Genomic DNA, 57,671 nt, shown 5'->3' with positions numbered 1-57,671 from the left:
ATGGTCATTTCACACACCATGCACAGGCGGTCGACATCCGGGTTTAGCGAGCACAGGCCATTGGACAGTGCCTCCGGCAGCATCGGCACCACTCGATCGGGAAAATACACTGAGGTCCCGCGGCGCTGGGCCTCTTCATCCAGCGCGGAGCCCAGCGTCACATAGTGCGAGACATCGGCAATGGCCACCCACAGCCGCCAACCACCGAAACGCTTTTTCTCACAGTAGACGGCATCGTCGAAATCCCGCGCGTCTTCGCCATCAATCGTCACTAGCGGCAGCTTGCGCAAGTCGACGCGGCGCGTCTTATCCACCTCCGCGGGCGCAGTACCAAACTGCCGAGCCTGCTCCTCTACCGCCTCGGGCCACTCGAAGGGGATTTCATGGCTGCGCAGTGCCAGCTCGGTGGCAACGCCCACTGTCGCTCGGTCACCCAGCACGTCTACTATTTTGCCCCGCGCCTGCTGGCGCAGCCCGGGCTGACGTGTGATCGACACCATCACAAAGTCATTTTCGCTGGCACCCGCCGTATCATCATCCTCAAGCGCGACCCAATTTTGGATTCGACTATTATCCGGCACCACAACCCAGCGGCCGCGGTGATCAACCAGCTTACCCACTAATTGCTGGGTATTGCGCTCAAGCACATCGACAATAATGCCTTCCCGCCGCCCACGGTGATCACTGCCCGTAACCTCTACTGCAACCGTGTCACCGTCAAAGACCTGCTGCATCTGCCGGCTGTGCAGGTATACATCCTCTTCATCGTCGACCAGTACAAAACCGTAGCCGTCGCGATGCCCCTGCACGCGCCCTTTAATCGCGTCACCCACAACAGGTGCCATCAGCTTACCGCGGCGGCCCTCAATCAACTGGCCGTCACGCAACATCGCCTTGATGCGGCGTCGCAAGCCCTCCTCCAGCTCCTCCCCGACAACATCAAGACGCTTGCGCAGCGCCGCTGCCGTCATACCCTGCTCTGAAGACCTCAACTGGTCGAGGATGTACTCGCGGCTAGGTACAGGATTTTCATAGCGCTCGGCTTCACGAGCGGCATGGGGGTCGTTATGTTGCTTGCGGCCTTTAGGCATGCAGTGGCAGTTCCTCTTGAATAGCTAGAAAATTTGCGCCTAGTGTAACGCAAAGCGTTGACAAAAAAGCGCGATATCAGTAAATTGCGCGCCTCGGCAGCAATTGCCTCGTTTTACCCCCTGCCCAGGTGGTGAAATTGGTAGACACGCTAGCTTCAGGTGCTAGTGGCCTCACGGCCGTGGAGGTTCAAGTCCTCTCCTGGGCACCATATTCTGAAAAGGCCCTAACTTTCAAAGAGTTAGGGCCTTTTTTATTTTCTGATGTATAGCACTGAATTGCATAAACTGTGTAGCAGTTTTCAAGTCTGAAAACTCACTAACCTTGGCACATCAAGCCCCTTAAATCCTACCCCCAGCACGCAGCGTAAGCGTCAGCCCAGGCAACCCAACACTCCTATAGTTAATGTAGGGCTAACATCCTGAATACTGGCCCCCTCAATGCCAGACACCCTTCCCACAGCCATCTATTGAGATGCTGCATCCCTAAGCACAAGAGCCTAGCAGCAGTATAGATACATAAAAACACACAAAATACAGAAAAAATATCTTATTAATCGTAAAAGCATATCTAAAAATATAAAAAATATGCTTTAATGAATAAATATTAGAAAAACCCCAAAAATGACACACAAAAATGAACTTATCAGAAAGCAAGACCGACATCGACGAACTGCTCAACACCTTGCACCAGCAGGTAACGGAGCTGCAGAGAACCGCATCTATAGCCAAACAAACTCAAAACCTTTCTCCTATAGAAAAAGCCGGTCAGCGCATTCGTGCTGAGCGAAAAAAGCAGGGGCTCACCCTGAATGAGCTTTGCGATTTGTCGAACATCGCCTATGTCACCCTAGTGAAAATTGAAAAGGGCACAGCCAATATTCGGCTGGAAAGCCTAATGAGCGTCGCCAATGCACTGGGCATGAAACTATGGATAGGCTAATCACATCAGGTGAACAATGATGAGCAAGCGCGTAGCGCAGGTTTTCTACAACGGGCGACTGGCGGGCACCCTGTCTGAGACCGAGCCGGGCTTTCGCTTCCAGTACGACCACAATTATCTGGCAGGCGGCACCCCCATCAGCTTTAACCTTCCGTTACAGGAGGACGCCTTTGACAGCTCTCAGCTACATGGTTTTTTTGAAAACCTGGTCTCTGAGGGCTGGCTGCGAAAGCTGCAGACACAGGAACAGAGAATTGATGAGTCCGACCGGTTTGGCTTGCTGCTGGCTAACGGGCGCGACTTAGTTGGTGCCGTTACAATACAGCCAGCTGCTCAGACACAAAGCAAAGCCAGAGAGTGAAGGAACAGCATGACCCAATATTGCAAAATCAGTTTGAAACCCTTGAGCGCGAGGGAGACTGAAGCAGGTTACAAGGCTGCTGCGCTGAGAAACCTCCTGGGCAGCACCAAGGTAAGCCCTCACTTACCATTTAGCCGAAGCGAGTTCTTCCAAAACAGCCGCCAACACAGCCGAGGCATCTCCATTTCTGGGGTACAGCAAAAGCTGTCCCTCAAGATCAATGAAGAACGGCAGCTGGCACCCACATCCGGGGGTGGCGAATACATCCTCAAACCCAGCCCGGAAACCTACCCCAACGCCGCCGAGAACGAACATGCGGCCATGCGCCTCAGTGAGCTACTGGGCATCGAAACTGCTCAGTGCGGATTGGTGGACTTTGCAGACGGCGAACTGGCCTACATTACCAAGCGTTTTGACCGCATTACCGAAAAAAAGGGCGGGGGTGGCAAAGTCCACCAGGAAGACCTGTTGCAGTGCTTCAATATGCCTAGCGAGGGCAAATACAGTAAAACCTACGAAGAAGCAGGCAAACTGATTCAGGAAGTCAGCGGGGGCAAGCAGGCTGTCGTATTGGATTTCGTGCGCCGGGTAATCTTTGCCTACTTGATAGGAAACGACGACCTGCACCTCAAAAACTTCAGTGTGCAGCGTCTGCCCGACAATACCGGGCTCTACTACAACAAACTCACCCCTAACTACGACTGCCTGTTTTGCGAAGCCTTCAATACTGACGGCAATGAGAGAGGACTGGGACAACTGGCACTGGGTTTACTGCTTGATCCAGAGGAAGGCGACGAGCAATTTTCAGATGCCCAGCAACACTACGGCTACTACACCGGCATTGATTTCATTGAATTGGCTGCCCGACTGGGAATCCCCGAAAAGCCTATACAGAAATTCATCGACCAACTGCATCGTAACCAAAGCAATATGCTGAACTTGATTCAACACAGCTTCATGCCCGAACAGATGAAAAAACGAGCATCAAAACTACTAGAGAGCCGACTTAGAGCGCTAAGCATCATTTCTTTCAAATAGCCTGAGCCACAAATGTGGACTACCCCGGGTTTTCATGGCACGCCTGACCCTCATTTTGAGACTGCTTCAAAGGCCTCGGGGCAGTCCACCCCACCATTTCACTTACGCCCTCCCCCCCAAACAGGCAAACAATAAGACGCGCTCCCGGTAATTATAGAAATATTGCCGATTTCCGCCGCTACCCAGTAACGCATACCCAATTTGGGAGATGAGCTGTACCTGGCTCTATGGTCCTCTAGCGACTTTAGACATTCGGTACAAAAATCGGAGATACCATGAAATCAGCTCATTGGGGGCCGCTCGCCCTAGCCTTTACACTCACCGCCTGTGGTGGCGGTGGCTCCTCGTCTGGCGGAAGCAATAGTTCCGAGCCGGAGGTCCAGCGAGGCATTTTTACCGACAGCGCCGTTGCCGGCATCCGCTACCAAAGCGCGCCCAGCGGCCAATCAGGCAGCACGACTGAGCTGGGTGAGTACGAATTTGTTGAGGGCGATAGCGTCACCTTCAGTATTGGTGGAATCACACTGCCAGAGGTTCCCGCCAGCGGCCGAGTCACCCCAGCCGACATGGACGGCGGCACGCCCAACCAGGTCACCAATATTCTGCGCTTACTGCAGTCACTGGACGATGACGGCAATCCTGACAATGGCATTACCATTGACGGCGAGATTCACGGCCTTCTTGCCGATGCACAGCTCAATCTCGGCTTGCCGCAACCAGAGTTTGAAACGCAATTCGATACCGAAATTGCGACCCCCACCGGCAAAAGCTTAGTCAGCGCGGACAAGGCCGAAGCCCATTTTGGCCGTTCACAACAGGCCGACCTGCGCGGCAGCTGGTTATTTGTCGAGCCGGCGGGCGAGAGCAGTAACGGTAAAGGGCCAAATGGCGAAGAAGTCAGCGTACTGACTTTCCTGAGCGGGAATCGCTACATTGTCAGCCACAAATACGGCAACGATGATCAGGGTACCGCCACCGCAGAATGGGGCTACTACGAGTGGAACCCTAGCGATGGCGTAATCACGTTCAGCGCCCAGGCTCAGTCCAACACCGATGGCGGTTTCTGTGAAACGCTGGGCGAAGGCTGCGGCCAGGAAACGGTTCGCTTAGTTAACGATGAGCTACATTTTGGTAGCGAGGCCGATGCCGCCGCAGCATTTAAAAGCGTCAAAAGCAGCAGCAATGCTTTTGTAGGTAGCTGGCTGATTGAAGATCAGGCTGACGAATTCCACGTTCTTACGGTACTTGAGGATGGCAGCTACAACGTAGCCCACAGCTATCGCGACGAGGGTGACGCCTCCCTCCCCGCTGACGCACCTACCTCAGAATGGGGAAATTACAGCATTGATGGCAAACAGTTCAGCGTGACTGACATCGTTTCAGAAACCGACGGAGACGGCGGCTTATCCGACGGTGACGATGTATGCACCACCACTAAATGGGGCGATTTCAACTGCGAAAGCGACGCCGAGGATGCATTCAGCTTCATGCGCGTGGGCCGCTTCACGGTAAAATTGCGGGTAGAAGATGACAACGGCAGCGCCATCTATAGAAAAACCGCTACCGTTGAACGCAGCGCAGAGCGCCTGTTTGTCGAGAACCAGAGCAAAGCCTTTACATACGCCTTCCCAGATGAGGCCGATAAAATTTCGGTCAGGCTCTACGAAAACGGCTCAGGCAGGGTGGATTTTGGCCCCGATGAGTCAAGCACGATCGAACACAGCTGGAAGGTCAATGCGGCGGGCAGCCTCGATTACTACGAAACCATGGACGACGACTCAACAGGCTATTGGCTCTTTGCGCCGATCAAAGACAGCCGCGGACGTGACATGGCGCTGATTAGCTTTTCGCATAAGGACGGCACCACCTCCCATGAAAGTGCCTTTTTTATCAGCGAGCTGGTCGGAGAGGTCGTTGCAAAATAAGCTCAATCTCCTGCGGGCATAAACTGCCCGCAGACACCCATTGCAACAGGCGCTATCGCAATAGCGCCGCCAAAATACTGCTCACCAACTCTCCCTGCCGGGTGCATGCCGTCTTCTGAAAAACCTGCTTTAACTGGTAACGCACAGTGCTTATCTTGCGCCCCAAGTGGTCGGCAATCGCCTGCAAATCCATGCCCGCTACCAAGTGCTCGCACACCTGTGACTCCGCCACCGTAAGTTCAAAATAGCCGGCAATTTGCTCGGCATTTGGCAACTGCCGGTGACCGGGCTCATAAATGGTAAGCAGCGCTCCGCCCGCCAATAACTCGCTGCTCTCTATCGGCCGCAATACAAATATCAGCGGCTGGCGACCGGCACGTTTTAAGAATAAGGTCTCGGTGTAATGCCCCTCGCGACCAATACTGGCGCGCACAACCTGTGTCGAGGCGAGAAAAAACGCGGACTGCAGCGCCGTCTCTGAAAAACTCAGGCGCTCATCGCGTATCGCCAGACTGCGCTCGCGATCAAGCAATGCTCGCGCGGCCTTATTGGAGTGCAACACCGTGGAATAGCTGTCCAGCACTAACGTCGCATCGGGCAATACATCGATAACCGCAGCCAGCGATGACGACGCGTCGCTACGCGATGCTAACTGCCGATTGAGGCCCACAGCCTGACGAATATAAGGAGCAAGTCGGTTCAGAGCGCCAATTTCATGCGGCTGAAATGCACCCTGTCCCACAGTTCTTTGAATTGTCAGCAGCACACATTCATCCGCCGAGCTTTCAACAACCAGCCAAGCGGCATCGAGCATGCCCTGCTCTTCTTCCCAGCGCACAGAGCCCTCATCGGGGTTGGTCTCTTCGACATAGGTAAGCGCGGTCTGAAAAGCGCCTGGCGCCTGACGAATTGCCGTATTGATGACGATATCCACGGCAATCATGTCGCTGCCTATGTACCACTGCAACAACTCCTCAGAAAGACCGTAGTACCAAACATTCTCCACCCGCAGAGGGGTGCGGCGGATCACCAAAAGCTCAGCGGCTTCACCACCAATAGACAGCGTCAACGTCTCGAGAAAGTGATGAAAACCCGCCGGATCAATCAGGGCACCGTAAAGGTGCTGAATCAACGCTGGCTCGTTGCTTAATGGTAGTGATTGCATCCCAAGTACTTACGTAATGCCTGCTATAGCGTCCCGTCATCAGACCTGCCAGCTCATCCATGACGCTTGGGTCGATACCATATTGAACAGTTGCTGCCCCCACTCATCCACCGTGGGCAACGGCAACATGCCGCCGGATTATAGGCATGTGCCACTATGCTTGTCGCTGGCTTAGCGAGCCAACCGTAGGAAAGTGGGATTTTTCACCGCGAAAAGCCCCACTTACCAGAGTGCTCGCCATTAAGCGGCAACTTGAGCTTTGCTTTAATACACCACCGCCGGATTGGGTTTCGGCGGCTCGCCTAAAGTCTCCCGGTAGGAGGGGCGGACGTTGCCCTCGTCGGTTACGCCAAGTTCCCGCGCCAACTCTGCTCCGATCACGGTATGGCCACTCAAGGCCTCTGCTTGGTTGCTGGTGGCCAAGGCATAGAGAATGTGACCGGTAAACTCCGGGCTCTCGGCAGTTTTGCTGAAGGCTTCGTATTGCGCTGGATTGACCTTGCTGGCAACAGCGGCGCGCTCAGTTTTGAGCGGCCCCATCCACACCGACAGGGTATTCACTCCCGAACCCCGCAAGTCTACGGCCATATCGTGGGCAAACTTATCCAGCCCGGCTTTCTGCGCGCCATAGGCGGGGCCGTGCATATAACAGGAGGCACCAAATGATGAGCCAAAAACGATAAGGCCTCGCCCCTGCTCCACCATCATCTGCGCTGCATGCCAGCTGGCGATATAGGCCGAGCGCAATCCTACGTTGAGTATCTCGCAGGCCGAGATGTCTTTTTGCCAAAAGGGTTTCTGCTCAATGAGCTGCGGGTGCATATAGGTCGCGTTATTGACCAGTAGGTCAAGCCGACCTTGCTCACGGCGAATTTGTTCAAACACCGCGGCCACGCGTTCGTCGTCACTGTGATCGCATAACACAGCAATACCTTTGCCACCCGCAGCCGTTACCGCAGCAGCAGTTTCCGCAACGGTGCCGGGCAATACCGAACCATCCCAGGCTTTCGCATCGCCGGGCTCAACGGTGCGACCGGTAACATAAACCGTCATACCGTGAGCACCCAGCGCACGAGCGATGCCCGCACCAGCACCGCGACTCGCCCCCGTGACCAGCGCTACTTTTATCTCACTCACCTCGGGCCTCCTCATACTCTGTTAGTCGTTTCGCCGAGAAAATTCGGTGCCTTACCCGCCAACCCTGTGCGGTTTTCACCAGCCAGTCATAATAAGAGCCGAAGTGCATACAGTAGCCATCGCGACTTTTATCCTCGCGCGGCACCGGCGCAATAATGCGAAAAAATAGCCGCGCGCCATCACCGTCTTCCCGTGCATGGATGTTACACATCAAGTGGGCGAGTGGGTGCTGCCCCTCCTCCGCCATATAACGCTTTATCTCTGCAACACCTCGCAACGTCACCAGGCCGCGCACTTCAAAAACCGCGTCTTCGGTGAAGATGGAATCCATTTGCGCCCAATCCCGATCGTCCACTGCGTCGCCGTACCGCCCTGGCAGTTCATGTAGCGCCAGTCGGTCAGCCAGGCTTAGCTCGTGTTTGTCTGTAGTCACCGTATTTCCCCACTCCCAGCTCATGCAACAGGCAATATAGCCATGCTGCAAGCGACACACATCGCCCAATAGCATCACAATTGACAACATTTCCATTCAAGACTGGCATCGCCCCTTCTAGAGGGTAAAATTGCGCCACCTGCACCCAGCAGCAGACGACACAAATAACCCACTGGAGCATTTTATGCCGCTAATCACTTTTATCTCTCACAACGGCGAGGCCCGCGAAGTCGAGGCCGAGAGCGGTCACAGCCTGATGCAAGCCGCACTCGACGGCGGTATCGATGACATTCTGGCCGAGTGCGGCGGCTCGTGCAGCTGCGCAACCTGCCACTGTTACATTGACGAACCCTGGCGCAGCAAACTGCCCGCAGCCGATGATATGGAACAAGGCATTCTCGACGGGGTACTCGAGCCCGAAGAGGGCAGCCGCTTAAGCTGCCAAATTGAGGTGCGCGACGACCTAGAAGGGATGGAAGTACGCCTGCCCGCCTCGCAATACTAAGCGCCTTGCTGACTGCCGCGATCGGCGTTACTGTGAAACGTAACAGCCGCCGACGCGGCCTTTAGTGGTATAGGCAAGCCCCTGGAATGAAGCACCCGGCAAAAACAATAATACTGAGCGCCACATTGCTCTTGAGCAGCGCCTGCAGCACACAGCCCACGCAACTCGAGCAATTTATCGCTGCCCCGGATAGCGATGCGGTTGCACAACTGCTGCACCAGGAGGCGCTGTTCAACCGGCAACCCGCGCCCCTCAACACCCCGGACCAACACATTCTCGCGGTGACCGCAGAGATGCGTTACTTCGTCAACGAGCATGTGCCGCCGGTACTCACCCCGCGCGCCAGACTCCGCTACTTAGTCGATGCCATGGTGCGGCCCCGGCAATTGGGCATTCGCTACCAACCGGGTATTACCCAAAGTGCCGCGGACACCTTTGAAGACCCACAAGGCGACTGCTTGTCGCTGAGTTTATTGTTTATAGCGCTGGCGCGAGAAGCAAAGCTGGATGTCTATTTTAATGAAGTCAGCGTGCCGCCTAGCTGGGAAATGCTGAGCAACAGCAGTTCAGCGATTTATAAACACATCAATGCCGTTGTCGACCTCGGCAATGGCCAACGCGAAGTTATCGACTTCAGCGTAGATATTTACGACTATCGCTATCCGCAAAAACGAGTCAGCGACGATATCGCCGCCGCGCAGTATTACAGCAACCTGGGCGTTGGCGCACTGAACAGCAAAAATTACGGCGATGCCTATCTCTACCTGCGCCGGGCGCTGTACCTCGGCCCTGACGAAGCCTATATTTGGGGTAACTTAGGCGTTCTGTTCCGCCGAGAAGGGCACAACGACGAAGCCGAGCTTGCCTTTCTAAAGGCGCTGAGTCTGGACCCGGAGGAGTCCGCATCACTCTCCAACTTGGCCCGGCTGTACCGCAGCAGTGGCCGCAAAGATCGCGCTAAGCAACTTGAGCAAGTCATTGAATCTCGACAGCGCGACAACCCTTTCTGGCACTACAGCCGCTCCCGCGCAGCCTTTGAAAGAGGCGACTATCCCCAAGCCTTGAATTCCATCAAACGCGCCATTCGACTGGACAAAAACGAGTATCGTTTTTATCAGTTTGCGGCCGTTATTTTTCGCAGCCAGGGCAATACCGACAAGTACCACGAATACGGCCTAAAGGCTGCTCACGCCAAACTCAAGCAGGGCAAATAGTCGGGCATCGGCGATGTCGCGTATTAATACCGTATAGCAATTCCGGGCATAAAAAAGGCGCCTCAGGGGCGCCTTAGTAAGGTTACTGACTTTATTTAGAATTCATATTCAATGCTAGCGCTAAAGGTCGTACCCACTTCCTCGCGGAACGTGGTCTTACCGTCGCGCTCGATTTCCAGCTCTTCATCCAGAATATTTTTCACCTTCACCTTCACAATAACGGACTGGTTCGGGTAGAAAGAATAGGTGGCATCCAATGAGTGGAAAGGCTGCTCAAAAGCGTCGGGCTCACCATTGCGGCCGGCAAAGTAAAGGCGCTCGCCGAACACATTGTAAGACAGTGTTGCCGCGTGCATTTCGTCTGCCGAGTCAAACCCGAGAATCAAGTTCGCCGCATAGTCTGAGGCACCAACCAGGTCGCGCTTAGCGTTGGTGGGCGCATCGGCATTGCTGCCAGCAACCAGCTCGGTATCCAGCAGAGTCAAGTTACCCTGAAGGAAGAAGGGGATAAGCGCATCGGAAAAGTCACCGAGGCTCTTCATAAACTCCACTTCTGCACCCATAATCGTCGCGCTTTCGGCATTGACGATTTCAACAGCGGTGTTGGTGTCACCCGCCGCAGCCTGGAACAGCTCAATCGGGTCACTAATGTCCTTGTAGAACAACGATGCGGTGAAGCTGTCGCTGTTGCTGAAGAACCACTCTGCACGCAGGTCGTAGTTTTTAAACTGCGCCGGGCGAACATCGGGGTTACCGAACACCAGCGCGCCAGTCACTGGGTCCACGTAGCTGGAGTCAGCAATCTCACGCAGGTCCGGGCGAACCGTCGTTTCACTGTAGCCAAAGCGCAGCTGAAAGTCCTCGGCCCAGAAGCCGGGCAGCATGTACGTTGCCGCGAGCGAAGCGAAGGTATCGTCGTCGGTGAAGACGGCATTTTCGAGCTCGTCGATGATCGCCTGCTGACCACCGGACTCATTGCTCACGACAGGAATACCATCAAAGTCGAGCGGATCCCAGGTCAAACCCACTTGCTGATAGTCTTCGTAGCGCAAACCAGCAACAACGCGCCAGGTATCCTGCCAGGTAACGTCGAGCTTACCGTAGTAGGCATCAACGCGGTTGGCGGCAATGTAACTTTCGGAGTTACTGCCAGCCACCTGGATTTGATAGCCATTGTTGGGGTCGAGAATATTAGCGTCACTGTAGACGCGATCCAGTGGGCCGCTGCGCACTGCATCCGATGCGTCCACTGAGCCCAGGCCGAACTGGGTCTGGCGATAGGTACGCGCCTTTTCCCAATACTCGTTACCACCGCTCAGCTCAACTTTCCAATCCATGCTGGAGAACGGCATTTTCACTTCCCAACCGTAGCTCTCAACTTCATCCTGGAGATCGGTAAAACGGTAGTCGGCAGCCGTCGCGTTTGCGGCAACAGTGGTGCTGCCATTCGGGCCCTCTACATGACGTGTCTGCACCGCAACTTCGTTGGGGATCTCAGTCGTCGATTCACTGTCGGAGTAGAACCAGTTAAAGCTCAAGCCTTCGGCAAAGGCCAACTGATCCCAGCCCAACTGCTCGCGGCTCAACTCACCGAAAGTATGTTCACCGCGAATTTGATTCACCACCAGCTCGCGCTGTTCAAAACGAATTCTGAACTGACGGTCCGAGATGTCCCCGCCCACAGGCTGATCGTTGTCATAACTATCGGTGACTGAAGTTTTGTCATCGGTGTTGCGAAGATAAAGGCTGGTTGTTTCCAGCGAGTGATCTTCGTTCAAGCGCAAACCAAAATTCAGGTTGGCAGCAATCGATGTGTTCTGCGTCGTCTCGTTTTTGAACTCGGCTTCGTCCTCGTCAGATACCGAACGCACTTCCGACGACTTATTGCGCCAGCTGCGGTCATAGGACAGCCCAGCCAACACGCCAAACTCAATCTCTTCAGCATCGCCAAGATAGAAACGGTTACCGGCGTTAACTTCAGCAGAGAAGTTATCGTCGTCATCAGTTTCGTAAATATCGATATTGCGATACAGGTTCAACGCCAACTCACGGTTGAGCTGTTCGGCATCGGCCAGTGTTGCATTGGGGTTTGACTGGCGCATATCGGCGAGAATATCGTTGCGATCAAGGCTACCGCCGTATTGACGCAGCGCTTGCTTGAGCTTGTAAGAAAGCGCTCGCGTGCCATCGTCGTTGCCATAAATATCGTCACTGCCGCCTTTGTAGGTCAGCAGCCGGCCGTCAGAGGCGCTATTGTAGTCCGTGCCAATCTCAAGGCTAAACACCAGATCACTGGGAATACCTTTGGTGCGGATATCCACATTACCACCACCAAAAGCAGCCGGCATATCAGAGGAATGCACCTTCTGAACCGCCAGGCTCTCAACGATGGACGTTGGGAAAATATCCAGCGGAATAACACTGCGCGTCAGGTCTGGAGAGGGAACCACTGCACCGTTTAACAAGGTGCTTGAGTAGCGCTCACCCAAACCGCGGACAAAAACAAACTTGTCATCAATTAGGGTAACACCGGGCACGCGGCGCAGCGCGGCAGCAACGGTTGAATCACCGATACGACCAATCGCCTCAGCCCCGAGAAAATCCACCGCGACTTCTTGTTCCAGCCGTTCAATCACCAGGTTTTCGGCGGTGCTCTTCAGGCGGCCAACAACAACCACTTCTTCCAGTGGCTTGTTAAAACTGAGGTCGCTGTCGGCCTCTTGCGCCACCGCCGAAACGGCGAGGCTAAGAGCGCTCAGGCTAAATGCCGGCAGCAACCCTTTTTTAATCATCTGCTTTTTCATCAGTAAAGACCTACTCGTATTTGACCTGTCTTCAACAGAAAGGGCGCCGTAAGGCGCCCTCTGTTTTACGGCTCTGGCGTTAGACTCTGCGTTCGCTTATTCGAACCACAGGCCTTGGCCGCGGTTAGCGGGCTCCAAGCCGTAGGCCCAACCCGCAGTCCAGTCATCGTCTTCGGTGACTGCGCCGATGAAGGCACGACCATCAGCGGGTGTTACTGTTGGGGCAGCACCATTCACTTTCATGTCGGCCAGTGGCAGCGAGTAGAAGCCTTTCAGGATTTCCAGATTGGCATTCGCATCGGCAGTGGGATCTTCACCCGCTTCCAGCGACTGGTAAGTGTCGTTGCTGGCCTGCAAGAACTGCAGCTGAGTGGTGCCGTTGGGCAGATCGTTGCCATCAGTCAGGTCCTGACAAGCAATGATGCTGCTCTCAATTTTCAGATCGCCATCCTGAGCCGCTTGCAGGCCCTCGTTATCGATGCGCACACAGTAGTTGTAGTCGTCATCGGCCAGTTTCACATCGCCTTTGTAAGCCGTGGTGATCAAGGCATTTTGGATGGTTGGGAAATGCGCTTCACGAATACGCATGCCCTGGCCGGGATCGTGGGTACCAGTACCGTTTGGCTGACCACTCACCTCTGTCGCTGACACAATACAAGTCAGGTTCTTGATGGTCGCTTGCGAGTTCAAGCCGCGAGCGATGAAGTCATCAATGGTCGCTTGGTCTTTGCTCGAGTAGCTGCCGATACCGTCAGACTCTACACAGCGGTTGCCGTCGTTCTCAGACTGGATAACCAGTGCGTAGTCGATCGTGCCGCGGTAGCCTTCATCGATATCGATAGAGTCGTCACGCACGTACATGCCGATGTAGTGCCCCACGTTTACCGCACCACCGAAGAACTCGATGCCGTCGTCGTAAGTTGAGTAGGCTTGCAGGTAATCAACCGTGGTGCCCGATCCAACAGCGTTGAAAGAAATTCCGTTCAGCTCGTTGTCTTCCTCAACTTCAAAGCCGGTGTGCTTAACAATGAAGTATTTCAGCGTACCTGAGCTATCTTCGTTGTTATCACCGCCGTAATGCGTTTGGCCGGCGCCCGCTTTACCTTCTGCAGCAACGTGACAGTCACTAGTGGCCAAGTTGTTGTTCGCAAAAGAACCGGTGTAAGAACACTTATTGGTGACACCGAAGCCGTTAATGATCAAGCCGCCCCACTGCTGTACGTCCTCAGGGTCAACAGAATTTTCCACAGCATCTGACACTGAAGTGATAGTGATGGGCGCGTTCATCTCGCCTTCGGCGATGATTTGCGAACCGCGGTTAATTACCATGTAATCGTCGCTAGACTGAAAGGCCAAGGTCGTGCCCGCTTCGATTTGAATGCTTGCACCGTCACCACCTTTGGTGATGCCTGCTGCATTCAGGTCTGCATCGTTGTCATAGTTTTTACCCACGACCAGGCTATCGCGGAAGATGTGCACACCGCCGTTGCTCAGCTTTTCGAATACAACCGGGTTGCCGGCAGGCGTTTCGATCGGGTTGGTCAAGCTAACGAAGTCAGGACCGTAGATGCAGTTCACACCGTCCAGGCTGCCTTGCTGGGTTACGCCGTTATCGCTGTATGCCGCACAAGCATTGGAAGGCGTACCACCGTCATTGCCGGTGCTGTTGTCTACAGAGTTGTTTTGGGCATTGATATTAATATCACCGCCGCCACCACAGCCTACCAGCGCCATCGCTGAGGCCATTGCTGTCATTGCGAAAAGCTTTTTCATGGGAACTTATCTCCGGAACCTTTTAAATAGGGCATAGCTTGTTGTCGTTGAGGCGTATGTTAGGCAGGCAAAGTGACAACTCAGTGAATAAACTATGACGAAAATGTTTCAGCCGGTGTTTTTTGCTTATTTTTTAGACAAAGCCGCCATAAGAAGCTAATTTGTATTTGAATAACAAGGCCTTAGAGAACAACGCAGGGGCTCAGCGAGACCCCGTCTGGTAAAAACAGGGAGTAATGCCGCCTGTTGGTCATAAAAATGTCATAAAACGGAAATACACTTGTCGCCGGTTTGTAACATAAGTGCCACTTCTTTCATTTTGGGTGCCTAAACAATGAAAACGATCTCTTCTTTAGCATGCAGCGCATCAATTGCCGCCTGCCTTGCAACCAGCCACGCCTTCGCCGATAACCTGCAGGACGCCGCTCTACTGAAGCTTCTACAAGAAAAAGGCATTATCAGTGCCGAAGAAGCGCAATCACTGCAGGCCGAACAAGCGCAACGTGCACAACAACAAGCGACCGTCAGCATGGGCAGCAAAGGCTTAAAAATTGAAAGTGCGGACAAGCAAGCCAGCATACAAATTGGCGGTCGCCTGCACGCCGACTACGCCACACACGACCACGAAGCGTTTGCCAACCAAGAAGATGCAATTGACGGCACACAAATCCGCCGCGCCCGCCTCTACGCTAAAGGCAAACTGAACGGTCGCTGGAAGTACGTGCTGGAAAGTGACTTCGCCGGCAACAAGGTCAGCGTTAAAGACGCCAACCTGAGCTACAAGCTGACCTCTGCCCCCATCACACTGACGGTCGGTAACCAAAAACATGCGGTCAGCATGGAAGTAGAAGAAAGCTCTAATGACATTATGTTCACCGAGCGTTCACTGGTTGCTGCGCTCACCACGCCCTACTTTGACCGCGCCATTGGCATCACAGCAGCCAGCGGTGGCAGCAACTGGCACGCTAAGGCCGGTTTGTTCGGCGACGGCATTTCTAATAATGATGCCGATGAAGGCCACGGTTTTGGCGCGCGCGCCAGCTTCGCCCCGGTTCTGAATGACAATACCGTTGTCCACGTGGGTGCATCTTATGGCCTGCGCAAAACCAGCGACGACGGTTTAGCGAATGGCAAGAGCCCGTCATTCTCATATAAAACCACGAACTTCTCTGACCTCAAGCCCGTTAACGCCAGCGTTGCGGATATGGACAAGGTCGAAGTAGGCGTTCTGGAATTTGCCGCCATGCACGGTGCCTGGTCGGTGCAAAGCGAGATTGCAGCGAACAATGTTAGCCGTGACAGTGGCGACGACCTGAGCTTTTCCGCGCACTACGTGCAACTCGGCTACAGTATCTTTGGTGGTCAACGCCGCTACAAAGCGTCTGAAGGCGAATTTAAGTACTTCAATGTGAACACGCCATTCAATGCCAGCACCGGCGATTGGGGCGCATTGGAAGTCGCTGCACGCTTTGATCAAATTGATCTGGAAGATGACAATATCAGTGGCGGCGAAGCCAAGCGCTTTACCCTGGGCTTGAACTGGTATCTGAGCCGCAACATGCGCGTGCTGTTTGATTACAGCCGCAGCTACGACCTGGACGGCGGCGCGATCCAGAACGATAAAGGCGAGGTTGCTGACAACATCGACAGCTTTGCTATCCGCACACAGTGGGCGTTCTAAGCTAACGACCCCGGAAACAAAAAAGGCCATGCAGCAATGCATGGCCTTTTTTTATCACTCGATCTTGGCAGCAAAGCCTGAGATCGCCGCCGCTTACTTAGGCGAAGGGGTGGCGCAGTACGATAGTTTCAACGCGGTCTGGGCCGGTGGACACGATATCGATGGGCACATTCAACAACGTCTCAATGCGCTTGATATAGGCGCGGGCATTGTCTGGCAGCTCATCCAGCGACTTGGCACCCACTGTCGACTCAGACCAACCCGGCAGTTCTTCATACACTGGCGTGATTTGATCGTAGTCTTCACAATCAAATGGCGCGGAAATCGACTCGCCCGCAGCGTTGCGATAGTCCACACATACCTTCACGGTATCCAGACCGTCGAGCACATCCAGCTTCGTCAGGCACAAGCCGGTTACACTATTGATACGCACTGATTGACGCAGGGCGACCGCATCAAACCAACCACAGCGGCGGGCACGACCGGTGGTTGCACCAAATTCATGCCCTTGCTTGGCCAGGTGCTCGCCCACATTGTCAGACAACTCCGTCGGGAACGGACCACTGCCCACACGTGTGGTATAGGCCTTGGTGATACCCAGCACGTAATCCAAGTACAGCGGACCAAAACCACTACCGGTCGCCGTGCCGCCCGCAGTGGTATTGGACGAGGTGACAAAGGGGTAGGTGCCGTGATCAATATCCAGCAATGATCCCTGAGCACCTTCAAACAAGATGTTGGCGCCCTCTTCGCGGTAGGCGTGCAAAGCACTGGTAACATCGACAACCATCGGGCGAAGCTGCTCAGCCATTTGCAGGGCTTCATCCAGGGTTTTTTGGTAATCAACCGCCTCTGCCTTGTAGTACTGCGTCAGAGTAAAGTTGTGATACTCCATCACTTCTTTCAGCTTTTCGGCAAAGCGCTCGGCATTAAATACATCACCCAGGCGCAAGCCTCGGCGCGCCACTTTATCTTCGTAAGCCGGGCCGATACCGCGGCCGGTCGTGCCAATCTTGGCAGCGCCACGTGCTATCTCGCGGGCATTATCCAAAGCGATGTGATAAGGGAGAATCAACGGGCAAGCGGGGCTTAAACGCAGGCGCTCGCGAACTGGTACACCACGCTCTTCGAGCTCGGCCATTTCTTTGAGCAGGGCTTCTGGCGACAGCACCACACCGTTGCCAATCAGGCAGGTGACGCCTTCGCGCAAGATACCTGATGGAATCAAGTGAAGAACGGTTTTCTCACCGTCAATAACCAGAGTATGGCCGGCGTTGTGGCCACCCTGAAACCGGGCGACCGCATTGGCCTGATCCGTCAGCAGATCGACGATCTTGCCTTTGCCTTCATCACCCCACTGGGTGCCCAATACCACTACATTCTTACTCATATCCGCATCTCTGGATAACAGGTTGTGACTTAACCCAGTGGCTGTACTTGCCACTGGCCGTTCTGTTCAATTAATTGGCGATCACACGCTTCGCCGGGCTGCTGCCCCGGCAAACCCGCGACGACCTTTTCGCCCGCGTCTCGCAGCTGCTGTATTGCTTGCCACTGCTCAGCCGAGTCGCTGTGCGCCGCGAAAATTCCCTTCACTTCAGCCGGTGCCGCAACCAGTGACAGCAGGGCTTTTAGATCAAGACTAAAACCGATAGCCGAGCGCGCGCGACCAAATACCTTGCCAATATCGTCATAGCGACCACCGGAGGCCAGCGCCTGTCCGTGCTCACTCACCAGCGCCGAAAACACCAAACCGGTGTGATAGTGGAAACCCCGGAGTTCGGCCAAGTCGAAGTAGAAACTAAGGGACGGCATGCGCGCCGTGAGGCGCTGCTGCAACGACTGCAGAGTGTGGATGGCATCAACCGCAGCCGGAATATTGGCGAACAGCTCAAGGCCGCGCTGCAATACATCATCGCCACCGTGCAGGGCATTCAGCCCACTCAGCTGTTTAGCCGTTTCGCCATCAACCGCCAGCTCGTCAATAAAGGCCCCTAATTCGGCAACGGCCTTGCGCTGTAATATGTCGAAATAACGCTGCTCTTGCTCGTCACTGAGACCAGCGGCATCGACCACCGCCTGATAGACCGCCACGTGACCGATATCTAAGGTCAACTCGCTGAGGCCGGCAACGCGTAGCGTTTCCAGCATCAGACAAATAATTTCCAGGTCACTGGCCTGACTGTTGTCGCCGTATAACTCTGCACCGAGCTGGATCGGCGAGCGCGAAGCCAATGGCTTCTTCGGCCGGGTGTGCAGCACACTGCCCGCATAACAGAGACGCACCGGGCCTTCACGTTTTAAGCTGTGGGCATCAATACGCGCCGCCTGGGGGGTAATGTCTGCGCGCAACCCCATCAGCCGACCGGTCAGCTGATCGGTGACCCGGAAGGTCATCAGGTCAATGTCGCTGCCCAAGCCAACCAGCAGTGACTCGGTGTATTCCAACATGGGTGGAACGATCAACTCGTAGCCCCAACGCTGGTATAGGTCTAGCAGTTTGCGGCGCAGGCTCTCTACCTGCTGAGCCTGTTCAGGCAGCAGTTCTTCCACTCCATCCGGGAGCAGCCAACGATCAACCAGGGTCATAAATCCACAATCTCTTGAAGTCAGCGCAAGACGCTCAGCATTAGCAGGCCGGTCACCATACTCAGCAGGCCCACCCACCTAACAGAACGGCTGTCTAAATCAGCCATGCGATAGGCCAGCATGCGCCAGCGGTCAGGACTCAGAAAGGGCAAAATGCCTTCAATGATCAGCACTAAGCTGAGGGCCACTGCCAATTCCTGCCACATTGATCCCACCCGCTAAAAACAAAAAATCCGCGCCAGGGAACGTGCTGCTTGCATGTCCCCTGCCCGGATTCGCGGATGATACCACAATCGCCGCCAATGGCGGCATTGGCAGGGCGGTTTCGACGCGCCGCTGCCAACTAGTCACATTACTTTACGCTGCCCTTTCTCAGATAGCGGAAGAATTCGCTGTCACTGTCCAGTACCAGCAGGTCGCCATCACCAGAGAATGACGCTTTGTACGCAGTAAGGCTGCGGACGAAGGCATAAAACTCGGGGTCGGCATTGTAGGCAGACGAGTAAATTTGTGCCGCCTGGGCGTCACCCTCACCGCGAATGACTTCCGCATCGCGGTAGGCGTTGGCTGCAATGATGGTGCGCTCGCGGTCCGCTGTGGCGCGAATTTTCTCAGCCAGCTCGCGCCCTGTTGAGCGCTGCTCGCGTGCCTCGCGCTCGCGCTCTGACTTCATCCGGTCAAATACCGACTGACTTACCTGCGAAGGCAGGTCGATACGCTTCACCCTGACATCGACCAACTCGATCCCGAATTCCGCCATCGTGATCTTGTTCAGCTCACTGGTCAAATCCGTCATCAGCATGTCGCGTTCACCGGATACCACCTCGTGGAAGGTGCGCTCACCGAATTTATTCCGCAGGCCGGTGTTAATACGCTGAGCCAGCAGGCCCTCGGCGCGAATTTCCTCGCCGTTGGTGGCGGTGTAAAACGTTTCCGTGTCGGCAACACGCCACTTGGCATAGAAGTCTACGTCCAAGGGCTTCTTCTCATTCGTGAGAAAACGCTGAGTTGGCGCATCCAGGGTTAAGATCCGACGCTCAAATTTGCGCACCACGTGCACAAACGGGGTTTTAACACCTAAACCGACCGCCACATCGGGGTCGACAATCTCACCGAACTTAAGCATTACCGCTCGCTCGGTTTCCTTGACAATAAACAGGGAGTTATAGCCAACGACCAATACCGCCAGCGCTAACAGTAATACCGTAAATTGACGATTTGCCATGATCAACGTCCCTCCCGGCGGCTAAACTGACTGTCCCGGCGCAACTGCTCTACAACCTTGTCGGTCAGCTGGCGAATATCCACCTCTTGGTCACGCATCGGACGAGAGGCCGCACGCTGGTTGGCCAACTTGTCTAAGGGCAGATACATCATATTGTTGCCACCCTCTACGTCGACCATCACCTTGCTTGAATCTGCGTAGAGCGCCTGCAAAGCATCAATGTACAAGCGCTCACGAGTTACCTTTGGTGACTTCTTGTACTCTGCCACCAACTCGCTAAAGCGCTGCGCCTCACCTTCCGCCTTGGCAATGACTTGCTCTTTATATGCCTGAGCTTCTTCGAGTTGACGTTGTGCCGCACCGCGCGCCTCGGGAATGATGCCGTTGGCATAGGCCTCGGCCTCGTTCTTGAGTCGCTCACGGTCTTCCTTCGCCCGCGTTACATCATCAAACGCGTCCTGTACTTGCGACGGCGGTTGAGCGTCTTCGATATTCACTTTCGCCACCTGGATGCCGCTCTGGTAGGCAGTGAGGTAGTTCTGCATACGAGCCTGCGTTTCAACAGCGACCTGCTCACGCCCTTCAGTGATCACCTGATCCATTTTCGAGCTACCCACCACGTGGCGGAGCGCACTTTCCAGCGCGTGCTCCAAGCTCAATTCAGGACGCTTCACTTTCAGCAAAAAGTTAGCGGGATCCGAAACGGTGTACTGCACAGAGACTGAAATATCGACAATATTTTCGTCCTCAGTCAGCATTTGCCCGCGACTCGCGGCCGCACGAACCTTGGTGACGTTAATAATATTCACATCGTCGATAATCGGCGGCGCCCAACGCAAACCCGGCATCACCGTTTGTTGATAGACACCCAAGCGCAACACCACCGCGCGCTCTTGCTGGTCTACCTGATAAAAACCAAATAGCGCCCACACTGCAACGGCCAACACCGCGAGGGCACCAATGCTGCCCATTCCCAGTTTTACGCCGCCGCCATTTCCACCTTGGCCGCCACTGCCACCACCGAAGAGGCTATTGAGCCGCTCTTGCAACTTTTTCAGCGCCTCGTCTAAGTCCGGCGGCCCTTGATTTTTGCCACCCCAAGGGTCGTTATCGCGACCACCACCCGGTTCATTCCAGGCCATAGTTTTCTCCTGTCCGTATGTCATTGCCCGCTTTCCGAAGAAAGCCAATGGCAGATTAAGACGCCAAGCTGTTGATTAGAGGGGCAGTCTAGCAGATTTACCCTGCCCTGCTAACGCCGTGTAGGCGACATTTCGTCACTGCTTTGCTGGATGTTTAGCGACGCCTCGCTCAGCGACTCAGCGGCTAAAAAACGTTGCCAATCGACCGACGGTAAGCGCAATTTCAGGTGAAAGCGCCCCGCTTCGTCGAGCTGCTCAGACTGAATCGCATTGAGTTGATAGAGCCTGGCGCGCAAGCGGCCGTCGCTGGCATTGAGCACAAGCTCGGGCTCCACGATATCGCCACTGAGAATTTCTGCCAGCGCGTCACCCAACAGCTCCAGTCCTTGCTGGCGCTGCGCCGACAACCACACCCGTGTCACATCACCGTGCTCGTTTCTTTCGATACGCGGCGTTGTACCCAATAGATCGGTTTTGTTATACACCTCCAGCACAGGAATGCTATCGGCACCAATCTCTTCCAATACATTCTTTACTTGCCGGACATTGTCACTGCGCTCCGGGTCTGCACAGTCGACTACATGAACCAACAAATCCGCGAGCGTCGCCTCTTCCAGCGTTGCACGAAAAGCCTCCACCAGCTTATGCGGCAAGTGGCGGATAAAACCCACCGTATCTGCCAGCACGACCGGCCCCACATCGTCGACTTGAATGCGACGCAGCGTAGGATCCAGGGTGGCGAACAATTGATCCGCGGCGTAGACCTTTGACTCAGTGAGCACATTGAACAAAGTGGACTTGCCCGCATTGGTGTAGCCGACCAGGGATACCGCAGGAATATCGGCGCGCTGCCGCGCCCGGCGCGCCTGGTCTCGCTGACGCCGAACCTTCGATAAGCGCGATTGAATGCTTTTGATACGTGCACGCAGTAGGCGTCGGTCGGTTTCGAGCTGGGTTTCGCCCGGGCCACGCAGGCCGATACCGCCCTTCTGCCGCTCAAGGTGAGTCCAGCCACGAATCAGGCGGGTAGACATGTGCTCGAGCTGAGCGAGCTCGACTTGGAGTTTCCCTTCGTGGGTACGGGCTCGCTGGGCAAAAATATCCAGAATCAGACCGGTGCGGTCAAGAACGCGACACTGAAGTTCGCGCTCAATATTTCGCTCTTGGCTTGGCGACAGCGCATGATTAAACAGTACCAGCTCGCCGTCGTGGTCTTGCAGGGCTTGACGAATTTCCGCGAGCTTTCCCGACCCCACGAAAGATCGGGGGTCGGGATGCTGACGCTGCCCTGTAATGAACGCAACGGGGTCACCGCCCGCCGAGGTAACGAGCTGAACAAATTCGTCGGCGTCTTCGCGCTCATCCTCACTATTAAGGTTCAGGTGAACAAGTATTGCCCGCTCACCTGAGTTGGGTCGTTCAAAAAGCAAGAATGAACCTCAATAATACCGCGCGAATTATTCGCTTTCTTGCTCGTCGTCTTCTGGCGGATGAGCCATCGGCAGGCGAACAACACGAGAGGGCACGACGGTGGAAATCGCGTGCTTGTAGACCATCTGGCTTACGGTATTCTTCAGCAAGACAACAAACTGATCGAAGGACTCAATCTGTCCCTGCAGTTTAATACCATTTACGAGGTAAATGGATACGGGAATCCGTTCCTTGCGAAGAATATTCAGATAAGGGTCTTGTAAGCTATGCCCTTTTGACATGGTAAGCCTCCTTGTCGCCCAACGTGGGCCAAAAAATCGAGAAAAGATGCAAGTTGTTGACTACTTAGGATAGAACAAGTTCGCGCATCAAAGTAATTAGTTGGCAGTATACCGCAAGTCAATCGCTTATAGCATTGCCGAGCGCCCTTATAACCGTTTTTAATTGCTGGTCTCTGCTGGCATTTGTGTCGAGCCAACACAGCTCCGGCCACGCGCGCAACCAGGTCATTTGACGTTTTGCCAACTGCCGGGTCGCGATCAACGCTTTTTCAAAGGCCGTATCAAGGTCGAAATCACCGCGCAGGTACTGCCAAACCTGCCGATAACCCACCGCGCGCATGGCTGGCAAGTCATCTGTCAGGTCACCGCGCGCCATTAAGGCCCGCACCTCATCGACAAAACCGTGCTCGAACATGTGCTGCAACCTCAGCTCTATACGGCGGTGCAGCTCGAGCCGATCGGACGGTGCGATGGCAAACTGATGACAATGCCAAGGCAGGGCGACCGCCTGCTGGCGCGCGCGCCACTCAGTCATCGTAACCCCGCTGACGCGATAAACCTCCAGAGCTCGACTTAGGCGCTGACTGTGATTGGGGTGAATAAGGGCCGCGCTTTCCGGGTCGATTCTCGCCAATTCGGCGTGCACAGCCGGCCAGCCTCCCTCTTCGGCCATCAGCGCTATCTCGGCGCGCACTGCAGCGTCAGCGGCGGGCATATCGGCGAGCCCTTCGAGCAAGGCCTTGAAGTACAACATGGTTCCCCCAACCAGCAGGGGGATGCGCCCGCTATCCTGTATTCGCTGCATTTCGCGCAACGCATCGCGACGAAACTCCGCCGCCGAATAGGCGTGACTGGGCTCGCAGATATCAATAAGGGCATGGGGGTATCTGGCCAACTCATCGGCACTAGGCTTAGCGCTGCCAATGTCCAAGCCGCGATAAACCAATGCCGAGTCCACACTGATCAACTCACAGGGCAACTCGTCGCACAGCGCCATTGCAAGATCGGTTTTGCCGGAGGCGGTCGGCCCCATCAAACACAGGGCCGGCGGTAAATGATCAACGGCCACGCAGAAACCACTTATCGAGTTCAGCCAATCCCACTTGCACCCAAGTGGGACGCCCATGGTTACACTGGCCACTGCGCTCGGTGGCTTCCATGTCGCGAAGCAGAGCGTTCATTTCCGGGATAGTCAGGCGGCGATTTGCGCGCACCGAGCCGTGACAGGCCATCGTGGAGAGGATCTCATTGATATGGGCGGCAATGCGGTCAGAGCTGCCATATTCCAACAGGTCCGCAATCACATCTCTCACCAGCTGTTCCACCTGACTGTTTGCCAGCATAACCGGCAACTCCCTGACCACCAGGGACTCTGTCGACGCCCGTTCCACCGACAAACCAAGCTCGGAGAAAACCGCCGCGTGCTGTTCTGCGCAGTCGGCCTCGCGCTCACTGACCGCCAGGCTCTGCGGCACCAACAGTGGCTGACTACGCAGACCCTCGCCCTCTCGGGCTGCTTTCATGCGCTCGTAGGTAATGCGCTCATGCGCTGCATGCATGTCCACCAACACCATGCCCTCGGCGTTTTCGGCCAGGATATACACCCCTTTTAACTGAGCCAAGGCGTAGCCCAGGGGCGGAATTTCCGCATCCGAGCTCCCCCCCATCGGCTCTTGCAAGCGCTGGTAGGCCGGTACCTGATCGGCAACCCTGCCCGGCGCGAAGGCATTTTGGCTTTGATAGCCGCCGCTGTGCATTGGCGGGGTCGGCGCGGTTGACGGCGCACCACCCTCCGCTTCGCGCAAGGGCATCGCCGACTGCTGTTGGGGCATATCCCGCAGGGGTTCGGCTGTATTGCCAGGCAGCGCGGCATTTTGTGCCACGGTATCCGGGCGCACATCGGCAAGGGTTTTATGTAAGGTGCGGAAAATAAAGTCGTGAACACTGCGCCCGTCGCGAAAGCGCACTTCGTGCTTGGTGGGGTGCACGTTGACATCGACCAACGCGGGATCGAGCTCCAGGTAGAGCACAAAAGCAGGGTGACGACCATGAAACAACACGTCGCGGTAGGCCTGGCGCACCGCGTGGGCGACAAGGCGATCGCGAATATAGCGACCATTCACATAGAAATGTTGCAAGTCCGCCTGACTTCGCGAAAATCCCGGCAAGGCGACCCAGCCCCACAGGCGCAAACCGATCGCAGAGCGGTCGATGAACAGCGCATTTTCCATAAATGCCGGGCCACAGACTGCCGCCAAACGGCGCTCTTGTTCCAGCTGACTGGCAGCTGGCTTTAAACTGTGCACGGCCCTGCCGTTATGGCGCAGCGAAAAGCCCACGTCAAAGCGCCCCAGCGCCTGCCGCTTCATCACCTCATCCAGGTGCCCGAACTCCGTCTTTTCGGTGCGCAGGAATTTACGCCGTGCGGGCGTGTTGAAAAATAAGTCGCGCACTTCAACGGTGGTACCGCGCGGGTGGGCCACTGGCTCAAGCACCGCGCTCATATCACGCCCTTCCGATCGCGCCGCCCACGCGCTCTCTGCATCTTCGGTGGCACTGCTAAGGCATAGCCGCGACACCGAGCTGATACTCGCCAAGGCCTCGCCGCGAAACCCCAAACTCGCCACAGATTCCAGGTCGCTTAATTCCGCTATTTTACTGGTGGCATGGCGACTTAGCGCCAACGGCAGATCGTCTTTCGCGATGCCGCTACCGTCATCGCGAACGCGGATAAGCTTAACGCCGCCATCTTCAACCTCAAGATCGATACGGCGCGCACCAGCGTCGAGGCTGTTTTCCACCAATTCTTTTACAACAGAGGCTGGGCGTTCCACCACCTCGCCGGCGGCAATTTGGTTTGCCAGGCGAGGGTCGAGCAATCTGATATGGGTCATTTTGTCGCTGGTATTTGGATTTTTTGACCGACGCGAATACTGCTGCCGGATAAACCGTTGTGACGCTGGAGGTCAGCAACGCTGATGTTGTGACGTGCGCCAATGGCCGACAGTGTGTCGCCGCTGGCAATCACGTATTCTCTCGCCCCTTTAGGCTTGGCGGCATCGCCACGCTTCACCGCAGCAAAGTAAGTATCGGGCGGCGGGCTCTCGCGAAAATAGCGGTCGATACCTTCGAATATCGCTTGCGCCATTTGATTCTGGTAGCGGCTGGTCTTGAGCTTGCGGGCCTCACCGGGGTTGGAAATAAACCCGGTTTCAACGAGCAGAGATGGAATATCGGGGGACTTCAACACCGCGAAACCCGCCTGTTCAACGCGCTTGCTATGCAGCCGGGAAATTTTGCCCATTTCGCCCAATAGTTGCGCGCCAACACTCAGGCTCGCATCAAGGGTCGCGGTCATCGACAAGTCGGTCAGCACACCGGCCAGCACATGATCTTTGTCAGACAAACTGACACCACCCACCAAGTCAGCCTGGTTCTCGCGCTTGGCGAGAATTCGCGCCGACGCACTGGTAGCCCCGCGCTTGGACAGGGCATACACCGAACTGCCATTGGCGCTGGAATGGGTAAACGCATCGGCGTGAATCGATACAAAGAAATCCGCCTGCGCCTTGCGCGCAAGCTGCCGCCGCTTCGCCAAGCCCACATAGTAGTCGCCGTCGCGAATCATCACGACGCGATAACCGCGCTTGCTTTTAAACTTGGCTTCAAGCTTCTTGGCGATGCGGAAAACCACATCTTTTTCCTGCAGCCTACCTGGCCCAATGGCGCCCGGGTCTTCGCCGCCGTGCCCGGCATCAATGGCAATGACTACATCGCGCTGGGAGCTTTGCTCAACACTTTTGACTACCGTGGGCTCAGTGCCGCGTTGCTGGTCGAGAAAATCGACGACCAAGCGGTCACTTTGGCCGGCGCTGGCGGGCAGCAGAAAACTGCGGACCTGCACACTTTTACTCAGATCGAACACCACCCGCAGCTTGCCGTCCGGCTTCTCCGCGTGACGCAAGCGCACGATGGGGCTGTTTTCAAATTCGGGAATGGCGCCGCCCACATTGAACCGCGCTTTAGAGAGGTCAACAACCAGTCTGTCGGGCTTATCGAGGGTAATGACTTCATGACTAACGGGAGCAGACAGGTCGAAGACCACTCGACTATGGTCCGGCGCCCGCCAAAAGCGAACGTCGCGCACCTCTGCTGCACTGCTCAGCGTGGCGACCAGCATAGTCCAGAACAGAACAACAATATGGATGGGTTTCATAGCGCTTTTATCTGCGTAACGATGCGACGGCCACGCTCACTGAGAGCTTGCACAACAAGGCGGCGACCGACTCCCTGTTGTTCGATGTTAACCTGTATATCCGGGCTTGGCAAAACACCGGCGCCGCGCTCCGGCCATTCAATTAACGCGATGCTGTCGTCGGAAAAATAGTCTCGAAGCCCCATATACTCGAGCTCTTCCGGGTCGCCTAAACGGTATAAATCAAAGTGATAAACCGTGACCGCGGCAAGCTCATAGGGCTCAACCAGTGTATATGTTGGGCTCTTCACGGCCCCGGTGTGCCCATAGGCATGTAGGACACCCCGGCAAAAGGTGGTTTTACCCGCACCGAGATCGCCGTCGAGATAAACCACCGTTGCCATTTCCAGGCAGCGACCCAAACGCTCACCCGCGGCAACGGTTTCAGCTTCGTTTGCCAGCTGAATTTCAATGTCCATTCATCACTCCGCGCAATTGCGCCACTAAGTCCATCGCCAGTAAGCCTCGCTCACCGTGTTGTGCCGCTCTATCGGCAGCGCGGCAATGCAACGCCGCCGCAAGCCGGCAAGCAGTAACGGCGTCGAGGTGCTGGGCGAGCAGAGCCGCGATCATACCGCTCAACACATCCCCCATTCCACCGCTGGCCATTCCGGGATTTCCCCCTTCATTCACCCAGCAGGTCACGCCGTCGCTAATAACCGTGCCTGCCCCCTTCAACAACACCACCGCCCGATAGCGCTTGGCCAGGGCCTTGCAACTGCTAAACCGGTCTGCTTGCACCTCAGCAACAGAACATTTCAACAGGCGCGCCGCCTCTCCTGGGTGAGGCGTCATGACGCGAATTCTATCTGGCTGCTGGGCGCATTGCTCGTCGAAGCGGGTAGCATCAGCAGCGAGAATATTGAGTGCATCGGCATCAAGCAATAAGGGGGCCTGCGCTTGCAGACAATCATCGAGCAAGGTCTTGCCCCACACCTGCTGCCCAAGGCCGGGCCCAACAGCGAGCACCGAAGCTCGCCCCAATGCCTCCGCCCATGCTTGTGCATCCGCCCCCGGGTATGCCATGACCTCCGGGCGCTGCGACAACAGCGGCGCCACGTGCTCTGGTCGCGTTACACAAGAGACCAGCCCCGCGCCGCAGCGCGCCGCCGCCGAGGCAGCCAACACCACTGCCCCGGCTGTGCCGTAGTCGCCACCCGCAACCAAGACGTGGCCATACATCCCCTTGTGCGCGGCGACGGGGCGCTGCCCCCACTGGCGCAATTCGGCATCCACATCTGTGCGCCAGGCTGACGGCTCAGTGTGCTCAAATATACGCGCCTCAATGCCGAGTCCATCGAGACGCAACGCGCCGCAATGCTGACTGGCCAGCCCGGTAAACAAGCCCTGCTTCCAGGCGATAAAACTCAGCGTTAGCGACGCCTTGATCGCTAAACCTTCGTGCATCCCGGTATCGCAATTCAGGCCCGAGGGCGCGTCGATTGCCAGCACGGGGCAGCCAGCGGCATTAATCGCCTCGATTGCGTGCCGGTACTGCCCCCGCAGCGGCCCTGAAAATCCAGTACCGAACAAGGCGTCCACAACCACCGCACCGGCTGCCGGCGACTGCCCGTCCCACAGCTGTACATTCACCCCGGCGTCGCAAGCCAACTCCCTCGCAATATTGGCGTCTCCCCAAGAGGTTTCGCTGAAGGCCCAGCAGCGCACCGCCATCCCCGACTGGGCCGCCAACGCGGCCACGATATAGCCATCGCCACCGTTATTACCGCCACCGCAAAAAATATCGATAGGACTATGCTGAGGCCAGCGCTGCTGCAAACAGGCGAATGCTGCCGCCCCGGCTCGATGCATCAATTCAAAGCCCGGCGTACCGGCAGCGATCGCTTTTCGGTCAAACTCCTGCACCTGCTCCGCTGTGTACAGAGCCAAAGACCCAGCCGCCGCACGCATTGATCGATCCATTTCCCGCTCCCAGGCGTGTAGAATATCCTTCCATGATAGCGCGCATCCATTTTGCAGGCAGCCCATGAGCAAAGTACTCAGCCCAGAGGCCCTGGCCGACCTCGCCACACAGCTAAAACAGTGGGGGAAGGAGCTGGGGTTTGCCCACATCGGCATTGGCCCGGCGGAGCCTTCACACCACGCTGAACGGCTGACGCAGTGGCTTGCAAAGGGCTTTCACGGAGAGATGCACTACATGGCAGAGCGGGAGTCCCTGCGCCGCGCCCCTGAATCCCTGCTCCCCGGTACACTGCGCGTCATCAGTGCACGCATGGATTACCGGCCGGAGGCCAGCGATGCACTGCAAATACTCAAGCAAGCTGACAAGGCCTATATTTCTCGCTACGCGCTGGGCCGCGACTATCACAAGCTGATTCGCAAACGACTGGCACAGCTCGCTGACCGCTTAGGAGGCCAGCAACAGCGGGCCTTCGTCGATAGTGCGCCGGTGTTGGAACGCGGCTTCGCTGAGCAGGCCGGCCTGGGGTGGATCGGCAAGAACACAATGCTTATTAATTCGCGGGCAGGTTCGTGGTTCTTTCTGGGAGAAATCTACACAGATCTCGCCCTTCCCATCGATCCGCCGCAGGAAAGCGGCCACTGCGGCAGCTGCCAAGCTTGCTTGGACGACTGCCCAACACAGGCCATCGTCGCCCCTTATCAAGTCGATGCCAGACGCTGTATTTCCTACTTAACTATCGAGCTAAAGGGCGCCATTCCAGAGGACTTGCGACCCGCGATGGGCAACCGCGTCTTCGGCTGCGACGACTGCCAATTGGTATGCCCGTGGAATAAATTTTCCCAGCCAACCAGCGAGCCGGACTTCGCCCCTCGCCATCAATTAGATGACCGCGAGCTGCTCGACCTGTTTCTTTGGACCGAAGAGGAATTTCTGAGCCGCACAGCGGGCTCGCCGATACGGCGCATCGGCTACCAACGCTGGCTGCGCAACCTCGCTGTCGGTCTTGGCAATGCACCGTTCAACCCTGACATTGTTGCCGGCCTAAAAAAACAGCGGCCACAGGCAGAACCCATGGCCGCTGAACATATCGACTGGGCCCTGGCGCGGCAACAACACACCGACACCCTGGCCCACTCACACTGAGTTTATAGCGGGCGCGAGAAACTGAAGATCAGTGCTTCCCGACCTTCTGCCTCGTCACTGTACTCAACACTGGCCGCAATACGGGAGCTACCCAGTGCCGCGCTGATGCCGACACTGGCCTCGACGTAATCTTCGCCATCCTCACGATACGACGGCATTTGATAATCACCGAAACCGAGATTGCGATTGCGCCCGGTTACCGTCTCGTCATGATCTTCCATTTCCGTCGCTGCAAACACTTCAGCAAAGCCGCGCACACCGTCGCCCAGTGCCACCCCTGCCAACAGCCCAGCTCGGAATACCTGGCTGTCGCGGCGCTGCTCACCCCACTCGGTATTGGCCACCGCCGCACCCGATTCACGATAGCTATCAACTTCAGCTTTCATCCAACGCCAGCCAACAGCTGGCCGCAGTGAGATACTACTGTCGCCAAGAACTTCGTAGCTAAGCAGGCCATCGAGATGCCAGCCGAAACCATTCGTGCCACCTTTGGCCGTTAAGGTCTGCGGCCCCAGCTTGACGTCCCGGTCGAGGCTGTCGTAATCCACCACGCTCAAGCCCGCGGCACCTTGCAACAACCAACCGCCATCGCGATAGCTCAACAGGCCGCTAAGCCCAACACTCGTCGCCGAAAAATCCGTGCGCGCGGATTCTGACTCGTGATCGCCAAAACTGAGCACCACCGCAGAGTCGAGCTGCTCACTCAAGGGGCTGCTAAAACCGATATTCAAGCTGCGGCTATCATTTTCAGCAACGCGCTCTGCGTCCAGGCCAACACCGCTGATCGTCCACCGTGATTCGCCCGGAGAGGCCTGTTGCTGGCGTCGCAATTCTGTTGTTGCACCGCGCTGACTGCGCACAATGTCCAAACCGAGTTCCGGAATAAGGCCAACATCTTGCGGGCCATTCACTACGCTAATGAGGTAGTCACCCGTAATTGCCCCCATCTGCGCCGTGGGGTGCACACCGTCATTGAAGATCAGCACATCCGGGTTGGGGGTGCTGCCATCAATGCCGAATATCGGGTGCTCAACACAATCATTGCCCGAATCGTCAAAGCACATATAGCGCTGATCGAAGCCAGCAAGCGGCCCAAACGCGGGGTTGGTGCCGCTGACGAAGCCAAAGGCCTCGGCATTATCGGAAACGTAGCTGATCAATCCCGCCAGATCGACGGGAACGAGGTTCGCGCTGCCAAAAGCAGAAAATGCCTCCAGCGCACTGTTATAGCCGGCAGCACCTGCCGAGGCGGCCGCCGCACTGCCCGGCGCACCGAGATCCTGCGCCTGCAATGCCGCCGTCTGACCGAGGTCTGGCAAGTTAGCAAACAGGATATAGTTCGCCCCGGCGTCACTCAGCGCTTGTGCAGCCGCAAGCAGCGTGCGCGCTGAATTAATAATAGACGCCTGATCAGTGGCCGTGCCGTTTAAAAAGTCGTTACCACCGCCATCAATTAGCACCAATGCATCGGGGTCGATACGCGGGGTCTCATTGAGAAAAGCCTGACGTGCAACCGGACCGCCGGCCGGTAGCGCCAGACCCGTGCCGTTAATTGAGTTGAGTATATCTGCGGTTTCATAGCCGCCGACCGCCCAGTTTGTGCCATCCGCAGCGGCCGGCGCACTGAGCAGCGTTAAGGCTTCGCCCAGATATTGCGGCGCAATACGCGCATAGTCTCCGACGGTGAAGTCGCCATTGCCATCGCCTACGCGGTTGGTAAACCGCAACCGGAGGTTGCCGCTATCTAACAGGCTGTCGCCGAAGATGTATAAATTGCTGTAGCTGACGTCAGCATGCACCGGCAACGCCAGCGCAGCCGCTATGCTTAAAGGAAGGAGTTTTTTCATTGTGGTCCCCACGTATTATTGTTTTCACCAACACTGTTGCGCCCGACAATTCGCTGCACTAATAGCAACATAGCAGAGCTTTTCAACGATGCTTGGTTCTGTTGCCAGTCAACGCGACTGACATACATTATTTAATACGTGGTTTTACTTAAACGGGTTCGAAAAGCTTCGAAATAGTATTGAGAAGCTGGGATTTTCCAGCAATTACTGAAGACGAAGAAAATGCTCCCGGTAGTATTTCAGCTCGGCAATTGAGTCGCGAATATCATCCAGCGCCAAGTGGCTGGCTTTTTTGCTGAGGCCACTCATCAGCTCGGGGCGCCAGCGCCGCGCCAACTCTTTGAGCGTACTGACATCGAGATTGCGGTAGTGGAAATACGCCTCCAGCTTGGGCATTTCACGCGCCAGAAAGCGCCGGTCCTGGCAGATGCTGTTGCCACACATCGGCGAGGCGCCCTTATCGACATGCTTATCGAGGAACTCCAGCGTCAGCCGCTCGGCCTCCGCCACCGTCATGCAGGTTTCCTTCACGCGCTTGATAAGCCCTGACTGCCCGTGCTGAGTCGTGTTCCACTCATCCATACCCGCCAGCACTTCATCGCTTTGATGGATCGCCAATACCGGCCCTTCGGCCAGCGTATTCAGCTCCGGGTCGGTCACGATTGTGGCAATTTCAATAATGTGATCGTTCTGAGTATCCAGACCGGTCATTTCCAGATCAATCCAGATTAAATTCATCGCCTTGGACATTGCCTCACCTCCACAGAACAGAAATCTCCCTTACCGGGCAGTATCTGCTGGATTGTAACAGCTCATACGTTAATATGAGCGCTGTTCACGCAGGGTCGGGCATGAGTAAACGCCGAATAAGCCGCCAGCAGAGATGGCGCATAGAAAAAATTCAATCTGAACGCAGCGAACGCGCACGCCGCAGGGCCGCCGATACTGAGGCAGCGTTGAGCGAGGGCGAGCTGGGTGACGAACAAACCGGCATTGTTGTCAGTCACTTCGGCCAACAGCTGGATGTTGAAGGACAAACCGGCGAACAGCAGCGCTGTCACGTCCGCAGCAACATCGACGGTTTGGTCACTGGTGACCAGGTCATCTGGCGGCCGGGCAAGCCCACTGGCGTGGTGGTTGCTCGCGAACCTCGCCGGTCACTACTGTCCCGCCCCGATAACTTCAATCGTTTAAAGCCTGTCGCCGCCAATATTGACCGTATTGTTATCGTAATTGCGCCCGAGCCGCTGGCCCACGCCAATCTGATCGATCGCTACCTTGTCGCGGCGGAACACAGTGATATTACGCCGGTACTGCTGCTTAATAAGTCAGATCTCATCGACCCGGAGGGCAACGCCAGTTTGCTCAACATGGTGCAGCGCTATCGCGACATCGGCTACGACGTGCTCACCGCATCCTGCGCCAGTGAAGGCGGCCTCAGCGACTTAAAAGCCCTGCTGGACGGCCATATCAGTGCCTTTGTCGGCCAATCTGGTGTCGGCAAATCCTCGCTCGTCAACGCCTTATTACCCGGCACTGACAGCCGAGTCGGCGCACTCTCAGAGGCCACAGCCAAGGGTCGCCACACCACCACCACCGCGCGGCTTTACCACTTCCCCGGCGGCGGCAGCTTGATCGACTCACCGGGAATTCGTGAGTTTGCGCTGTGGAACCTTGAGCCAGAGCAGGTTCTGCAAGGGTTTAAAGAATTCCGGCCGTTTATCGGCCTGTGCCGTTTTCGAGATTGCCAGCACCAACAGGAACCGGGCTGCGCGCTTCGCGAGGCTGTCGAGGGCGGTGACATCACTGCGCAGCGCTTCGCCAGCTACCAACAAATTATTGCCAGCATAAGCGGCGATTAATGGCAGCGGTGAGCTCAGGAACTGCTGCGACAGAGGCATCGCAGCACCGCCGCGCTAGCTGTTACAATCCGCCGAAACAGGAGGGAACGCTATGAGTGACTTACCACTACTTATTGAGACCGAAGCGCTTGTATCCGCGCTTGACCAGCCAGATTTGCTGATTGTCGATACCAGTAGCCGCGACAACTACCTCCGCCACCATATCCCCGGCGCCGTGCATATTGCCCCCTCGGAACTGCAGCGCGGCGAAAAACCAGCAGTTGGCAAAATTCCTCGCGAAGCGGACCTACAGGCGCTGTTCTCGCGCATCGGGCTGCGCCCCGAACACCACGTTGTTGCCTACGACGACGAAGGCGGCGGCTGGGCTGGACGCCTGATCTGGACCCTGGATGCCATTGGGCATCACAACTACTCCTACCTCAATGGCGGTTTGCACGCCTGGCTAGCCGGTGGCCACCCAACCGAAAACGGCGAACACGACGTGCCCCGCAGCGACATCAGCATCCATATTGACAGCACGCCAATCGCTGAGATCGAAGGCTTTATCAACCTTCTTGGCAATAGCCAGCTCGCCATATGGGATGCTCGCAGCGCCGAGGAGTATCGCGGTGAAAAAGTACTGGCTGCGCGGGGCGGCCACATTCCCGGTGCCGTCAACCTAGACTGGCTGGCACTCATGGACAAAGACAATGACTTCCGCCTGAAAGACCTTGGCGAACTGGAAGCCCAGTTGCAGTCACTGGGCATTACCCGTGACCGCACCGTTATCACCCACTGCCAAACCCATCACCGCTCGGGCCTGAGCTATCTATTGATGAAGATACTTGGCTACCCCCATATCAAGGCCTATGACGGCTCGTGGGGAGAGTGGGGTAATCGCGACGACACGCCTATCAACACCGGCGACGCTCCCTAGAACATTCTTTTATACACTGCCAATGTAGAGGCGACATCGTGAACACTGTTTTTATTATTCTGCAACACCTGCTTCCCCAGCATTTATTGTCGCGCCTTGTCGGGCGGCTGGCGGAGTGTCGCAGCCCTTGGCTAAAAAACATCTTGATCAGCCAATTCATCCGGCAGTACAAGGTCAACATGGAGGAAGCCGCAGCGGACAGCCCGCAGGACTACGCCAACTTCAATGACTTTTTTACCCGCGCGCTGCGCGATGGCGCGCGCCCAATCGACGACAAAGCGGAAACCCTGTGCTGCCCAGCGGACGGTGCCATCAGCCAGTTAGGTCGCATTCACGACGGCCGTATTTTTCAGGCCAAGGGCCAGGACTACAGCCTGAATACCCTGCTCGGTGGCGACGAGGCGCTCAGCGAAACCTTTCGCGATGGTAGCTTTGCAACTATTTATCTGTCTCCCCGCGACTACCACCGTGTTCACATGCCGATCACCGGCACCCTGCGCAGCATGACTTACATCCCCGGCAAGCTGTTTTCAGTAAACACCACTACCGCTGAAAACGTGCGCAGCCTTTTCGCTCGTAACGAGCGGGCGGTGTGTATTTTTGATACCGAGGCCGGCCCGATGGCAATGATTTTGGTGGGCGCCATGATTGTCGCGGGCATTGAGACGGTATGGGCGGGCCAGGTTGCACCACCTCCACGGGAAATTACCACCCGCCAGTACCAGGAAACTGAAGCCGCACCCGTACTGCAAAAAGGCGAAGAAATGGGGCGCTTTAAACTGGGGTCAACGGTGATTTTGCTATTCGGCAAAGACCAAGTGGATTGGCTGGAGCAGTATGAAGCCCTAACCCCAACGCGACTTGGCGAGGCCCTGGCGCGTCGACGCTAGAAAACCCGCCCCCAACCAACGAGTCGGCTTTCGAGCCCGTGTAAAGCCCCGCTGGATCACACCCGGTCCAGCGGAAAAGCCACAACCTCGTCGATGCGCGAGCTGCTTGTCGCCAGCATTAATAAGCGGTCCAGCCCCACGGCAACACCACAACAGTCGGGCAAACCGGCCTGCATCGCTGACAGCAGGTTGCGGTCAATCGGCGGCAATGTTTGACCGCTTGCCTTACGCTGCTGGTGATCGCGACGTATGCGCCGCAGCAACTCACCGGCGTCGCGCAACTCGTCGTAACCATTCGCCAACTCTAAACCGCCACAGAACGCCTCAAAGCGCCGCGCGACCGATTGCCCCTGAGCATCAATGGCGATATTGGCCAGTGCGGCTTGCGACTCGGGAAAATCCACCACGAAGGTAATAGCCTCGCCGTCAAAGCTCGGCTCGACAACCGCCGACATGATCAACTGCAGCCAGGTATCACGCTCATCGCTCTCGAAGTTGATATCCATATGCTGTGAGGCACAGTCTCGCAACGCATCGAGGCTGGCGGTATGGGGGTCCAGGCCTACCGCGGTTAAGAACGCCGACCGGTAAGTCATGTGCTCCACGGCTTTATCGCCAACGGCCAAGCGAATAACCGCAGCGACCTCATCCATCAGTGATTCGAGCGCTACGCCCGGCTCGTACCACTCGAGCATCGTGAACTCAGGGTTGTGACGAGCGCCATGCTCGCTGCCACGAAACGCCTTACAGATTTGAAAAATCGCGCCGCTGCCAGCAGCAAGCAGGCGCTTCATGGCATATTCGGGGGAGGTCTGTAAGTAGAAAGGATGGTCGCCCGACAGCGGATTTGCTGTGGCAATGGCGTCAATATGGGGGTCGGTTACCGGCGAAGAGGCCAACAGTGGCGTTTCAACTTCCATCACCCCGCGCTCGGCAAAGCGGGTGCGTAGCGCGGCGTATAGCGCGGCCCTGCTGCGCAGGGCCACCATCGACGCACTGGGGCGCCAGTCTCTCAATTAGCTTTTCACCCGGCTAACGTATTCACCGCTGCGGGTGTCAACGCGAATCACTTCACCCTGGCTGATGAACAGCGGAACCTTTACCACGGCTCCTGTGCTCAGGTGGGCCGGCTTGGTACCACCCTGCGCGGTATCACCTTTCAGGCCGGGATCGGTTTCGACAATTTCCAATTCCACGAAGTTTGGCGGAGTCACCGACAGGGGCGCGCCGTTGTACAGGGTCACGGTGCAAACGTCCTGCTCTTTCAACCATTGAGCGGCATCGCCAACAGCCTTCTCATCGGCTTGTACCTGCTCGAAATTGGTGGGGTCCATAAAGTGGAAAAACTCACCATCGCTGTAGAGGTATTCCATTTCATGATCCATCACGTCGGCGCCCTCAAGGGACTCACCCGATTTAAACGTACGCTCCCACACCCGTCCGGTGTTAAGGTTGCGCAGCTTCACGCGATTGAACGCCTGCCCCTTTCCGGGTTTTACAAATTCATTGTCTAGAATTGAACAGGGCTCACCGTCGAGCATCACTTTCAATCCAGAACGAAATTCATTGGTAGAATAGCTGGCCATGATTATCCTCAGCGACTGGGCTTTAGCGTATTTTTAAAAGGGCGACATGATACCTCTTAACGCGCCACATTGGCAGACTACAGATTGGCAACAGCAATACCGCGACATGATCCGCAGCCCGGAACAGCTCTGGCAGCGGTTAGCACTCGACCCCGGTGACCGCCCGGATATTCAGACTGCGCTTGCCGACTTTCCATTGCGCGTCACCGAGGCCTTTGTCGCAAAAATGCAGCCAGGCGACTGGAACGACCCTCTGCTGCTGCAAATATTGCCACAAGCACAAGAGCTGAACGATCAGCCCGGCTACAGCAATGACCCCTTGCAGGAAGCGGCCAGCAATCCAGTACCCGGGCTTATCCACAAATACCGCGGCCGCGTCCTGATGGTGACCACCCCCGCCTGCGCCGTTCACTGTCGCTACTGCTTTCGCCGCGCCTTTCCCTACAACGACAATCGCGCAAGTCAGGACGACTGGCGCGCGGCGCTGGACTATATCAGCGCTCACCCTGAGATAAATGAAGTTATTCTAAGCGGCGGCGACCCCCTGTCGGCGCCGGATGACTACCTTCACCAGCTTGTTGACCGCCTGGCGGCCCTGCCACAAATCAATACCCTGCGGCTGCACACACGCCTGCCACTGGTTTTACCAGCGAGAATAACCCACGGGCTGATTGATGCCCTGACGCGGCCGCAATTACACACCGTCATCGTTGTGCACGCCAATCATCCCAATGAGGTCGACAGCGACACTGTCACCGCACTGCTAGAATTAAAGCGGGCCGGATTCACGCTTCTCAACCAGAGCGTGCTGCTTAAAGGAGTGAACGACTGCGCAAAAACACTGACTAGCCTGAGCAAACAATTGTTCGACTGCGGGGTTCTCCCCTACTATCTGCATGTGTTGGACAAGGTTAACGGCGCAGGACACTTTCACGTTGACGATGCCAAAGCGCAACAAATTATGCAGCAGTTATTGGCCTCGCTGCCCGGCTACTTAGTGCCGCGACTGGTTCGCGAGGAGCCCGGCCAGCGCAGCAAGACGCCACTTGCGCTACGCTAATTAAACGCGTAAAAACATATACTTATTTACCATCGCAGAAGTGATGTATCGCGATTGATAACGGAATGCCATGAACAGCACACCAAGCCTGCTGGTACCGCTGCCGGAAATTAACCGGCACCAACACAGCCTCTTCAGCCTGGCGGCATCGGCAGCCGGAAAGTGGCTGGAGACTCTGCCGCGCGCCAACCTTGGCGAAACCACTCGCCGTTTGTATCAAGCGCTGAGTGAGCTCAGCCATGTTCGCTGCAAGGGTCGTGACCGCTTTGAAGTGCTCGAAAAAATTCGCCCCCATGTGCATTACATTACCCGCGGCCTCTCGCAACACTATTTAAACAAGCCCATTGTTCTGCCCGAGAAGTCTGAAAAAATCGTTCAGTTGGCAGACACCCTAAACACCTTGCTGGCACTCGGCTACTGCCAAGCCTTTGTAAATTTGGAACTTGAATCCAGACTGCTCAAACCTAAAGAGACGCTGGCAACCTGCCTGCATCGCGCGTTAACCGAGTACAGCTGTGTGTTGGTTCGCAGCTACCAGCTATACCGCACACCACCACGGCGGTTTTGGCAAAACCTCCACCACATCTACCACAGCGCACAACTGCAAAAGCTCACCAAGCAGCGCATTGATGATCGCAGCCAAGGCGGCGGCACCGTCGAGCAGGCCTATTTACGACCACTCATTTTGGCCTGCAGCCGCTGCTCGCAGCTTTCCCAGCGCTATATCGAACAAGTGTTTTTCGGTTTGCGATACTGGAGCAGCGAGATTGAACTGCGCAGTAAACGCCTTGAAAGCTGCGTTTTCTTACTCGACCCCGAGCAAGACGCTCCCCCGGTCTATCGCGAGCTGGCCGACAAAGCGCCCAGCCCAGGTTGGCTGGGCATCGACACCTCCGCCCTGCAAGGCGGCAGCGCCAAGTTGCTCAGCAAAATCCCTGGCAGCAAACTCAGCGTTGAATTTAAGCTACCTGAGCACGTGCTCAGCCAGTTGAGCATGGCCTGGAGCGCCGCGACCCTGCGAGCCGCAGAGCGTATTCCCTGCGATGAGACGGCGCTCATTACCGTGGGAATGAACCCAACCCACTACTTCGCGGCAAATCAGTCAGATTTTGAGCTGTTCGAACTTGAGGGCAGTGACGCCAGTTCGAGAGCAGACCCGTATAACAACAAACCCCAAAACTCCGACCCGTGGGCAGGCAGCGGCGGCCGCGACACGCGCGACTACGATATCAATGACCACTGGCAGGAGGGGCGCAGCGAGCGGGCCGCGGTCGAAGACATTTCCTATACCTTGCCCCAGACCCAAAATGGCCCCGGCAAGAGCGAGAGCCACTATCACTACCAGCGCGCTCGCCTAATGGACAGCAGCACCTCCGGATACCGTATTGAGTGGCCGGACACTATTGAGACCCGGATTCGTACTGGAGAAGTTATCGGTGTAAAAACTGACGACTATGAAAACTGGCGAATAGCCGTTGTTCGCTGGCTCAGAAGCGACGAAAGCCATCAAATGGGCGTTGAAGTGATTGCGAGCGCGGCAACGGCCTACAGTGCCAGAGCGATGCATTCTGGCCTGGCTTCAGGAGACTTCCAGCGAGCCCTGCTCATTCCCGGTCGGGACAGCGGCCCCCTGGTGATGTTAACCAACATCACTGGCTTCGCAACGGGGCAGACGGTAGAGCTGATTCGCCCCGGTCACGTTATGCGTATAAAACTCGATGAGATCGTCGACAGCTCAACGGCATACAAGCTGTTCGCGTACACAGACACCAACCGGCAACAAACCAGCAGTGTCGATCGTATTGTGGCAAAACGCGGTGACGACGATGACAATGAAGGCGACTTCAACAAGCTCTGGGATATTTTGTAAGCGCCGTACCCGGCGACGTCAATGTTGAGGAATTATGGCCCGCACCTCCGCGATAAAATTGCTGCTTATCGGCTTCAATGACGACAATGCTGAAGACATCATCAGCACATTTCGCCGCGCCGGCAAGGTCGCCCATAGCAAGCTGATTAACGACGGCAAAGAGCTGCAGGAGCAACTCAGTGATAGCCACTGGGACTTAGCATTCTTCGATGCCGTGCACTCCAAATTATCGATTGCGCAGTGCGGCCAGATACTCAGACACGCCAACGTCGATCTGCCATTTATCTACCTCAGTGACGACGAAAACATCCCACTGCCCGACACTTCAGTCAGTTTGGTGTTGAGCAACCAAAACCGCGCACGCCTGCTGTTTTTTGCGCAGCGAGAACTTGAAGCACTGGCAAGCCGCAGAGAGCTCGATGCCACCAAAGCGGCGTTGCTTGAAGAGCAGCAACGCAATGCACTGCTACTGGATTCGCACCAAGATGCGGTTTGCTATATCACTGACGGCATGATTATTTATGCCAATGCGCTGTTCTGTCAGCAAGTCGGCCACGACGACCTGGACGGCTTTCCTATCGTCGATTTGATTTGCAACAAAGATCAAGATCGCTTTAAAAACGCCCTAAAAAAGCAGCCGGGCAACAGTGACGGCCACACGCTGGAAATTAGTTTCTTAAGTAGCGACGAGCAAGAGCTAAAAAGCTCGGTCACCTGCAATAACGCCAGCTACGACGGTGAGGCCTGTGTACAGCTAACCCTGCACGAAGCTGGCAGCGGCGCCGCCACCGGCCACCTCGACGCGACAACCGGGCTGGCAAATCGCAAGCACTTTGCACAACTGCTGCAAGACTTCGTCGACGCGCAGCGAAACAGCAATAGCTCACTCATCGTGCTGCAACTCGATAACTTCGACAAGTTCCGGCGCGACTTAAATCTGCACAATACCGAAACACTAATTCAGGCCTTGAGCGAGCGTCTTCAAGCATTAATCCCGGCGCAGTACTACGGTCGCATCGCCGACGATCTGTTCGCAGTGATAGCCCACCATGTTCCCAGTCAACGAGCCTTAGAAACCAGCCAAGAAGCACTAAAGGCCATCGAGTCTGAGATTATTGAGGTAAAAAAACAGTCGCTGCAATGTCACTTTAGCGCAGCGATTATGCCCATTAATCACCTCACCACGCCCCACGCTGCGACGTTGCTTGACCAGTGTTTTGAGACGGTGCAAAGCATCGCAGCCGACGGTGGTAACGCTGCCGAAATTTATCACCGCGACCGCCAGCAGCTGCAGCGCAGTGATGAGATAAGCACACTTATTGAAGAGGCTTTCGCCGACCAGCGCCTGCAAATTCTGTTTCAACCCATTATTAATCTCAGCGATGCCGAGGGGGATTACTACGAAGCTTCGCTGGATATTAGAGATTGGCAAGAAGGCGAAGTGACCGCAGGGGAAATGCTGCGCGTTGTAGAGAAGGAGCCGAACAACAATAAGCTCGATCGATGGATTGTGGTTGAAACAACCAAGGTCTTGGCGAAAAAGCGCGCCGCTGGCGAGGATACAAAATTAACCATCAACCTCAGCGGCAATGTCTTTCACGATAGCGAGTTTTGCTCATGGCTGAGCGTCGCCATGAAAGCCGCCGGCCTTCCCGGTAGTGCGCTGATACTGCAGTTTAGCGAAGAGAGCATTGCCAGCTCGCTGAAGCCTGCTCTGGATTGCTGTCGCCAGTTGGAGTCGCTGGGAATTGGGCTAGCCGTACGCAACTTCGGCCGCAGCCAAGACGGCAATAAATTCCTGGAACACATTAAGCCCGCGCTGATTAAACCCGGCGTGCGTAAAACCGACAGCCTGAGCGCCGATGAAATCAGAGAGATCATTCAGGGTGGTCGCCAACTGAATAGCCGCGTACTGATTCCCAACGTCAGCAGCGCCGCCAGCCTGGCCGTGCTGTGGCAACTCGGCCCTGACTTTATTCAGGGCAGTTATGTGCAAGACCCATCCACGGAGATGTCTTACGAATTTGCTGCCTTCGGTTGAGCGGAAGGGCTGCTTAGGCGGTCACTGATTCCCAGCAGGTACAATATGCTGTCTAAGCCGAGGGTAGAAATCGACTGTTTAGCGTTCTCGCGCACAATCGGCTTGGCGCGGAATGCGATCCCCAGGCCCGCAATGCTCAGCATAGGCAGGTCATTGGCACCGTCCCCCACCGCGATCACCTGCTCCATGTCGATACCTTCTCGCTGGGCAATTTCGCGCAGCAGTTCGGCCTTGCGTTGGCCATCAACCACTACCCCGCTGACCTCGCCGGTAACACGCCCCTCTTCAATTGCCAGCTCGTTGGCATAGACATAGTCAATGCCAAGACGCTTTTGTAGGTAGTGACCGAAGTAGGTAAAACCACCGGACAAAATGGCGGTTTTATAGCCCAGTTTCTTCAAGGTGGATACCAGACGTTCGGCACCCTCGGTGATTGGTAAACTCTCAGCAATACCCTCCAACACCGATTCATCCAAGCCTTTCAAAAGCGCGACCCGGGCAGCAAAGCTTTCTTTAAAGTCGATCTCTCCGCGCATCGCGCGCTCGGTGATCTCCGCCACTTTTTCACCAACGCCGGCTGCGCTGGCCAGCTCATCAATCACCTCAGCTTCGATCAGCGTCGAATCCATATCAAAGGCGACCAGGCGACGCGTGCGGCGGAACATGCTGTCTTCCTGGTAGGCGATATCAATATCCATCTCGCTGGCGAGCGTAAGTAGCTCGCCGCGAAAATCGGATGCATCAGCCAAATTGCCTCGCACAGAGAGCTCCACCGACGCCTTCGACTGCTCGTCCACACCCTCCAGCGGCACCCGTCCAGACAAGCGGTCAATGCGGTCGATATTCAAACCATAGCGTGAAACGATCTCAGTGACGTGGGCGATATGCTGGGCGCTGATTTTACGCGCCAGCAAGGTCACAATGTGGCGCTGCTTGCCCTGTCCGGCTACCCACTGCTGATAACTGTCGGCACTCACCGGCAAGAATCGCACTTGCAGCCCCATTTCATGGCAGCGGAATAATACATCCTTGAGAATACTCGCCGCTTCCGTTCCCGAGGGCAGGGACACCAGCAGGCCCAGTGACAGCGTGTCGTGGATCACTGCCTGACCAATATCCAACACCGCCACATCGTGGTCAGCCAGAATACCGGTAATGGAACTGGTTACGCCGGGACGGTCGTCACCAGCAATATTGATCATGATAATTTCGTTCACACTGCCCCCTTGGTTTGGCGCTATTGTAGCGGGAGTGCCGCGCCTGCCCAAGCACTGCTGACAGTGGAGGTGACTTTCTGCCAGCGCTTTTGCACGAGATCTGAGGAAAATGCACTTTACCCGCTAACAGCCTTGTTATACTCCTGCCAGGCAACCACTCTCTCAGCGGATAAACAAACATGCTAAAACAGCTTCTGCGCCTACCTCTAGCGTCGAAATGCGGCCTTATCGCCGCGCTGATATGCGGTATTGCCGGCCTTACCCTGCTAATTACCAGCATGACCGCCAGCAAGCAGATCCTGCTAGAAACCACCCGCTTGATCGGCCAGCAGTGGACCAATCAGCTTGCCTCCCAGAGCCAGCAAGCGCTGTTGCGCAATGACCGTGTCAGCCTGCAGGCCATATTGCAGGACTATATCGAAAGCCCGCTCATCGTGTACGGCAGCATTCAAAATGCGCGCGGCGAAGCCGTCGCGGAAGCCGGAACCTGGCGGGACGACCACCTGAACTACCAGTCAGCCGTCGCTGCAGACGGGCGTCTCGGGCAAGTCAAACTGTCGTTGAGCAGCGAGCTAATTGGCAATGAAATACGCGATCTCGGTAAAACGCTGTTATTGCTCACCGCCATCCTCTGCTGCCTGAGCTATGCGCTGATCGCCGTACCCATGCTCGGCATCGAGCGCCATTTGGATAGGGCCCGCGCGCGCCTTGCCCAACCAATCAAAGACGATGAGAGCCTCTACCCCGGCCAAGATGCACTCGGCGAGCTGCTAAATGAAATACATAATCCCCAGATTCGGCTGATGCAGGCCGGTGAAAAACGTTACCGCGACTACTACATACTGCACTGCCATTGGCAGGCCTATGACGACCTGAAAGAAAAAATGACCGCGGAACGCTTTGAGCAGCAGCTGCAGACGGCGTTTGCCCGCAGCGAGGCCATTGCTCGCCTCTACCACGGCGAACTCATACTGACTCGGCACAACGCCGTCACGCTGCGCTTCTTCCAATTGGACGGCTGCGACGCCCCACTGTTTCGCGCATTGTGCGCCGCAGAGCTACTCCACAAGCTGGACCGCAGTTTAAAAATTCGCCCGGGTATCGCCCGCGTCTGCAGCGAGGGCAGTGACTGGCACTGCCAGGCTGACGAATGTGCGGCTATTGACCGGCTGCATATCACCACCGCCGAAGGCGAAGGAATCTGGCTGGACAACAACTGCTGCAACCACGAGCGCCTCGATGCCTGGGCAAGCTGTCGAGGCAACCGCGTGGGAAGCCTCAAGTCGCCCTACAATGAGTTACTGGAGCGCCAGCACAGCCAGCTGAAGTCGCTCGACCTGGAGCAACTGCAGCGTCGCCCCAATGGCGGCGCTACTGCTCAGCACTAATCAGCTCAACGCCATCAACTTTCTGGAAGCCACGCGGCAATTTGTGGCCACGGCGACCGCGCTCACCCAAATAGTGCTCAAGTTCCGAGAGTTTTAAAGACAGGTGGCGCTTGCCAGAGAGCACCTTAATGCTGTCGCGACTGCCCATTACCACCGTTGCCACCACATACTCTTCTCGGCTGGCGACGCGTGCGCCGGGAATACCAATCAGCTTGTTGCCTTTGCCACGCGCCATAATCGGCAAATCAGTGACGGGGAAAACCAACATACGGCCCTCGCTACTGATCACCACGACAAAATGCTCTTCAAGCCCGGCAACCGCAACCGGCGACATTACCTGACCACCCTTAGGCAGGGTCAGGGTCGCTTTACCGGCTTTGTTTTTACTGTGTAAATCACCCAGCTTGGCAACGAAGCCATAACCCGCATCGGAGGCCAGCAGGTAATAACTGTCGTCGCCCCCCATCATCATTCCGCAAAAGCTCACGCCCGACGGCGGGTTAATGCGCCCAGTCAGGGGCTCCCCCTGTCCTCGAGCCGATGGCAGTGTGTGAGCGGCGACGCTGTAACTGCGGCCGGTGCTGTCCAAGATCAATACGGACTGGTTACTGCGCCCCCTCGCCGCCAAATTGAAACGGTCGCCCGACTTATAGCTAAGAGCAACAGGGTCAATATCGTGGCCTTTGGCCGCGCGAATCCAACCCATTTCCGACAAAACAATGGTTACTGGATCAGCGGAGACGATATCCTCTTCCGCAAAGGCCTTCGCCTCGTTACGCGCCACCAGCGGTGAACGGCGCTCGTCGCCATATTCTTCTGCCGCGGCCAATAGCTCTTTGCGCACCAGCGTTTTCATTCGACGGGTGGAGCCAAGCGTCTGCTCGAGCTGGTCCCGCTCGGCCGACAGCTCTTCCTGCTCGCCGCGAATTTTCATCTCCTCGAGCTTGGCCAAATGACGCAGTTTCAGCTCTAGGATGGCTTCGGCTTGCGTGTCGCTTAAACCGAAGCGCTCCATAAGCACAGGCTTCGGTTTATCCTCTTCACGGATAATGGCAATGACCTCATCGATATTGAGGAACGCGACCAATAAACCATCGAGAATATGCAAACGCTTGAGAACTTTATCGAGACGGAATTCCAAACGCCGGCGAGTGGTGTTGGTACGAAACTCCAGCCACTCTCCGAGAATACGATCCAGGCTCTTTACCTGCGGCCGGCCATCAATGCCGATCATATTCATATTGACCCGATAACTGCGCTCCAGGTCCGTGGTGGCGAACAGATGGTTCATTAGCGCTTCGGTATTCACTCGGTTAGAGCGCGGCACGATCACCAGCCGGGTCGGATTTTCGTGGTCGGACTCATCGCGCAAGTCGACCACCATTGGCAATTTCTTGGCCTGCATTTGCTGGGCAATTTGCTCCAACACCTTGGAGCCTGATGTCTGGTGAGGCAACGCCGTAATAACGATGTCGTCGTGCTCCTCCTGCCACACCGCCCGCATTCTCAAGGAGCCGCGCCCGGTCTCATAGATTTTTCGAATTTCGTCAGCGGGGGTAATCAGCTCGGCATCGGTAGGAAAATCCGGGCCCTTCACGTGCTCACAGAGTTCGGCAACGGTGGCCTTGGGCGCATCGAGAAGATGAATGCAGGCACTCACCACTTCCCGAAGATTATGAGGGGGGATATCGGTGGCCATTCCCACCGCGATACCTGTGGTACCGTTCAGCAAAATATTGGGCACCCGCGCGGGCAGCATGGCAGGCTCATCAAGCGCACCGTCAAAATTCGGCACCCAATCTACCGTTCCCTGCCCCAACTCGCTCAGCATGACTTCGGCGTAGCGCGTTAACTTGGATTCGGTATAGCGCATCGCCGCAAACGATTTGGGGTCATCGGGAGAACCCCAGTTCCCCTGACCGTCAATCAGCGGATAACGGTAAGAGAAGTCCTGAGACATGAGCACCATGGCCTCATAGACCGCACTATCGCCATGGGGGTGGAACTTACCGATAACATCGCCAACGGTGCGCGCCGACTTCTTGTATTTTGCGCTGGCCTTTAATCCCAGCTCACTCATCGCATAGACAATTCGGCGCTGAACAGGCTTTAAGCCATCGGCAATATTCGGCAGCGCGCGATCAAGAATAACGTACATGGAGTAATCCAAATACGCCTTCTCGGTATAAGATTTTAATGGGATCTGCTCAACGCCATCGGCGCCGATCACGATATTGTCAGACATAGATTTAGCCAGTTCCTCAAATGTTCAGCATTCCCGCAGAATGCCCCATACGTGTAATTACGAAGCGCTTACACCGCGGTGCCGTCATATACTTTTGCCATGTCACAAGAGGATTGCGAAATGGCAATGTCAAAAGTAGTCACGCTGTCAGAGTATCGAGAAAACACTCAGCAGATGCAGATCGACGACATTAGCGCACAGGCGTTCTTGTTTCTACAGGAACAAGCCTCAGAGAACAACGTTCCAATGCGAAAACTCCTCATGGAGCACCTGCTAGGGATCGCATGCGTGGTGAAAGCGGTGGAAGGCCATGACGAGGCCCAAAACTGGTTGGCACTGATCAGCGCCGAGCTCGACGAAGAACTCGCACACTAAACTCACGCCGCTTAGTCGGCGCGGGTTTTAGTCAACCCACAGCGCTCACACTTATAAACACTCACCAACCGTCCCTGCTTTACATCAAACTGCGTACGCTTTTCCACCTTCCACTTATGGTGGCCTTCCCGGCACAGGCTGCTTTGTTTGCGCGGCTTGCGTGGCGCAAATTTAACGACCTCTCCCATATTCTCGAACTCCTTTCTTGTTTTTCTACCCTAAGCCCTCATCAGCACTTATTATACGCGGCAAATGCTCTAGCGAGCCGTGGCAGTGATGATTGCAGGGGGATGTATGGAAATCGATACTAATTGTGTGGTGGCCTTCCACTATGAGCTGCGCGACAGCAGCGGCGGTGTATTGGAAAGTAATTTTGGCGAGACGCCCACCCTCTATTTACACGGTGCTAACAATATTATTCCCGGCCTGGAAAAAGCCTTCAGCAAACGCCAAGCCGGCGATGACTTTGAAGTCACGCTTCCGCCCGAGCAAGCCTACGGCGTAGTGCAAGAGGGTAAACAGCAACGCATTCCTGCCAAGTATTTGAAGCACGAGGGTAAATTACGTGTGGGCCAAATCGTGCGTTTCAATACTGACCAGGGCAGCCGCAGCGCTACCGTAGTGAAGGTGGGCAAATTCTCTGTCGACGTGGACACCAACCACCCACTGGCGGGTAAAACCCTTACCTTTACCATTCATATCGACTCAGTGCGCGCCGCCACCGCGGAGGAGCGTGAGCACGGTCACGCTCATGGTGAGGGCGGACACCAACACTGACGGCGTCGGTTCGCGCAGCTTAGCGCCCTACGCTCTCATCAATAAAATCCAGTAGGCGCTGCCGCGTGGCAGCGCGATGAAAACTTTCAATGTGACCGCCGTCGTATACGTAAAGTGACTTTGGCGGTTTGGCTTGTTCATGTAACTGCTGCGCATGATGCAGAGCAATCACCGGGTCGCGTCGGCCGTGAATAATCAGCACCGGCGCTGGCGGCAGCGATAACAGGGCATCGATGGGATCAAAACCCGATGGCATGGCCCAGCCAACCGGCCACTGCAACAACCAGGTAAGGGGGCTCTTAGCAGCCTGCTCTCTCGCCACAGCAGAATAGCGAGTAAAACCGGCATCGAGCACCAGCCCGGCAATATGCCCCGTAAGCGCCTCGGCCTCTCGCGCAGTCGCGGCAGCCATCAGACTTGCCCCTAAGCTCTGCCCCAATCCAAACAAGGGCCAATCCCCCTGCTCAGCCAACAACCACTGCCAGCTTGCGCGTACATCTTCTACCGCCGCCGCCACACTGGGCACCCCCTCGGATTTACCGAAGCCGCGATAGTCAATTAACAGAACATTGACGCCCTCTTTCGGCAACCAATACACACTCGCCAAGTGGGTACTGATATTCTCGGCATTACCGTGGCTGAATAACAGCGTTGCGCGGGGCTGCTCAGCTGGCAGCCACCAGCCGTGGAGCGCTGTATTTCCGACAGGGATTCGCACATCCTGATACACAAGGCCGACATCTTCCGGCGTGCGCAGCAACTGCTGCTGAGGAAAAAATAACAGCGCCTCGCAGCCACTTAATAAAACAACGGCGAGACACAACGCCGCCGCACGGCCTAAAAATGCTGACGCCATGATAGCGCTACTCCGTGAGAATGCCCCCAAGGCTGGTCTCGATAGTCGATACTCAAGCGCAAACTGCTATCGGCAGACCATGCATAATTCCCGCTGAGTTTAAGGACCTTCCTTTCTCCGGCGCCGGAGAAGTCCTGCCACTGGCCTGCTATCTCGGCAGAATACTTGGTTCCTTGCCAAAGCTGGCCAATATTGATGCCAGGCGCCAACCGCCAGTCCTCGCGAAAATCCGCGTTATATTCAAAACGCAATGCCGGCATCAGGTAGGCCACGCCTTTCATCACTGGCCAGGTCCCGCCGCCGCTGGCATTAATCTGCGCAACAAGCGGCTGACTGGGGGCATCATCCAAGCGCTCCAACCCCAGTTGAACCTGCCAGCTGATCGGTGAAAAGAACTCTCCCCGAGGAGACAAGGAACGGATATCGACGAGGTCGAAGCGTTGCAAACGCACGCCTTCCTGATCCTGCCACCGCAACGCCAAGTTACCCATTACCAAGCTGGCTCCCTCAGGATAGCCCGCCATAGCATCCAGGGCATCGTGATAACTAATCCGCCAATTCAGATCGACATACTCCAACGCCTCGTTCCCCGCAGGCCCCTGCTCGGAAAATTCTCGATAACCCACGCCCAAGCCGAACATTGACGTTCTGTGCCCACGCTCCGGTCGCGGCGGCGTGCTGACTACCGGCGCGCTGAAGCCTCCAGGCTTACGTGCACCACGGAGTAAGCGAAGACTCCGCGCCGCCATTTCAGTGGTTCGCGGAGCCGTGTTCAGTCGATAACGCAAGTATCGATAAGCGGCCAGGTAGGTTGCTCGCTGAGCGTCGGCATCCAGGCCGGTATCCGCTAAGTCTTCCCTGTCACCATCGGCCAATTGGCGAACCCAGACTCTTTGCTCGGCACTGAGAGCAGCCGTTAAGGTATCTAACTCCAGCCGCTTTGATGGCCGGTAATCAATCTGACCGACCAATCCAGCGTCAACGACTTCGCGCACCGTGTCCACTGGCATTGCGGCATATTCGAAGGGGCTCGTTAGATCCAGACCGGGACGCGCAACTTCCAATAGCTCCAACAAGCGATAGGAACAGTTTTCGTCAAAGAAAAAATAGTCGAAGTTAACATTGCGCAACTCCCACACATGACTGAGTAAACGCTCTATTTCGTCATCCGCTAATGTCAGTCGATACTCCCACATATCGCGATTTTCCAGGCGGGTATATTCCTGAATTTTCTGATAGTAAGGCTGCATACTGAACAGCCCTGGGTAGCCACCAAATAAGCCTCGGTAGGCGTAGAGCAAATCGTTCTCACCGGGCGGGATATTCGCGCCGAAATTTAACGCATACGAGAGGAAATCGCTGTCGCCGCGCTCACCCGCAGGGTCCAATCGCAAAAAGGTATGTCCATACATCGATGAGGGGCTGTTCAAATAACTTGAGGCGAGCACTAAAACAACCGCGTCCACATTAAGCTTGTCACGCCATTGCCGATATTCGTCGCAGTGCTGAGCGGCCGGTGCCAACAGCTTTTTTTCGACCAGCCATTGCTCTCGCGCAGGATAGCGGCATCGCAACGACGGTTCCGCTGAAAACGCCGCAAGCGTTTCTGTCAGTTCTGCAAGTGGACTACTCCGGCCAGTCTCAGCCAGAAAAAAGCGCGGGTCGTCGACATAGCTCGGGCCTGTCGATGACTTTGGGAAGTGCAGCAACGCGCGCCACTGTGGCTCCGCGGCATACGCCTGCAGCGACTCTGTCGTGGCCGCAAACACCGCTGAGCTGGCGCACATACCCAGCAATATAGTCAGAGCTTGTTTTAGCTTCGCTCTCATATTTTATTTCTTCCATAAACACAAAACGGCCCCTCGGGGCCGTTAAGGTAACGCTAATGCCAAGCAATTAGGAAACGTACTTCGCCAGCTGCTTATCCTGCTTCATCAATTCCACAATTGAATTCATCACAGATTCCGCATTCACGTCAGCCGAGGGGAACAGGCTGTCGAAATTATTATGCAGTGTGGTTTTAAATACTCCGCGGTCTTCCTCGGCAATGCCAAAAGACACAGCAACGGCCGTCAGGGCCTCGCCTTCACCACGCGCGACGTCTTCAGAAAACTCGTCCATGATCTGACCGACGTTCACCATCGACTTACCGCCATATGTCAGCGTGCCGTCGGCTGAACAACCGTTGGTGCCAGAGGTCATACCGAAAGTCGCATTACCGGAGGTACCATTAGTCCATGAAGCCAGGAAGTGAGATGCCAGTCCAGACTGGCCTGAGAATAGCATATTCCCCCAACCGCAATTTGGGCCACCCGGAGCGACAGCGAAACTTGCACTAGATGCCGCCAAAAAAGCCGTTGCCATCATTACTTTTTTCATAGGATTTCCTCTTGTTGTTGTTTGCATTCCATCAAACTGCATGTCGAGGTTATCACAGCCTTCAAGCTTGTCTAGCGGCAATCTCTGCTATGTCACACTATATAAAAATGACTTTATCTCACGCATAAAAAAACCCCACCGAGGCGGGGTTTCGTTCACAGCGAGAGCACTTATTCCGCTTCGGGAGCGGCGGCCTCTTCTGCTTCAACTTCTTTCATAGAAAGTTTAATGCGACCACGCTGATCGACATCCAGGACTTTAACTTTAACTTCCTGACCTTCTTTCAAGTAGTCGCTGACATTCTCAACACGCTCTTCCGAGATTTGCGAGATATGTACCAGACCATCCTTGCCGGGCAGGATATTAACAAAGGCCCCGAAGTCGACGATACGCGCGACAGTGCCAACGTACGTTTCACCGACTTCAGCCTCTGCAGTAATAGCGAGAATGCGCTCCACTGCAGCATCGCGAGATGCAGCGTCAGAACCGTAAACACGCACGGTGCCATCATCTTCAATATCGATTTGCGCTTCAGTCTCTTCGCAAATACCGCGAATGGTTGCGCCGCCTTTACCGATAATGTCGCGAATCTTGTCAGAGTCGACCTTCATCACGTGCATGCTGGGGGCATTGTCCGACACGCCGTCGCGAGACACCGACAGCACCTGATTCATCTGACCCAGGATGTGCAAGCGCGCTTGTTGCGCTTGCTCCAGCGCGACTTCCATGATCTTTTGCGTAATGCCTTCGATCTTGATGTCCATCTGCAATGCAGTAACACCGTCGGCTGTACCGGCAACTTTAAAGTCCATATCACCGAGGTGATCCTCATCACCCAGGATATCGGTCAGTACCGCGAAGCGCTCACCCTCTTTAACCAGACCCATGGCAATACCAGCAACGGGCGCTTTCAGCGGCACACCGGCATCCATCAGCGACAGGCTGCCAACGCACACTGACGCCATGGAGCTAGAACCATTGGATTCAGTAATTTCAGACACCACGCGAATGGTGTAAGGGAATTCTTCAGCCGTGGGCAGTACCGCAGCCAAACCACGACGAGCCAAGCGGCCGTGACCGATTTCGCGGCGGCCTGTGCCACCCATGCGACCACACTCGCCCACCGAGTAAGGAGGGAAGTTGTAGTGCAGCATGAAGTTGTCTTTACGCTCACCTTCCAGAGCATCGATGAGCTGTGCGTCACGAGTGGTACCCAGCGTCGCAACACCAATGGCCTGAGTTTCACCACGAGTGAAAAGGGCAGAACCGTGGGCCTTGTTCAGCATGCCCACTTCTACGCTAATGGGTCGCACAGTGCGGCCATCGCGACCGTCGATGCGTGGCTCGCCATTGAGGATACGTTGACGAACAATTTGTTTCTCCAGCTTACCGAATACCGCTTTCACGTCTTCAGCATCAAACTCGGCGTCATCACCAGAAGCCAGCTGCTCAACGGCTTGGTCGCGCAGCTCGCCCACTTTGGCGTAGCGCTCCATTTTGTCGGTAATGCGGTAGGCCTCACCCAAACCACCTTTAAAGCCATCGGCAACAGCGGCCATCAGCGCGGTGTTCTCGGGCTCAGGCTGCCAGTCCCAAGTGGGCTTGCCCGCTTCAGCGGCCAGCTCTTTAATCACTTTAACGGCAGCTTGCATTTCCTGGTGGGCGTACAATACCGCACCCAGCATTTGATCTTCGCTCAGCTCTTGCGCTTCTGATTCAACCATCAGAACGGCGTCTTCAGTGCCCGCAACAACCATGTCCAGCAGGCTTGTGCTCAGCTGGCTGTAGCTCGGGTTGAGGATATAGCCATCTTCTGCGGTGAAGCCCACGCGAGCTGCACCGATAGGGCCAGCAAAAGGAACACCCGATACCGCCAGCGCGGCCGACGTACCGATCAGTGCCGCGATATCCGGGTCAACGTCTTTCTCAGACGACATGACGGTACAAACAACCTGCACCTCATTTTTAAACCCATTGGGGAATAACGGACGAATCGGACGGTCGATCAAACGCGACGTCAGCGTTTCTTTCTCAGAGGGACGACCTTCGCGCTTGAAGAAACCACCGGGGATTTTACCGACGGAGTAAGCACGCTCTTGGTAATGCACAGACAAGGGGAAAAAGTCCTGACCGGGCTTGGCAGCCTTTGCTGCAACCACGGTACACAGAACTTGAGTTTGCTCGATGGTGACGAGCACCGCGCCACTTGCCTGACGGGCAACACGGCCGGTTTCCAATGTAACGGTTTGACCGCCCCACTGGAACGTTTTAGAAACGGGATTCACGAATTATTTCCTCCCTAAACAGGGGTTACAAAAAGTATGAGGGGGCCTGCGGCCCCCTCACTTATTCTTCTTTTAGCGACGCAGACCCAAACTTTTAATCAGTTTGCTGTAACGCTCTTGGTCTTTGCGTTTCAGGTAGTCCAGCAATTTACGACGCTGGTTTACCATGCGGATCAAACCACGGCGAGAGTGGTGATCCTTTTTGTGGCCTTCAAAGTGACCCTGCAACTTGTTGATGTTTACCGTCAACAGTGCAACTTGCACTTCTGGCGAACCAGTGTCGCCTTCGGCAGTTTGGTACTGTTTTACAACTTCAGCTTTTTCTGCGGCAGATAGTGCCATAATAATTTCCTCTTACTGATATGCGTGAATAAGCAAGCCTGACCGTGCATATCTACAGACAGGTTTGGAAACCCTTCGGGCCTCGTCAAACTTTACAACTGGCCTCACGCAATACATCGCAAAAACCAGCGGCGTATTATCACATATTTGCCAGCAAACGACGAGGCGTAATGCGCCCGTCGGCCAACAATTCACCCAAGCCCATAAAAACCGGGCCAGATGGCGTGGTTTCGTATAAGCGGAACAACTCTCCAGCAGGCAACTGCGGCACAAATACCGCCTGACCGTTGCGCAAAAAGCCAGCGGCGACCTCACCGAGCCGCGCCGCCGGGATATGGCTCAAGGCGGTGTCCAAGGGCAGCAACAAGGCGTCAAGCTCGTCAAATGCCTCCCGGTCACGCAATGGCTGCAGCGCATCGAAATCCAAGGCCTGAGACTCATCGAAGGGCCCTGCCTGCACACGCCGGAGGGCGGAGACATAACCGCCTACCGTCAGCGCCGCGCCAATGTCTTCGGCGAGTGAGCGAATATAGGTGCCCTTGCTACAGTGAACCAACAGGTCGACTTCAGCACGCGCGCCGGGCCGAAATCCCTCAAGCTCGAGGCGACTGATGGTAACAGGGCGCGCCTCACGCTCAACTTCAACGCCTTTACGCGCCAGCTCATAGAGCGGTTTGCCGTCTTTTTTGAGGGCGGAGTGCATTGGCGGCACCTGCAGAATCTCTCCACGAAATTCCGGCAGCACTGCCTCGACGTCGGCCTCAGAAAGAAAGCTAGCATCGGTAATGGCAACGACCTCACCCTCGGCATCGCCAGTGCTGCGCTGCTCGCCGAGCACAACCGTAGTGCGATAAACCTTATCAGCATCGAGGAGGTACTGGGAAAACTTCGTCGCCTCACCGAAGCAAATCGGTAAAACGCCGCTGGCTAGCGGATCGAGCGCCCCGGTATGGCCGGCCTTTGCTGCTTTGTAGATCGCTCGAGCCACAATCATGGCAGAGTTCGAGCTGCGCTCCAGCGGCTTATCCAACACAAGGATGCCGCTGACCGCGCGGCCTTTTCGACGACGCCCCAAGCTCAGGCCTCGTCGTCGTTATCGGCCTGGCGGCTGCGATCGGAATCGACGGCCTGCTGAATGAGCGAACTCAAACGCTGACCTCGATCAATAGAAGAGTCGTAGAAGAACCGCAACTGCGGCGTTGTACGAGCATTATTTACCTTGGCAACATGGCTGCGTAAAAAACCTGCAGCCTTGTTGAGCGCCGCCAATGACTCAGCGGCTTCCTCGGCATTGTCTTTACCCATGACCGTCACGAAAATTTTCGCATGACTCAGATCACGGCTCACTTCAGCGTCCGTGACACTCACCATACCAATGCGTGGGTCGCGAAGTTCAAGCTGGATCAAGCTGCCCAGCTCTCGCTTCAAAAAGTCGGCGATGCGGGCGGTACGACTAAATTCTTTCATTAGCGTGCCTCCCGCTCTTGCAATGCCTTACAGTGACCGGGCAATTTCTTTCACCTCGAACACTTCGATCTTGTCGCCGGGACGAACGTCTTTGTAGTTCTTAACGCCGATACCGCACTCAAGACCGTTCTTCACTTCGTTCGCATCGTCTTTAAAGCGACGCAGGGACTCAAGTTCACCCTCGTATATCACCACATCGTCGCGCAGAACGCGGATCGGCTTGCTGCGATAAACCGTACCCTCGACGACCATACAGCCGGCGATGTCACCAAACTTCGGCGAACGGAATACGTCACGCACTTCGGCAATACCCACAATTTCTTCGCGCATTTCTGGGCTGAGCATACCGCTCAATGCCGACTTCACATCGTCGATCAAATCATAGATGACGCTGTAGTAGCGCAGGTCGATACCTTCGCTTTCCGCCAACTTCCGCGCACTGCCGTCAGCACGTACGTTAAAGCCAAACATCACCGACTCGGAGGTCATCGCCAGATTCACGTCAGACTCCGTGATACCGCCTACACCGCCGGTCACAATATTGACGTTTACTTCGTCATTACCAAGATCCAGCAATGACGCCTGGATAGCCTCGAGCGAACCGCGCACATCGGCTTTTAGCACGACGTTCAGAGTCTTGCGATCACCGGCTTCCATGCTTTCAAACATGCGATCCAGTTTGGCAGCTTGTTGACGCTTGATACGCTGCTCGCGCTCGCGCACCTGACGGAAGTCAGCCACTTCACGCGCCCGGCGATCATTTTCAACCACCACAAAGCCATCGCCCGCTTCAGGCGTACCATCCAAGCCGAGAATCTCGACGGGGATCGATGGCCCGGCTTGCTTAACCGGTTTACCGTTCTCGTCCAGCATCGCCCGAACACGGCCATAGCACTGACCGGCCAGAACAATATCACCTTGCTTGAGCTGACCTTGCTGCACCAGCACTGAAGCCACGGCACCGCGACCTTTATCAAGGCGCGACTCAATCACCATACCCTGAGCAGGAATATCGTCAGCGGCTTTAAGCTCTAGCAGTTCAGCTTGCAGCAGCACGGCATCCAACAGAGCATCAATGCCCTCACCGCTGTGTGCAGACACATAGCAGAACTGTGTATCACCGCCCCACTCTTCAGAGATAACCTCTTTCTGAGAGAGTTCGGTTTTCACCCGCTCGGGATCGGCGCCCTCTTTGTCCATTTTGTTAACCGCAACTACCAGCGGCACTTCGGCTGCACGAGCGTGGGCAATTGCCTCTTCGGTTTGCGGCATAACACCATCGTCAGCCGCAACTACCAAGATAACAATGTCGGTACTTTTCGCACCGCGGGCACGCATTGCCGTAAAGGCCGCGTGTCCTGGAGTATCGAGGAAAGTGATCATGCCGTGACCAGTTTCCACATGGTAAGCACCAATGTGCTGGGTAATACCACCCGCTTCGCCACTGGCCACTTTTGCCTTGCGAATATAGTCCAGCAGAGAGGTTTTACCGTGGTCAACGTGACCCATTACGGTCACTACCGGAGCGCGCGTCTTCAGGGTACCCTCACCCGTCTGAGCAACCAGCGTTTCTTCCAACGCCTCTTCCACGGCATCTTCAGAAACGATCTTGGCCTTGTGGCCCATTTCTTCGACAACGAGTTGCGCCGTTTCCTGATCCAGAGGCTGATTAATGGTCACCATCATGCCCATTTTCATCAGCTCTTTAATTACTTCAGCCGCTTTCACCTTCATTTGCCCCGCCAGCTCACTGGCGGTGCTGGTTTCACCGATAGACACCTCGTAGGTGATCTTCTCAGTGGGCGCCTGGAAGGCGTGGCGCTGCTGATCTTCTGGCAGTTTGAGCGTTTTCTTCTTGCGGCGACCGGCTCCGCGATCATTATCAAAATCGTCGCGACGACCTTTGCCTTTTTTACCTTTTTTGCCCTTGCCGCGATCGTCATTATCGCTGCTTGGCGCGGCCCGCAAATGACGGGGACCGGCTGATTTCTTCTGCTCAGTTTCAACGCGTTCTTTGCGCTTGCGCTCACGTTCTTCTTCTTCGCGCTTTTTCTCCGCTAAGACAGCAGCACGACGCTCTTTCTCGCGCTCTTCCTCTTCTTTACGGCGCAGGATTGCACGCTGACGCAGGATTTCCGGGTCGATATCACGAGGGTCTTCTTCAACAACCTCTTCGACGTATTCATCCTGAACAGGGGCGGCCGCCACCTC

The 57,671-nt window shown here is 55.8% G+C and carries 50 protein-coding genes and 1 tRNA gene (2 of these 51 running past the window's edge); 18 read left to right on the top strand and 33 right to left on the bottom strand.

What is annotated here, in order from left to right:
• A protein-coding gene (rnr, locus tag HNR64_RS09180; protein ID WP_204996197.1) for a ribonuclease R crosses the window boundary here: on the bottom strand, window positions 1-1,091 show its 5' end (the start). 1,321 nt of this gene lie to the left of the window's left edge; the window shows 1,091 of its 2,412 coding nt (coding positions 1-1,091); it begins with the start codon at window positions 1,089-1,091; its stop codon lies beyond the left edge, outside the window.
• Window positions 1,092-1,213: 122 nt separating this feature from the next.
• Between rnr and HNR64_RS09175 the strand changes: the two genes are divergently transcribed.
• The 5 genes from HNR64_RS09175 (at window position 1,214) to HNR64_RS09155 (ending at window position 5,355) form a co-directional block, all read left to right on the top strand.
• A tRNA-Leu gene (locus HNR64_RS09175) sits at window positions 1,214-1,300 on the top strand.
• A gap of 425 nt (window positions 1,301-1,725) precedes the next feature.
• Window positions 1,726-2,031, top strand: a complete 306-nt coding sequence (locus HNR64_RS09170) for a helix-turn-helix domain-containing protein (RefSeq protein ID WP_204996196.1) — start codon at window positions 1,726-1,728, stop codon at window positions 2,029-2,031.
• A 19-nt stretch (window positions 2,032-2,050) separates the two neighbouring features.
• The gene (locus HNR64_RS09165) at window positions 2,051-2,392 is read left to right on the top strand and encodes a HipA N-terminal domain-containing protein (protein WP_204996195.1); all 342 of its coding nucleotides are present in this window, start codon (window positions 2,051-2,053) and stop codon (window positions 2,390-2,392) included.
• A 9-nt stretch (window positions 2,393-2,401) separates the two neighbouring features.
• Window positions 2,402-3,430, top strand: a complete 1,029-nt coding sequence (locus HNR64_RS09160; RefSeq protein ID WP_204996194.1) for a type II toxin-antitoxin system HipA family toxin — start codon at window positions 2,402-2,404, stop codon at window positions 3,428-3,430.
• Between the two features lie 275 nt (window positions 3,431-3,705).
• Entirely contained in the window at window positions 3,706-5,355 is a 1,650-nt protein-coding gene (locus tag HNR64_RS09155; RefSeq protein WP_204996193.1) for a hypothetical protein, read from the top strand.
• Between the two features lie 52 nt (window positions 5,356-5,407).
• On the opposite strand, the gene HNR64_RS09150 is transcribed toward HNR64_RS09155, so the two are convergent.
• The 3 genes from HNR64_RS09150 to HNR64_RS09140 all read right to left on the bottom strand — a co-directional run bounded on the left by HNR64_RS09150 (window position 5,408) and on the right by HNR64_RS09140 (window position 8,186).
• Window positions 5,408-6,520: a helix-turn-helix transcriptional regulator gene (locus HNR64_RS09150; RefSeq protein ID WP_204996192.1), complete on the bottom strand. Its 1,113-nt coding sequence runs from the start codon at window positions 6,518-6,520 to the stop codon at window positions 5,408-5,410.
• A 264-nt stretch (window positions 6,521-6,784) separates the two neighbouring features.
• On the bottom strand, window positions 6,785-7,657 hold the full coding sequence (locus tag HNR64_RS09145) for an SDR family NAD(P)-dependent oxidoreductase (RefSeq protein ID WP_288364000.1): 873 nt from the start codon (window positions 7,655-7,657) through the stop codon (window positions 6,785-6,787).
• Window positions 7,650-8,186 carry a nuclear transport factor 2 family protein gene (locus HNR64_RS09140; RefSeq protein WP_204996190.1) on the bottom strand — a complete coding sequence of 179 codons (537 nt, stop codon included), beginning with the start codon at window positions 8,184-8,186 and terminating at the stop codon, window positions 7,650-7,652. The genes HNR64_RS09145 and HNR64_RS09140 overlap by 8 nt, the downstream gene beginning before the upstream one ends.
• 88 nt (window positions 8,187-8,274) lie before the next feature.
• Between HNR64_RS09140 and HNR64_RS09135 the strand changes: the two genes are divergently transcribed.
• Entirely contained in the window at window positions 8,275-8,595 is a 321-nt protein-coding gene (locus HNR64_RS09135) for a 2Fe-2S iron-sulfur cluster-binding protein (RefSeq protein WP_027874112.1), read from the top strand.
• 86 nt (window positions 8,596-8,681) lie between these two features.
• The gene (locus HNR64_RS09130; protein ID WP_204996189.1) at window positions 8,682-9,809 is read left to right on the top strand and encodes a tetratricopeptide repeat protein; all 1,128 of its coding nucleotides are present in this window, start codon (window positions 8,682-8,684) and stop codon (window positions 9,807-9,809) included.
• Between the two features lie 95 nt (window positions 9,810-9,904).
• On the opposite strand, the gene HNR64_RS09125 is transcribed toward HNR64_RS09130, so the two are convergent.
• Both HNR64_RS09125 and HNR64_RS09120 read right to left on the bottom strand, forming a co-directional pair.
• Window positions 9,905-12,613: a TonB-dependent receptor domain-containing protein gene (locus tag HNR64_RS09125; RefSeq protein WP_204996188.1), complete on the bottom strand. Its 2,709-nt coding sequence runs from the start codon at window positions 12,611-12,613 to the stop codon at window positions 9,905-9,907.
• Window positions 12,614-12,709: 96 nt separating this feature from the next.
• Window positions 12,710-14,386: a serine/threonine protein kinase gene (locus tag HNR64_RS09120; RefSeq protein ID WP_204996187.1), complete on the bottom strand. Its 1,677-nt coding sequence runs from the start codon at window positions 14,384-14,386 to the stop codon at window positions 12,710-12,712.
• Between the two features lie 334 nt (window positions 14,387-14,720).
• Between HNR64_RS09120 and HNR64_RS09115 the strand changes: the two genes are divergently transcribed.
• On the top strand, window positions 14,721-16,067 hold the full coding sequence (locus HNR64_RS09115; RefSeq protein WP_204996186.1) for an OprO/OprP family phosphate-selective porin: 1,347 nt from the start codon (window positions 14,721-14,723) through the stop codon (window positions 16,065-16,067).
• A gap of 97 nt (window positions 16,068-16,164) precedes the next feature.
• Here the strand turns inward: HNR64_RS09115 and HNR64_RS09110 are convergent, their stop codons facing one another.
• The 12 genes from HNR64_RS09110 to HNR64_RS09055 all read right to left on the bottom strand — a co-directional run bounded on the left by HNR64_RS09110 (window position 16,165) and on the right by HNR64_RS09055 (window position 28,913).
• Window positions 16,165-17,457, bottom strand: a complete 1,293-nt coding sequence (locus tag HNR64_RS09110) for an adenylosuccinate synthase (protein WP_204996185.1) — start codon at window positions 17,455-17,457, stop codon at window positions 16,165-16,167.
• A 29-nt stretch (window positions 17,458-17,486) separates the two neighbouring features.
• The gene (locus HNR64_RS09105) at window positions 17,487-18,656 is read right to left on the bottom strand and encodes an ATP phosphoribosyltransferase regulatory subunit (protein WP_204996184.1); all 1,170 of its coding nucleotides are present in this window, start codon (window positions 18,654-18,656) and stop codon (window positions 17,487-17,489) included.
• Window positions 18,657-18,676: 20 nt separating this feature from the next.
• Complete coding sequence (locus tag HNR64_RS09100; RefSeq protein ID WP_338061844.1) at window positions 18,677-18,844, bottom strand: DUF2065 domain-containing protein; 168 nt, start codon at window positions 18,842-18,844, stop codon at window positions 18,677-18,679.
• A gap of 164 nt (window positions 18,845-19,008) precedes the next feature.
• Window positions 19,009-19,881 (bottom strand): protease modulator HflC, encoded by an 873-nt coding sequence (gene hflC / locus HNR64_RS09095; RefSeq protein WP_204996182.1) that lies wholly within the window; start codon window positions 19,879-19,881, stop codon window positions 19,009-19,011.
• Window positions 19,882-19,883: 2 nt separating this feature from the next.
• Window positions 19,884-21,023: an FtsH protease activity modulator HflK gene (gene hflK, locus HNR64_RS09090; RefSeq protein ID WP_204996181.1), complete on the bottom strand. Its 1,140-nt coding sequence runs from the start codon at window positions 21,021-21,023 to the stop codon at window positions 19,884-19,886.
• A 110-nt stretch (window positions 21,024-21,133) separates the two neighbouring features.
• Window positions 21,134-22,453 (bottom strand): ribosome rescue GTPase HflX, encoded by a 1,320-nt coding sequence (gene hflX / locus HNR64_RS09085; protein WP_204996180.1) that lies wholly within the window; start codon window positions 22,451-22,453, stop codon window positions 21,134-21,136.
• Between the two features lie 27 nt (window positions 22,454-22,480).
• The gene (gene hfq, locus HNR64_RS09080) at window positions 22,481-22,735 is read right to left on the bottom strand and encodes an RNA chaperone Hfq (protein WP_027874122.1); all 255 of its coding nucleotides are present in this window, start codon (window positions 22,733-22,735) and stop codon (window positions 22,481-22,483) included.
• Window positions 22,736-22,853: 118 nt separating this feature from the next.
• Window positions 22,854-23,768, bottom strand: coding sequence for a tRNA (adenosine(37)-N6)-dimethylallyltransferase MiaA (miaA, locus tag HNR64_RS09075; RefSeq protein ID WP_239547763.1), 915 nt, complete (start codon window positions 23,766-23,768; stop codon window positions 22,854-22,856).
• Window positions 23,769-23,793: 25 nt separating this feature from the next.
• Window positions 23,794-25,629 carry a DNA mismatch repair endonuclease MutL gene (mutL, locus tag HNR64_RS09070; RefSeq protein WP_204996178.1) on the bottom strand — a complete coding sequence of 612 codons (1,836 nt, stop codon included), beginning with the start codon at window positions 25,627-25,629 and terminating at the stop codon, window positions 23,794-23,796.
• Window positions 25,626-26,951 carry an N-acetylmuramoyl-L-alanine amidase gene (locus HNR64_RS09065; protein WP_204996177.1) on the bottom strand — a complete coding sequence of 442 codons (1,326 nt, stop codon included), beginning with the start codon at window positions 26,949-26,951 and terminating at the stop codon, window positions 25,626-25,628. The genes mutL and HNR64_RS09065 overlap by 4 nt, the downstream gene beginning before the upstream one ends.
• The gene (gene tsaE / locus HNR64_RS09060) at window positions 26,948-27,409 is read right to left on the bottom strand and encodes a tRNA (adenosine(37)-N6)-threonylcarbamoyltransferase complex ATPase subunit type 1 TsaE (RefSeq protein WP_204996176.1); all 462 of its coding nucleotides are present in this window, start codon (window positions 27,407-27,409) and stop codon (window positions 26,948-26,950) included. Before tsaE ends, HNR64_RS09065 begins: the two co-directional genes overlap by 4 nt.
• A complete protein-coding gene (locus tag HNR64_RS09055) occupies window positions 27,399-28,913 on the bottom strand; it encodes an NAD(P)H-hydrate dehydratase (protein ID WP_204996175.1) in 1,515 nt (504 codons plus the stop codon). The genes tsaE and HNR64_RS09055 overlap by 11 nt, the downstream gene beginning before the upstream one ends.
• Before the next feature lie 64 nt (window positions 28,914-28,977).
• Between HNR64_RS09055 and queG the strand changes: the two genes are divergently transcribed.
• Window positions 28,978-30,057 carry a tRNA epoxyqueuosine(34) reductase QueG gene (queG, locus tag HNR64_RS09050; RefSeq protein WP_204996174.1) on the top strand — a complete coding sequence of 360 codons (1,080 nt, stop codon included), beginning with the start codon at window positions 28,978-28,980 and terminating at the stop codon, window positions 30,055-30,057.
• Window positions 30,058-30,059: 2 nt separating this feature from the next.
• Here queG and HNR64_RS09045 read toward each other — a convergent pair whose 3' ends face one another.
• Window positions 30,060-31,904 (bottom strand): autotransporter domain-containing protein, encoded by a 1,845-nt coding sequence (locus HNR64_RS09045; protein WP_204996173.1) that lies wholly within the window; start codon window positions 31,902-31,904, stop codon window positions 30,060-30,062.
• 204 nt (window positions 31,905-32,108) lie between these two features.
• Window positions 32,109-32,654: an oligoribonuclease gene (gene orn, locus HNR64_RS09040; protein WP_204996172.1), complete on the bottom strand. Its 546-nt coding sequence runs from the start codon at window positions 32,652-32,654 to the stop codon at window positions 32,109-32,111.
• A gap of 101 nt (window positions 32,655-32,755) precedes the next feature.
• Between orn and rsgA the strand changes: the two genes are divergently transcribed.
• The 3 genes from rsgA (at window position 32,756) to asd (ending at window position 35,572) form a co-directional block, all read left to right on the top strand.
• Window positions 32,756-33,766, top strand: coding sequence for a small ribosomal subunit biogenesis GTPase RsgA (gene rsgA, locus HNR64_RS09035; RefSeq protein WP_204996171.1), 1,011 nt, complete (start codon window positions 32,756-32,758; stop codon window positions 33,764-33,766).
• 91 nt (window positions 33,767-33,857) lie between these two features.
• Window positions 33,858-34,682 (top strand): sulfurtransferase, encoded by an 825-nt coding sequence (locus HNR64_RS09030; protein WP_204996170.1) that lies wholly within the window; start codon window positions 33,858-33,860, stop codon window positions 34,680-34,682.
• A 38-nt stretch (window positions 34,683-34,720) separates the two neighbouring features.
• Window positions 34,721-35,572 (top strand): archaetidylserine decarboxylase, encoded by an 852-nt coding sequence (asd, locus tag HNR64_RS09025; RefSeq protein WP_204996169.1) that lies wholly within the window; start codon window positions 34,721-34,723, stop codon window positions 35,570-35,572.
• A gap of 56 nt (window positions 35,573-35,628) precedes the next feature.
• On the opposite strand, the gene epmA is transcribed toward asd, so the two are convergent.
• Together epmA and efp are read right to left on the bottom strand one after the other, a co-directional pair.
• Window positions 35,629-36,588, bottom strand: coding sequence for an EF-P lysine aminoacylase EpmA (epmA, locus tag HNR64_RS09020; protein WP_239547744.1), 960 nt, complete (start codon window positions 36,586-36,588; stop codon window positions 35,629-35,631).
• Window positions 36,589-37,158 carry an elongation factor P gene (gene efp / locus HNR64_RS09015; RefSeq protein WP_027874134.1) on the bottom strand — a complete coding sequence of 190 codons (570 nt, stop codon included), beginning with the start codon at window positions 37,156-37,158 and terminating at the stop codon, window positions 36,589-36,591.
• A 46-nt stretch (window positions 37,159-37,204) separates the two neighbouring features.
• On the opposite strand from efp, the gene epmB reads away from it, so the two are divergent.
• From epmB to HNR64_RS09000, 3 genes are all read left to right on the top strand, one after another.
• The gene (gene epmB / locus HNR64_RS09010; protein ID WP_204996168.1) at window positions 37,205-38,218 is read left to right on the top strand and encodes an EF-P beta-lysylation protein EpmB; all 1,014 of its coding nucleotides are present in this window, start codon (window positions 37,205-37,207) and stop codon (window positions 38,216-38,218) included.
• A gap of 70 nt (window positions 38,219-38,288) precedes the next feature.
• Entirely contained in the window at window positions 38,289-40,088 is a 1,800-nt protein-coding gene (locus HNR64_RS09005) for a hypothetical protein (protein ID WP_204996167.1), read from the top strand.
• 34 nt (window positions 40,089-40,122) lie between these two features.
• Window positions 40,123-42,129: an EAL domain-containing protein gene (locus HNR64_RS09000; RefSeq protein WP_204996166.1), complete on the top strand. Its 2,007-nt coding sequence runs from the start codon at window positions 40,123-40,125 to the stop codon at window positions 42,127-42,129.
• Here the strand turns inward: HNR64_RS09000 and serB are convergent.
• Window positions 42,105-43,346, bottom strand: a complete 1,242-nt coding sequence (serB, locus tag HNR64_RS08995) for a phosphoserine phosphatase SerB (RefSeq protein WP_027874138.1) — start codon at window positions 43,344-43,346, stop codon at window positions 42,105-42,107. The genes HNR64_RS09000 and serB overlap by 25 nt on opposite strands.
• Before the next feature lie 179 nt (window positions 43,347-43,525).
• Between serB and HNR64_RS08990 the strand changes: the two genes are divergently transcribed.
• Window positions 43,526-44,734, top strand: coding sequence for a hypothetical protein (locus tag HNR64_RS08990; RefSeq protein WP_204996165.1), 1,209 nt, complete (start codon window positions 43,526-43,528; stop codon window positions 44,732-44,734).
• Here HNR64_RS08990 and parC read toward each other — a convergent pair.
• A complete protein-coding gene (parC, locus tag HNR64_RS08985; protein WP_204996164.1) occupies window positions 44,718-46,979 on the bottom strand; it encodes a DNA topoisomerase IV subunit A in 2,262 nt (753 codons plus the stop codon). The two genes, HNR64_RS08990 and parC, sit on opposite strands and share 17 nt — an antisense overlap.
• Window positions 46,980-47,099: 120 nt before the next feature.
• Here parC and HNR64_RS08980 point away from each other — a divergent pair, with 120 nt between their 5' ends.
• Window positions 47,100-47,354, top strand: a complete 255-nt coding sequence (locus HNR64_RS08980) for a hypothetical protein (RefSeq protein WP_027874141.1) — start codon at window positions 47,100-47,102, stop codon at window positions 47,352-47,354.
• Between the two features lie 11 nt (window positions 47,355-47,365).
• Here HNR64_RS08980 and HNR64_RS08975 read toward each other — a convergent pair whose 3' ends face one another.
• The gene (locus tag HNR64_RS08975) at window positions 47,366-47,542 is read right to left on the bottom strand and encodes a hypothetical protein (RefSeq protein ID WP_027874142.1); all 177 of its coding nucleotides are present in this window, start codon (window positions 47,540-47,542) and stop codon (window positions 47,366-47,368) included.
• Between the two features lie 106 nt (window positions 47,543-47,648).
• Here HNR64_RS08975 and HNR64_RS08970 point away from each other — a divergent pair, with 106 nt between their 5' ends.
• Complete coding sequence (locus tag HNR64_RS08970; RefSeq protein WP_204996163.1) at window positions 47,649-48,131, top strand: FKBP-type peptidyl-prolyl cis-trans isomerase; 483 nt, start codon at window positions 47,649-47,651, stop codon at window positions 48,129-48,131.
• A 19-nt stretch (window positions 48,132-48,150) separates the two neighbouring features.
• Here the strand turns inward: HNR64_RS08970 and HNR64_RS08965 are convergent, their stop codons facing one another.
• The 8 genes from HNR64_RS08965 to infB all read right to left on the bottom strand — a co-directional run.
• Entirely contained in the window at window positions 48,151-48,987 is an 837-nt protein-coding gene (locus HNR64_RS08965) for an alpha/beta hydrolase (RefSeq protein WP_204996162.1), read from the bottom strand.
• Window positions 48,969-50,816 (bottom strand): Lnb N-terminal periplasmic domain-containing protein, encoded by a 1,848-nt coding sequence (locus HNR64_RS08960; RefSeq protein ID WP_204996161.1) that lies wholly within the window; start codon window positions 50,814-50,816, stop codon window positions 48,969-48,971. Before HNR64_RS08960 ends, HNR64_RS08965 begins: the two co-directional genes overlap by 19 nt.
• Before the next feature lie 67 nt (window positions 50,817-50,883).
• Complete coding sequence (locus HNR64_RS08955; RefSeq protein ID WP_204996160.1) at window positions 50,884-51,366, bottom strand: DUF3015 domain-containing protein; 483 nt, start codon at window positions 51,364-51,366, stop codon at window positions 50,884-50,886.
• Window positions 51,367-51,536: 170 nt separating this feature from the next.
• Window positions 51,537-53,651: a polyribonucleotide nucleotidyltransferase gene (gene pnp, locus HNR64_RS08950; protein WP_204996159.1), complete on the bottom strand. Its 2,115-nt coding sequence runs from the start codon at window positions 53,649-53,651 to the stop codon at window positions 51,537-51,539.
• 72 nt (window positions 53,652-53,723) lie between these two features.
• Window positions 53,724-53,993, bottom strand: coding sequence for a 30S ribosomal protein S15 (rpsO, locus tag HNR64_RS08945; RefSeq protein ID WP_027874146.1), 270 nt, complete (start codon window positions 53,991-53,993; stop codon window positions 53,724-53,726).
• Between the two features lie 139 nt (window positions 53,994-54,132).
• Window positions 54,133-55,068, bottom strand: coding sequence for a tRNA pseudouridine(55) synthase TruB (gene truB / locus HNR64_RS08940; RefSeq protein WP_204996158.1), 936 nt, complete (start codon window positions 55,066-55,068; stop codon window positions 54,133-54,135).
• Window positions 55,069-55,070: 2 nt separating this feature from the next.
• Window positions 55,071-55,460, bottom strand: a complete 390-nt coding sequence (gene rbfA, locus HNR64_RS08935) for a 30S ribosome-binding factor RbfA (protein ID WP_036256379.1) — start codon at window positions 55,458-55,460, stop codon at window positions 55,071-55,073.
• 27 nt (window positions 55,461-55,487) lie between these two features.
• Window positions 55,488-57,671 carry the 3' portion of a translation initiation factor IF-2 gene (gene infB, locus HNR64_RS08930; protein WP_204996157.1) on the bottom strand. It continues 588 nt past the right edge of the window, so only the last 2,184 of its 2,772 coding nucleotides appear in the window; its start codon lies beyond the right edge, outside the window — the gene reads right to left on this strand; it ends in the stop codon at window positions 55,488-55,490.

Source organism: Spongiibacter marinus (assembly GCF_016906995.1).
Classification (GTDB): Bacteria; Pseudomonadota; Gammaproteobacteria; order Pseudomonadales; family Spongiibacteraceae; genus Spongiibacter; species Spongiibacter marinus.
This window is presented reverse-complemented; position numbering and strand designations above follow the sequence as displayed.

What these genes read in the sequence shown, in the direction of transcription:
- epmB (WP_204996168.1), top strand. Translation starts at nt 37,205, where the DNA reads ATGATACCTCTTAACGCGCCACATTGGCAGACTACAGATTGGCAACAG.
- HNR64_RS09170 (WP_204996196.1), top strand. Translation starts at nt 1,726, where the DNA reads ATGAACTTATCAGAAAGCAAGACCGACATCGACGAACTGCTCAACACC.
- HNR64_RS09165 (WP_204996195.1), top strand. Translation starts at nt 2,051, where the DNA reads ATGAGCAAGCGCGTAGCGCAGGTTTTCTACAACGGGCGACTGGCGGGC.
- rbfA (WP_036256379.1), bottom strand. Translation starts at nt 55,460, where the DNA reads ATGAAAGAATTTAGTCGTACCGCCCGCATCGCCGACTTTTTGAAGCGA.
- HNR64_RS09135 (WP_027874112.1), top strand. Translation starts at nt 8,275, where the DNA reads ATGCCGCTAATCACTTTTATCTCTCACAACGGCGAGGCCCGCGAAGTC.
- HNR64_RS09065 (WP_204996177.1), bottom strand. Translation starts at nt 26,951, where the DNA reads ATGAAACCCATCCATATTGTTGTTCTGTTCTGGACTATGCTGGTCGCC.
- HNR64_RS08960 (WP_204996161.1), bottom strand. Translation starts at nt 50,816, where the DNA reads ATGAGAGCGAAGCTAAAACAAGCTCTGACTATATTGCTGGGTATGTGC.
- HNR64_RS08970 (WP_204996163.1), top strand. Translation starts at nt 47,649, where the DNA reads ATGGAAATCGATACTAATTGTGTGGTGGCCTTCCACTATGAGCTGCGC.
- HNR64_RS09115 (WP_204996186.1), top strand. Translation starts at nt 14,721, where the DNA reads ATGAAAACGATCTCTTCTTTAGCATGCAGCGCATCAATTGCCGCCTGC.
- mutL (WP_204996178.1), bottom strand. Translation starts at nt 25,629, where the DNA reads ATGACCCATATCAGATTGCTCGACCCTCGCCTGGCAAACCAAATTGCC.
- HNR64_RS09000 (WP_204996166.1), top strand. Translation starts at nt 40,123, where the DNA reads ATGGCCCGCACCTCCGCGATAAAATTGCTGCTTATCGGCTTCAATGAC.
- HNR64_RS09160 (WP_204996194.1), top strand. Translation starts at nt 2,402, where the DNA reads ATGACCCAATATTGCAAAATCAGTTTGAAACCCTTGAGCGCGAGGGAG.
- HNR64_RS09105 (WP_204996184.1), bottom strand. Translation starts at nt 18,656, where the DNA reads ATGACCCTGGTTGATCGTTGGCTGCTCCCGGATGGAGTGGAAGAACTG.
- queG (WP_204996174.1), top strand. Translation starts at nt 28,978, where the DNA reads ATGAGCAAAGTACTCAGCCCAGAGGCCCTGGCCGACCTCGCCACACAG.
- HNR64_RS08980 (WP_027874141.1), top strand. Translation starts at nt 47,100, where the DNA reads ATGGCAATGTCAAAAGTAGTCACGCTGTCAGAGTATCGAGAAAACACT.
- rsgA (WP_204996171.1), top strand. Translation starts at nt 32,756, where the DNA reads ATGAGTAAACGCCGAATAAGCCGCCAGCAGAGATGGCGCATAGAAAAA.
- HNR64_RS08965 (WP_204996162.1), bottom strand. Translation starts at nt 48,987, where the DNA reads ATGGCGTCAGCATTTTTAGGCCGTGCGGCGGCGTTGTGTCTCGCCGTT.
- HNR64_RS09045 (WP_204996173.1), bottom strand. Translation starts at nt 31,904, where the DNA reads ATGAAAAAACTCCTTCCTTTAAGCATAGCGGCTGCGCTGGCGTTGCCG.
- miaA (WP_239547763.1), bottom strand. Translation starts at nt 23,768, where the DNA reads ATGGGGCCGACCGCCTCCGGCAAAACCGATCTTGCAATGGCGCTGTGC.
- tsaE (WP_204996176.1), bottom strand. Translation starts at nt 27,409, where the DNA reads ATGGACATTGAAATTCAGCTGGCAAACGAAGCTGAAACCGTTGCCGCG.
- HNR64_RS09055 (WP_204996175.1), bottom strand. Translation starts at nt 28,913, where the DNA reads ATGGATCGATCAATGCGTGCGGCGGCTGGGTCTTTGGCTCTGTACACA.
- HNR64_RS09110 (WP_204996185.1), bottom strand. Translation starts at nt 17,457, where the DNA reads ATGAGTAAGAATGTAGTGGTATTGGGCACCCAGTGGGGTGATGAAGGC.
- HNR64_RS08955 (WP_204996160.1), bottom strand. Translation starts at nt 51,366, where the DNA reads ATGAAAAAAGTAATGATGGCAACGGCTTTTTTGGCGGCATCTAGTGCA.
- HNR64_RS09150 (WP_204996192.1), bottom strand. Translation starts at nt 6,520, where the DNA reads ATGCAATCACTACCATTAAGCAACGAGCCAGCGTTGATTCAGCACCTT.
- parC (WP_204996164.1), bottom strand. Translation starts at nt 46,979, where the DNA reads ATGTCTGACAATATCGTGATCGGCGCCGATGGCGTTGAGCAGATCCCA.
- HNR64_RS09120 (WP_204996187.1), bottom strand. Translation starts at nt 14,386, where the DNA reads ATGAAAAAGCTTTTCGCAATGACAGCAATGGCCTCAGCGATGGCGCTG.
- HNR64_RS08990 (WP_204996165.1), top strand. Translation starts at nt 43,526, where the DNA reads ATGCTAAAACAGCTTCTGCGCCTACCTCTAGCGTCGAAATGCGGCCTT.
- HNR64_RS09125 (WP_204996188.1), bottom strand. Translation starts at nt 12,613, where the DNA reads ATGAAAAAGCAGATGATTAAAAAAGGGTTGCTGCCGGCATTTAGCCTG.
- HNR64_RS09030 (WP_204996170.1), top strand. Translation starts at nt 33,858, where the DNA reads ATGAGTGACTTACCACTACTTATTGAGACCGAAGCGCTTGTATCCGCG.
- efp (WP_027874134.1), bottom strand. Translation starts at nt 37,158, where the DNA reads ATGGCCAGCTATTCTACCAATGAATTTCGTTCTGGATTGAAAGTGATG.
- hflC (WP_204996182.1), bottom strand. Translation starts at nt 19,881, where the DNA reads ATGGCAAATCGTCAATTTACGGTATTACTGTTAGCGCTGGCGGTATTG.
- hfq (WP_027874122.1), bottom strand. Translation starts at nt 22,735, where the DNA reads ATGTCAAAAGGGCATAGCTTACAAGACCCTTATCTGAATATTCTTCGC.
- HNR64_RS09130 (WP_204996189.1), top strand. Translation starts at nt 8,682, where the DNA reads ATGAAGCACCCGGCAAAAACAATAATACTGAGCGCCACATTGCTCTTG.
- HNR64_RS08975 (WP_027874142.1), bottom strand. Translation starts at nt 47,542, where the DNA reads ATGGGAGAGGTCGTTAAATTTGCGCCACGCAAGCCGCGCAAACAAAGC.
- HNR64_RS09005 (WP_204996167.1), top strand. Translation starts at nt 38,289, where the DNA reads ATGAACAGCACACCAAGCCTGCTGGTACCGCTGCCGGAAATTAACCGG.
- HNR64_RS09155 (WP_204996193.1), top strand. Translation starts at nt 3,706, where the DNA reads ATGAAATCAGCTCATTGGGGGCCGCTCGCCCTAGCCTTTACACTCACC.
- orn (WP_204996172.1), bottom strand. Translation starts at nt 32,654, where the DNA reads ATGTCCAAGGCGATGAATTTAATCTGGATTGATCTGGAAATGACCGGT.
- HNR64_RS09140 (WP_204996190.1), bottom strand. Translation starts at nt 8,186, where the DNA reads ATGGAAATGTTGTCAATTGTGATGCTATTGGGCGATGTGTGTCGCTTG.
- hflK (WP_204996181.1), bottom strand. Translation starts at nt 21,023, where the DNA reads ATGGCCTGGAATGAACCGGGTGGTGGTCGCGATAACGACCCTTGGGGT.
- rpsO (WP_027874146.1), bottom strand. Translation starts at nt 53,993, where the DNA reads ATGGCACTATCTGCCGCAGAAAAAGCTGAAGTTGTAAAACAGTACCAA.